This window comes from Candidatus Pantoea multigeneris (assembly GCF_011752615.1).
Lineage (GTDB): Bacteria > Pseudomonadota > Gammaproteobacteria > Enterobacterales > Enterobacteriaceae > Pantoea > Pantoea multigeneris.
Map to the genome: position 1 here is coordinate 519,043 of NZ_VWXF01000002.1, position 57,671 is coordinate 576,713.

Genomic DNA, 57,671 nt, shown 5'->3' on the forward strand with positions numbered 1-57,671 from the left:
CAGTTTTGCCTTCGCGTAAGGTGAGCAGCAGCGTCGTACCATCGGCACGCTGTAAGCGCAGTTGGATCTGTCCGTGGGGGACGTGCTGTTCATGGGTGATACGCACTTCGCCGTGGCGCGCATCAAAACGGAGCCAACTGGGCAGTGGGCGGCCATTCGCCAATACCGCGCCGGTAAAGCCGCTGCGGCCCTGTAAGCCCGCAGGCAGTTGGAAGACGCGCTCGCCCTGCGCATTGTGTTGCCAGCTCCCCTGCCAGCGGGTCTGCTCCGCCAGTTGCTGATGGTCGCGGAAGTGCACCACTTCCAGCGTGGGCAGTAATCCCGGCATGATCGGGTCCAACTGCCACGGTGACTGGCTGTAATCCAGCGGGGCGTTAGCCGTAGTAGCCCCCCCGCTTAGCGTATTGAGGGAAGGCGTCGAGGTGTCGGGCGCAGTGGCAACCATCGCCATAAAGGTGCTGTTAACCGGCGCAGTAAAAGCAGGCGCGGCCGGGAGAATCACCGGATTCACGCTGTTGCCCGGCTGGCTGCCGCCAGAATTATCGGAATCACCCGAGCCACCGGTATTACCGGTATTCCCCGGGTTGCCTGAATCCCCGGAGCCGCCGGTATCACCGGAATTACCCGAGTTGCCCGAATCACCGGAGCCGCCGGTATCACCGGAATTCCCCGAGTTGCCTGAATCACCGGAGCCGCCAGTATTGTCGCCATCGCCCGAGTTGCCTGAATCGCCCGATCCACCGGAATCGCCCGTTGCTGCGGTGACGCTGAGCGTCAGCGTGAGGGTTGCGCTGGCGTTCTGCGCATCACGTACCACGATAGCCAGCGCGTAGTCACCGGTCACCGCTGTCGTGCCGCTGATGGTGTGGGTGGCCGCATCAAAGCTCAGCCCATCCGGCAATCCACTTAGCGTCCAGCTCAGGCTATCGCCATCGGCATCGCTAAACAGGTTATCGGGCAGCGTGATGCTCACCGCCTGTCCGCTGGTGACAGTGACGGTCTGCGCGTTATCCGGTTCCGCCTCTGGCGCATGGTTAATGGTGATGGCCTGTTGCCAACTGTTGCTGACCAACCCATTGCTGCTCAGGCTGATCGACAGCGTCACTTGCGCTGGCGTGCTGGTATCGCTGTCCTGCCAGGTGAGGTTTGCTAGTACCTGATTGGCGGTTGCCGTGGTGACACCAGCGCTGAAGGTGATAGAAAGCACGCCATTTTGCTCACTCCAGCTGCCAATCGTCGCATCCCCCAGGCGAAGCTCACCGCCACTCGCCAGCGTGATGCCGCTCTCGGTGCTGAAACCAAAGCTGCCTTTACCGCTGCTGTCGCTGACGGTTAAGGTCGCATTGCCGTAATCCCCCGCGCCTGCGTTGAGGCCGTCGAGGGTTTTGTCGCTCACCGTGACGCTGCTGCTAAAGGCATAGCTGCCGTCAGTCCCTGGCGTATAGATCGGTTGTGTCTGTTCCAGACTGAAACTGACCAGTTGTGCACCGCCAACCACCACACCGCCATCGCTGCTGGTAAACAGATAAGAGGCACCCGACAGGCTCGCGTAGTCGCTGCTGGTCAGGGTGGTGAGGGCCGTCAGGTTACCGCTGGCGCTGATTTGGTAGCTGTGCAGGCTGCCATCGTCCAGCGTCAGGTAAAGGGTGCTGTCATCGCCGGTCATCGCCATGGCGGTGATGGTGCCGATATTCTGCATATCCGCCACCTGCACCAGTTTGCCGGTGGTTTGATTCAGGCTGTAAATCAGCAGATCGCTACCGCTGGCGACATAAATCAGCGAGCCATCGCTGCTGCTGGTGACATGGGTCGGGGCGGCAATGCTCACCGTGGTCCCGCTGGCGTCACTGCTACCGTCATGCAACACGCCCGTTAAGGTCAGCTGGCCGTCGCTACCGCGATGATAAACAATCAGCGAGTTGGGGAACTGGCTCGATACCGGGTCAGTCACCACATACAGCCAGTCACCGCTGGCGTAGATAGCCGTTGGCGTAAACAGCACCGGCTCACTCCAGGCATCGTAGCTCAGCGTTTGCACCGCCGTCAGGCCACTGCTGTTGAGGCTGTATACCGTGAGTGCATTGTAGCTATCGGTGACATAGACACTGGTGCCATCCCCGGAGAGGACAATCGCGGTGGTATTCCACGCCGTGATCGACTGCACCGCCGTCAACTTACCGTCACTGCTGCGGCTGAACACCGCCAGCGTACTGCCGCTGTCGCTGGCCACCAGCAGCGTGGAGCCATCCGCCGTCACGGCCATGGCAGTAATGGCAGAGAGTCCGGTATCGCTGTTGCCGAGCCAGCTGAGTTTGCCCGCGCTATCGCGGCTGAAGACCGCCACCGTACCGCTGCCGTCGGTCACGAACAGGGTTGAACCGTCGCTGGAAAGCTGGCTCAGCGTCAGGGTGCCCAGCCCGCTGACCGCACTCAGGCTGTCGGCGTAATCCAGCTGTGCGCTGTCACTGTCGCCGATCACCGCCGCACTCTCTTTGACCTGCAACGTCACGGTGGAGTGGATGTCCAGCGTGGCGCTGCCGCCATTATCCGTGCCGCCGTTGTCTTTAATCAGCGTCAGGGTGACATCTCGGCTGCCACTCACGCCGTCCGCATTGCCGTAGGCGATGCCATTCACCAGCGTCTGGGCGGCATCGCTGGTGATGCCATCAGTGCTGCTAATGCTGACACTGGCCACGCCGTCGGTCACGGTCACGCTCACCGTCAGGTTGCTGTTAGTGCTGATGCGCACGCCATCACTGAGGCTGACTTGACTGCGGTCAATCACCAGATACTCATTTTCACCGCTGACCAGCCCGCTCACCGTGAGGGTTATCCCCTGAATCAACTGGCCGCTTTCGATGGTGTCGATGGTGGTATCGGTAAACAGCGCCACGCTGCTGCTGGCATCGCTGTAGGTCGGGTTGGCCGCAGTGGCCGTTAGCGTAGGGGGATCGTTGACCTCGGTGACGTTCACCACCACACTTTTACTGGCAGACACATAGCGGTCGCTGACGGTGACCGTCAGATTGATGGTTGCCCATGGCGCTTTACTGCTGGTGCTCCAGCTGATCTGCTGCAACACCTGATTTGCCACCGCCGTGGTGGTGGTGGCGGTAAAGGTGAGAGTTAACGCACCCTCTTGCTGAGTAAATGTCGCAATCGCCTCACCGTTAAGGGTGATCACGCCGTTGGCGAGCGCCAGGCCATTCGCTGCAACTAAACCGTAGCTGTCGCTGCTGTCCGCGCCCGCGCTGCGGGAGACGCTGAGGGTTGCGCCCTGGTAGTCGCCCTGGCCGTTGTTGAGGGCGTCATAGTCGCTGTCGGCCAGCACGAGGTCCCCGCCAATCGCCGTGGCTTCACCGCCTTCGGTCCAGGCAACGGAGGCATTGGCATCGCTGCCGCTGAAGGTGCGTAACCCGCCGCTGTAAAGCCGTGAACCGCCGTAAACGGACTGTCCATCGGGCGAGATCGCCATCACCACCAGCGCCCCGCTGCCGCTGGTGGTTGAAACCAGCGTCAGGCTACCGTCGGCGGCGATCTGGTAGATCGCCATTTTGCCGGTGTTACCGCCGACATACAGCGCATCGCCATCGGCGGAGGCGGCCACCGCAAAGGGATAACCACTCACCGTGTTGTAAACGCTGGCCGAGGAGATCAGGCTCATGCTGTTGCTGCTGGCATCATAATTCAACGCCACCAGATAACTGTTGGTCCCGGAAACAATGTAGATATGCCCATTCACCGCCGTGAGGGAAACCCAGTTACCGGCCATCGCACTCGAGGTGCCCAGTGTGCCCGCATCGCTGCTGTTGCCGTCGCTGTCGGTCCAGGTCAGCGCGGTGCCATCATGGGTTAACTGACCATCAACGTGCAGTACCCCGCTGCTGTTGGCCGAATAGACATACAGCGTGCCGCTGCTGTTCAGGGCGTAAACATTGTCCCCTTCCACCGCAAGGCCCAGCGTTCCCTCTGTGGTGAAACTCTCCTCGGCAGTCAGCGTGCCCGAGGCATCCAGGCTGTAACGGGTTAAACCACTGCCGGTCATGGCGTACAGGCTGTTGCCATCGCTGGAGAGCGCCACTTTGAGCACGGTATCGGAAAGGGTCTGGCTGTTGATCAGCGTCAGAGTCCCATCGCTGCCAACGCTGAACCCCTGCACCACGCTGCTGCCGCTGGCACTGGTGCCAGAGATATACAGCGTTTTACCGTCGGCAGAAAACGCCACTGCGGTGGTGCCTTGCAGACCGTCGACCTGATCGGCATCGGTGCCCTGGGTGTAGGTTTTAAGCAGCGTCAGTGCGCCGTCACTGTCGCGGTGATAGAGGCTGACGTAGATGGTGCCGGAGTAATTAGCGCCCGTCGCCCCCACCACGGCCAGGGTTTCGCCATCGGCAGAAAGGGAAATGTTGTCAACGTAATAGCTGTAGCCGGTCAGGTTGCCGTCACTGCTGTAGCTCAGCGAACTGGTGGTCTGATCCAGCGTTGGCGCATGGTTAGCCGCTTCATCGGTGCTGATGACGCGCAGCGTCAGTTGCATTGAGGCGGTGGCACCGCTGCTGTCAGTGACGGTGACGGTTAAGGTGTTGTCACTCAGGCTGGTGGCCGTGCCGCTGAGGGTGTGGGTCGCGGCATCAAAGCTTATCCCTTCCGGTAATCCGCTGACCTGCCAACTCAGGGTATCGTGATAAATACTGTCGGCATCGCTGAACAGCGTGCTGTCGAGTTGCAGGCTATATGCCTGGTTTTCCACCGCCGAGGTCAGCGTGGTAGAGGCATCTGCGTTCGCTTCCGGTGCACGGTTAGCGATTTGCTCCACCGCCAGCGTCAGGGTGGTTTCGGTACTGGCTCCGGCGGTGTCGGTGGCGGTTACCGTCAGGGTAAAACTGCCAGTGCTGGTGGTACTGCCGCTGATGGTGTGCGTTTCTGCGTTAAACGTCAGGCCATCCGGCAGGCCGCTGACGCTCCAGGTGAGGTTATCCTGGTCGGCATCGGTAAACAGATCCGGCAGGGTGGCGCTGTACTCCGTTTCTGACGTCACGCCCGGCAGGGTGTAGTTGTCCGCCACGCTGCTGTCCACCGTCGGGGCATGATTCACCCGAACGGTGATGTTTTGCGCGGTGCTGTTCAGTTCGCCGTCATTCGCCACGACCGAGAGCACAACCAGCGCACTGCTGACCGAGGTGCTGGACCAGAGCAGCTGATGCAGCACCTGATTGGCTTCAGCGGTGGTGACCGCAGTGGTAAACGTGACTTTCAGGGTGTCGCCGCTGGCGACGAATGTCCCGATCTGCTCGCCGTTGAGCAACAGCTGTTCGCCATTCAGGCTCAGCCCGTTGGCGCTGGATAACCCGTACTGGCTGTTGCTGCCGTCGGGTGCGGTGATGGTTATCGAGCTGTCCTGATAATTTCCGGCACCGCCGTTGAGCACATCCGAATTACTGTCGGCAAGGGTCAAGGTGTCGGCCAGCGCCACCCCACTGCTGCCGAGGGTGTAGGTTAACTGGGTGCTGTAGCGCTCAATACTGTCGCCACCCACCACCAGCAAAGCACTGCCACTCGCCGCCAGCGCACTGCTGCCGCCGGTACTCTGGGTATCGAGGTGCGTTAAGGCACCGCTGCTGGCAATGGCAAAACGTTGAAGATTGCCGCTGCTGTCACTGACATACAGTTGACTCCCGTCGCCACTGACCGTTAGCGCATTGGCACCACTGAGGGTCTGGCTCTCCAGCACTGTGGCGGTGGTCCCGTTAAACTGCCAAGTGGTCAGGGTGCCGTCTACCGTATTCAGGCTGTACAGGGTCTTGCCATCGGCAGTCGCCGCCACCTGGTACAACGCGCTGTAATCGGTATCGCCTGTGGTTGCGTTAGCCACCAGCGTTAAGGTGGAAACCCCGTCGACCTGGGTGGTTTTAAAGATGCTCAGCGTCTGCCCGGTCTCCATATCCACCACAAACAGATAATCGCCTGCGGTGGTCAATCCCGCTGACCGACTCACGTTATCAGTAAAGACCGAGGCATAGCTCAGGGTGCCGTCGGTGCCAACGTCAAACACATACACCCCATTCCACTGGGTGCTGATGTATAACTGTTTGCCATCTGTGCTGAGCGCTTCGTTGACCGCCGTATCGCCAACGCTGGTGCTGCTGCTTTCACTCAGGGTGCCATCGCTGGCGCGCGCCAGGGTGATCACCTCGCCGCCGTTCAGCACATACACGGCGGACTCCCCCGCCACCATGCCGGTCACGCTGCTGAGATCGTCCAGCCCGCTCAGGGTCTGCACTTTGGTCAGGCCGCCATTTTCCGCCACGCTGTACACCAGTAGCGTGCCATCACTGCTGGCGACATAGGCATAATCACCCTGCGGCGAATAAGCCACCGACTTCGCGCTGTTGTTCAGGTCGGAGACTGTCAGGTCATCGGTCAGACTTAAGCCGTCAGTGTCACTCAGGGTCGGTGCGAGGTTTTTACTGTTGTCGATGGTCAGATGGGCGCTGACGTCAATATCACTGCTGTCGTCCGCATCGCTGATGCTGGTCAGCGTCACATCCACGCTGCCGTTACCCACATCGCTGCTTAAGGCGCGGTAGCTAATGCCATCAATCAGGTTTTCCACCGCAGCGGGCGTGACGGTATCCGCCGTATTAAGGAATAAGGTGATAGTGGCTTTGCCATCGGCCACGGCGACGTTATAGCTGTAGTAATGGCTGGCGGTTTCACCGCTGCTGGTGGTCAGCGTAATGGCGGTGCCATCCACCACCAGTGCCTGATCGCTGCCGCTGGTGCTGACGCTTACCACCAGTTTGGTGATTTCATTACCACTGCTGTCAGCCGTTACGCTGGCCCCGCTGAACAGCGCGGTGTCCGCGCCCAGGTTGCCGGTTTTATCAATGGAATACACCGCGTCTGTTGCCGCCGTGGCCGTGGCGTGGGGCGCAGTGGTGCTGGCCGTGGCATCCGCTACCGTGGCCGCAGTGGCGACGGCAGCAGCATCAAACATCATGCGCGGTTCCAGCGCCAACGCCTGGCTCCAGGCGGGTCGGGTCGAAGTTTTTTTCATAGTTTTACCTAAAGCCGGTTATTCGATCAGGCGTACAGAACTGCTCTGTCGGTTGATATCGTCAAGAATGTCATCAAGATCGCTGCTGATTTGCCCTGAGCCACTGGCGAAGCTGTCGGCATCCGCAAACTGAATGCTGCCACCGTTGTTGGTGATACAAGCCTGCAAGCCCGGCACCGCCACCTGCCCAAACAAGGTACGGCCAAAGTCGCTGGGGTCGCCGGGGCGTACGCCGATGAAGTAAAACAGCATGTTGCGATTGCGAAAGCTGGTGCACAGCGAGCGGAAACGTTCGGTGGCGGCGGCGTATTCATCCCCCGCCTCGTTAACGCCATCGATGTTCTGGCCAACATAGGCGTTGTAAGCGTCGGTATCGAACCAGTCGCCGCTGGTGTTCCCCAGCATCACAATCGCTTTGATGTTGCCACTGCCGCTGTCATTGAAATCCAGCGGGTAGGTGTCATCGCCCCAGCCGCTGCTGCCACGAAACGCCGGTGCCAGCGCCATCGCGGCCCACCCCATTGGGATGGCGTAGTTGACGTTATACTGGGAATTCATCTGCGCCAGACGGGCATCGATGGCGGTCAGGTCGTCAGTGAGCGGCAACAACGGCGCATCCGGGCAGCCTTTGTCACCGACGATATAGCGCGTGTCATTGACGCCGTTAGCAGCACCAAACATGGGGTTCGGCCCGGTCCAGGAGATGTAGGGCATCCAGGTGGCGTTTTCCGGCAGATCGGCGCGATAGCTGACGTGGAACGTGCCCACAGGGGCTTGTTCCCAGAAGTAGTTCTCCCCTGCATTTAACCCGCGATAGAAACATTCGCGTTTGGTTTGCAGATCGGGCATTAACCGACTGGCGAGGCTGGAGATCCCCTGCCCGCTGGCAAACAGCGAGGTCAGCTCGACGGGCGTCAGGGCACTGCTCATTGGCCAGCTACGAATGCGCGTGCTCCAGCGGGAAGCATCCCAGACGTTAACGGTCTGGCTGTAGGGCACCAGCGCCAGACGACGGTCGGTGTAGCCGGTCAGGAAATCATCGGCAAACTGGCTGCCCAGCGTGCGCAGCACCGCCAGCTCACTGCTGGTTTCCGTTGAGGTGTTAGGCAACACCAGCGCCACTTCAGTCGGGCGATAGATCACCTCGGCGGTGGAGTAAATACTCTGGCTCTTATCCGCCAGATGCAGCAGCGTGCTGTGGGTGGTGAAATTCAGCGTCACGGTGTAGGTGCGGCGCGCCTTACTGCTGCGCCCGCTGCTCACCGCCACGTCAGCTTCACTCAGCTGCTGCACCAGCTCGGTGTTCATGCCGAGGTTGCTCTGGATATATTGCCAGGCGAGCGCTTGCAGATCGCTGCTGTCGTACTCGCTGTTGTTTTTCGCCAGTGCGGCACGCCCAACGGCCAGCGCGGCGGCATCGGTCGCACGTTTGACCTGGGCCGCATCCCCGGTTGCCTGCATGGTGTCCAGCGCATAGGCACCGGTCAGCAGCAACGCCATCATGCCAAAGACAAAAAACGGTGTGCCCGCGCCGCGCTCTTGTTGCCAGAAGCAGCGCAGTGCGGCACGTAACGACTTAATTTTCATTGGTGTCATTTTTTACTCCGGCTTCATTTGCCAGATCGGTATCCAGCGTCAGGGTGCCTTCGGTCACGCGCCCTACCGCAGAGGCCGTGAGGAGCGGGTTCAGCCCCAGCCCGGTAGTCAGTTTGAGATCGCTGCTCTGACGGCACAGTTGCACCACAATCAACGAGACGGATTCACTGCCGTTTTTGGCGTCGATCTCCGGCAAATCGCTGCCCGGCCAGCTGCTGCCGGGGGCCAAATCGCTGTCCGCGCACAGGCCGGTGGCCGTACCACGATTGAGCTGCCAGTAAACTTCCCCGGTCTGCTTAACGTTGGTGATCGTCAGCTGGTAGTTACCTCCGCCGTTTTCCGGCAGCGTTGCACTGATCAAACCGGTCAGCCCCTGCTGGGTCAGGTTGGTTTGCATTGCCAGTACGGAACTCACCGCGCCAGCCCGCTGTTCCATGTGCTCGCGCTCCAGCACCACGGTGAGGAGATCAGCAATCAGGAGTCCCGCCGCCAGCAGAATGGGAAACGCCAGCACGGTTTCTACCGCCACCACGCCCCGCTGCTGGCGCAGGAAACGGCGCAGCCCACCGTTACTCTTCATTTAACAGCTCCGTGCCAAACACCTGTTTGTACTGATAGCGGAAGGTGCTACCCAGTGACAGGATCTCAGGCAGCGGCGAGAGAAAGGCTTTTTTCACCTGCACCGTGACCGACCACACCGGCAACGTCTGTAGGTCAGTGCCGTTCTGATTTTCATCGGAGATAGCCACTCCCCCCATCTCACTGAGGTTGCTGAAGTGCAGCACACTCACTGACAGGTCGTCAGCGGTCAGAAAACCGTCACTGGCGCTGACCATGCGCGCGCGCAGATCGTCACCCATCTGGCTGACATCGGCGTTTTGCAAGTCGTCGAGGCGGAACGACTGCACCGCGTTATCCAGCGCCACGCTGCCGATACCGATCACCAGACCAATACGCGCCAGCTCAAACAGCATCATCACGCCCACCAGCACCACCGGGGCAAGAAATGCCAGCTCAGTGGCGACCACCCCACGGTTTTGTCGCCAGGCATGTTCCCAGCCGCGCATCATGGATTCGGTTCACTCAAAGAGAGAGGCTGGGTACTCGCCATCAACAGCGTGTTACTGCTGCTGGAGAGTTGCGCCGCACGGGCCTTGAGGCTGGTCAACAACGTGTCCACTTGACTGGCATCCGCGAGCTGACTCAGCACGTCACGGGCCTTGTCCTCATCGCCTTTCACCAGCCAGGCCAGCGCCAGATTGAGGCGCACGGACGGATTGCTCGCATCGGCATTGCTCAACTGTTGAATGGCGCGATCCGCCTGACCGCTCGCCAGCCACGAGAGTGCGAGGTTATTCATCACCGGAATATTCCCTGGGTCTTGCGTCAAAGCCTGCTGGAAGCGCTGGCGTGCCTGTTCATGCTGCCCTTGTGCATCCAGCAGGACGCCAGCGCCGTTAAGCGCCGTGACGTTTTTGCTGTCACGTTGCAGCGCACAGGTAAACGACTGCTGCGCCAGCCCCATTTGCCCCAGCGCCAGCTCCGCGCGGCCCATGCCGGTGCAGATCGCCAGCGCTTCACTGCTGCTCATGTTCTCCAGCGATCCGCCCAACGCATCGCGGGCGCGGCTGTAGAGCGTCAGCGCCTGAGCGGGCTGGCGCACCGGCGCGGCAACGCTGGCGTACTCCAGCATCTCCGGGCCGTTTAACAGGCCGCGCACATCCAGACGGGCGTAGACGTCGGCTGCGGCTTCCAGTCGCCCCTGATCGCGCAGCAGGTGCGCCAGCTTCAGACCTTCACTTTTGTTGCCTTTCAGGCCGCCCGTGGCGCAGCCCGCCAACAGGCTACCTGCCAGCAGTAAAATCACGGTGCGCAGTGCGCGGGAAGATGTCATGTTCATCGGTATTCTCGTTTGATATCAGAGCGGTGGACCGCTTAGTGCGTTAACAGACGGATCACCCGCAACAGCGCGGGGGAAGCCATAATGGCGATGATGGGCGGCAGGATCAGCGCCATCAGCGGAACGCTGAGTTGAGCAGGCAACTTGCCCGCCTTCTCTTCCAGCGTCAGCAGTAAGGTTTTGCGGCTCTCATCAGCAATAGTGCGCAGCGCCTGCGACAGCGGCGTACCGTAGCGCTCGGCCTGCACCAGCGTGGCGACCATGCTTTCGATCTCCGTGACGCGAGTACGCTCCACCAGGTGCTGCAACGCCGCGTTGCGATCCGCCAGGATTTGCAGCTCAGCGGCGGTGTAGCGCAACTCATCCGCCATTTCCGGGGAGGAGAGCCCCAGCTCCTTCGCCACTACCTGCAACACGCGCCCCATGGAGAGCCCGGCTTCAGCGCACACCACCATCAGATCCAGCGCATCGGGTACGGCACGGGCCAGCTTTTCACCGCGCCGTGCGGCACGCAGCTTGAGCCAAAACTCCGGCAGCAGGCCGCCCACGAAAAAGCCCACCAGCGCGGCCGCGAGGCCCGTTAATCCAAAGCGGTCTTCCGGGGCCAGGGCGCCAAACACCAGCAGCAGGGCCAGTAATGCGCCCACCACAAATTTTCCCGCCACCAGACAGCCCAGCGCTTCGTTACGGCGCAACCCCGCCAAATCCAGCAGGCGTCGTAGCTTTTGTTTGTCACGATCGGAGCCCGCCAGTTGTAATCCCCAGCGCGCTACGGATTGCATCAGCTTTTCCAGCTGTGGCGACAGCTCGCGTCCCTGATTACGCAACAGGCTCTCTTGCGGCGACATCCCGTCTTCCTCCGCTTTAGCGGAGGCGAGTTGGGCGGCAATCCGTTCTTGCATCTGCTGCAACCGTGCCGCGCGGCGGCTTTTTACCGCCAGCACCAGGCCCACAATAATCAGCAGTAAGGCGATAACGATCAGCGGATCGTGCAACATGCGAGGGTCTCCTTAGCCAATGCGTTTCACCATCAGGTGCGTGATCAACATGCCCAGCATCACGCTGCAAAAGGCGTAGATCAGGACCGTGGTGCCGATGGGATCGTTAAACAGGAAGTCAAAATCCTGCGGCGAGCGCAGATACATGTAGCCGAGGCAGCTGGGGAACAGCGCCGCGACGATTTTGGCCGAGGCGCGTGCTTCGGAAGTTTTGGAGAGCACTTTCAACGCCAGTTCGCGGCGCTGGCGCAGGGTTAACGTCAGGCGTTCCAGCGTTTCACCGAGGCGGCCACCGGCTTCCTGGTTGATGATCAGGATCACCGCAAAGAAGCGATACTCGGCCATGGGAATACGCCCGGCGCTGGTCTGGATCACCTGACGCAGCGGAATACCGAGGCGCAGCCAGTGATCGATGGTGCGAAACTCCTGCGCCAGTGGGCCACTGAGGTGCGGTGCCACCTGGCCGAAGGTATTCGACACCGGCACACCGGCACGGCAGCTACGGGTAATGGCATCAATCGCATCCGGCAGACTTTCCCGCAGTTGGCGCAGATGCTTCTGCACCGTGGTGCGCAGCAGGAGAGCTCCCACCACCAACGTCAGTGCGAAGGCAAACACCATTCCCCAGGTCAACGGCAGCGGGGTGTGGCGTCCAACGGACATTCCCACGATCAAACAGACGGCGAACAGCACGCCAATACGTTTGCGCAGCGTTGCCTGCCAGCCGATAAACGCCAGCTGTTGGCTGACGCTCACCACCAGCTTGCCGACCAGCGGTACCCGCGCAAACGGCAGCTGCTGGTGGCTTTTCAGGATCGAGTCTGCTTCGCTGTCCGCGACCGCCTGCTGGAGGCCAAAAATCTGCGCCAGTCGGGCGCGCTGCTGCTGCTCAATGCGTCGCTGGCGACGCCAGTAGCCCACGGCCAGCAGAATGAACAGTGCACTGAAGAACACCAGCGCGGTCAGCAAATTGAGTTTTGCAGGATTCATGACCATCGCCTCAGTGCGCAAACAGATGCTGGCGATCGCTGTAGAACTGCGGCCGCTGAATGGTTTGCACATACTCCCCGCTGACGCGGCCCTGGGCATCGCTGCCCTGAATTTTGAAGCTGAACAGATCCTGCATCTGGATCACGTCCTCTTCCATGCCGCACACTTCACTGACCGCCACCACGCGACGCATCCCGTCACGCATACGTTCAATTTGCACAATCAGGTGCACCGCACTGGCAATCTGACGGCGGATCGCCATCAGCGGCAGCTGCATATTCGCCATCATCACCATGTTCTCCAGACGTTGGATCGCATCGCGCGTGGTGTTGGCGTGAACGGTACAGAGCGAACCATCGTGGCCGGTGTTCATGGCCTGCAACATGTCGAAGCACTCACCGCCGCGCACCTCGCCCAGAATGATGCGGTCAGGGCGCATACGCAGGGCGTTACGCATCAGGTCGCGCTGGTCGACTTTACCGCTGCCTTCCGCGCTAACCGGACGGGTTTCCAGCCGCACCACGTGGGTCTGTTGCAGTTGCAGCTCGGCGGCATCTTCAATGGTGATGATGCGTTCACGGCTGTCGATATTTTGCGACAGCGCATTCAGCAGGGTGGTTTTCCCGGCCCCGGTTCCGCCAGACACAATCACGTTCAGCCGGGCCTGCATCGCCCGTTGCAGCACCTCCACCATCGCCGGAGACATACAGGCCTGGGCTGCCAGCATCTCCAGCGACAGGTTGCGCCGCATAAATTTACGGATCGAAATGGTGGTGCCATCAATCGCCAGCGGGTAGGTGATCACGTTGACCCTGCTACCGTCCGGCAGGCGAGCGTCCACCATTGGACTGGATTCATCGATACGTCGTCCAACGGCGGCAGCAATACGCTGGGCGGTATTGAAAACGTGCTCTTCATCAATAAAGGTGATGGGCGAAAGTTCCAGCTTACCGAAACGTTCAATGAACACTTGCCCGGCCCCGTTCACCAGGATGTCATTCACCGTATCGTCAGACAGCAACGGCTGAATGGGCCCGATGCCGGTCATCTCATCCAGCATTTCACTGGCGATGCCCTCTTCTTCCTGACGCGACAGCTGCAAGCGCTGCTCATCACACAGTTGGCGGATCGCCGACTGGATCTGCTGGAGCAGGCGCTCACGGGACATCACCGCCGCACGGCCTGCATCAATCAGATCATACAGTTGGGTGCGGATCAGCTTACGATGGCTGTTCAGGCTCTCAGTGGGCTGTCGTACAGCCGGGCGGGATTCCGGCTGGGGAACGTCCACGGCCTGCTCGGCTACGGTAGGTTCCGGCGCGCGGCGCGCGGCTTCCGGGGCACGTACTGGGGTTTTACGCCTCAACATAACGCTCTCCTTCAGGCACGTTTAAGCAAACCGCGCAGCCACGGTTTCTTTTCAGGTTGCGGACGGCTACCACAGGCGAGATCCACCAACTGTCGCATGTGCTGCTGGAAAGGCGCGCTGGCCGCTAACTCCAGCGGTCCCATGGACAGGCTTTGCGTCAGGCTGTGTCCCGCGTGCGGGAGTTCCAGATCAATGCGGTGCCCGGCAAGGGTTTCGAACTGGCTGCGGCTTAACGGCGATGGGCCACTGAAGCGGCTCTGGTTGTGTACCAGCAGCAGGCGCTGCCCTTCGCTCTCATCACCAATCGCCTCCATGATGCGCTTCACATTGCGGGCATCCTGTAGGGTTAAGCCGGTGACCAGAATGCGCAGATCGGCATGACGCGCCACGTCCAGCGCGCCTTCCGGGAAGTAGGCGGGCAGATCCCAGCACACCTGGTTGAACATGCGGCACAGCGCCCCGCCGAGGTTGAGAACGGTTTCGCTCTCCACCGCCGACTGCGGCTGTAAATCGGGTTTTTGCGCTAACAGGTGCAGACGGTTATCCACCTGCAACATGGCGCGGTGCAGCAAGCGCGCATCCAGTTGGGCGCTGCTCAGCACCGCGTTGAGCCCGGCATCATCATTCATGCCTAACAGCAGCAGCTGATCACCCTGGCGGCGGTCAAAATCCACCAGCGCGGTAGGCAGATGGCGCTCGCGGGACATCAGGCGCGCCAGCCCCATGGCGACCGTGCTGATGCCGACGCCGCCACTGGCCCCTAATACCGCCACCGTACGTCCCATGCGGGCATACTCCGGGCCGGTTAGCCCGCCTTCACACTTGGCCAGGGTGGCAGAAATCAGATCCAGCGTGCAGGGCTTGACCAGGTAATCGGTCACCCCTAACTGAAGCAGCGCACGGTACAGCGTAATATCCTGAGCGTGGCCCAGCGCAATCACGCGCGTGGTCGGGCCGCAGATCGCTAGCAGCGTTTCCATTTCTGGCAGCGGCAGCGCTTCGTCATCCAGATCCACCAGCAGTACCTGCGGCGGTAAATTCAGCTCACACCAGCGGCTGGCAGCCTGAATGCCTCCACTGTGAACCTGCACATCCTGACGTCTTAAACGGGTCAGGTTGTCACGCAGTGTGTTGGCATCGTGCTGAACAAACGCCACCAGGCCTGCGCCCCACTGTTCGTTATCCTGGGCTGCGGAGAGGGTTGCATCACTCACTGGCCTAATCCTCCGCCGCTGCTGCTGCCACCACCGCCGCCGCCACTGCCGCCGCCGGAGTTGAGGTTGAAGTTAATCAGATCTTTGGCTTTATCATTTTGATAACGCTCGACGCTGTTGACCACGTACACGCCATCGGCTTCATCCAGCGCACGGGCCTGAATCAGGTCGCGTGGCTCAGCCACCATGCGGGCCAGATTGCTCTGGTTCGCGCAACCGAGATAGCCCACCGCTTCAAACGGCTTCACCATCAGCTCATCGGGATTGTTGATTTGGCAGTCAGGGGTGATCACCGCCAGTGCCTGAGACTGCACTTGCAGATCGCCGCTGCGACCCGCAGCAGGGATGCGCGGTTGGATGCGGATCAAACGCTTGTCGGCACCGGCATTGGCCAGCGCGTTCGCCAGACGAGGGGCAAGTTGTTCACCCCGCACGCTCCACGGCGTAATGGTCAACGTCTGTTTTGCCAGACGGCCCTGTTGAGACAGCAGCTTGTTGAGCAGCGCCAGTGAATCATCATTCAATCCCTGTCCGCCCGGCGTGAGCTGCAAGTTCACCGCCAGCGCGCGCGGTTTCACCTGCACCGGCTGGAGGGAAGGCTGATCGATACGTGACAGACGGATCTGGTTCATGGTGCTGTCACAGCCCACCAGCGTCAGAAGCGAGAGCGCCAGCAAGGAAAGTCGGGTATGGCTATAGGTTTTCATCGTGTTTGCCCTGTCAGTAGAGGTAGCCAGCGGCACCAAATTGCGGCGTGAACGCATCAACCATCTTCGCGCCTTTGCCTGGCGTCTGAAGCTCACCGGCATTGACCGGCTCAACCACATACGCGGTGGCGATGATCACCAGCTCGGTGTCTTCCTGACTGGTGGACTCTTTCTCAAAAGCACGACCTAACAGGGGAATGCTGGAGAGCCCAGGCACACCAGAAACGGTCTGGCTGGCGGTACTGCGCAACATGCCCGCCAGGGCAAAGCTCTGTCCGCTGGCCAGTTCGACCGTGGTATCCGCACGGCGTACGGTCAGGGCCGGAATGGTTGATCCGCTGCTCAGGGTGACGGACCCCACGTCGGTCAGCTCACTCACTTCTGGCGCAATGTGCAGGCTGATGCGGTTCGCGGAGAGCAGCGTTGGCGTCATACGCAAGATCACGCCGTAGGATTTGTAGTTGATGCTGACGTTGTTATCGGTGATCAGCACCACCGGCACTTCACCACCGGCCGCAAACGCGGCGGTCTGACCGGACATTGCCGTCAGGTTCGGTTCGGCCAGTACCGAGGCCATACCTTGTGAATTCATCGCGGAGAGCAGCGAACTCAGGGAACCATCGCTGCCGCTGGTGTTGTATCCCAGAGACATCGCGCCGGAATCACGGCTGAAGGTGTTGGTGGAGGAGCTAAAGAAGCTGGTCAGCGCGCCGCTGCCGAAGCCCCAGGTATTGCCACCGCGATTCAGCGATGCATCCCAGTTAAAGCCCAGTTCATGGGTCAGCTTGCGGGAGACTTCCACTACACGTACCCGAATGTTGATTTGTGAAGGGGTACGGATGCGCAGTTGATTGACCACGCTTGGAGAACTGCTGCTGGAGGCTGGCTGCGCATTGCCACCGGCACCGCCGCCGCCACTTGCGCCACCGCCTTGCGCCGAGGACATCGATCCGCTGATCCACGCCTGCACGCTGTCGATGACGTTTTTTGCATCCTGCGGCGTGTCGACGCTGCCGCGCACAATCACCCCATCCGGGATCGCCGCTTCAAGCTGAATATCGGCAGACGGGAACTGACGACGCAGGCGCTCTTTCAACGCACCGAGATCGTGCTGTACCACCAGGCGGATCGCCGTCAGCACATTGCCGTTGCTGTCCATGGCGTACAGCGTGGTCGAACCCACACCTTTACCAAAAATAAACACGTTGCCAGGGGAAGGCAGTTCAAAGCTGGCGATATCCGGGTCGGCAATTAACACGCTCTCCGGCTCGCCATCAATTTTCAGCATCCTGCCCTGATGCAGGTTGAGGTCAATTTCACTGCTGGGGTTTACTTGTTCTACCGCCCTGGCGGGTAACGTCACGGCAATCAGCAACCACAGCAGCATTGAAAGCCCGTGTTTAACGGCCAGACGACGGCCGTCGTCAGAAATAAAACGCATCTTCATCTCACTAGAGTCAGGTGTTAAGGCCCAGTGTTGCCCGCCAGCGGCAGGCAATACGGCGGTTATCGGTTCGGGAATTGCTGAATATCGGTTTTGTCACCACGGAACAGCTTTACCTGCTGCCCGGTTTGGGTGAGTTGACGATAAATCTGCGTGGTGTCATTGAGGGTGGTGACCTGTGGCGGCGGTATTTCCGTCCCGCTGTCTGCCGTCAGGCTGCGCTGGGCGAGGTGTAGCATGCCCACTTCTTTCGCGACCGCCAGTGACTGCGCCTGTGCAGGCGTGACTTCCACCGTCACGGTGCGATAAGGGCGACGACGAAGTGCGCTGTTTGCGTCAGTTTTGCTTTTCTCACCCGGCTGGACTTCACTGGCGGGCGGATCGAAGGTTTCGTTATCCATCGCCAGTACGCGCAAATTGCGGGCAATCGTCTGGGCGGCAACCACGGGTGCAGCAGGCCCGGTGGTGCTGCCAGTCACGCTGGATTGATCATCGCGGCGCAGGCTCAGAATGATATCAATGCGGTCGCCCGGTGCGACCAGTCCGGCATTGCTGGCGACGGCATCGGTCGGTACTGAGATCGCCAGCATCCCCGGCTGCAATACGGCAGAGATAAAGCCCGGATCGCCGGGTTTTACCACTTCGTCGCGGCTTAACGGCTGACCCGCCTGGACGTTATGGCGCAGCGTGGCTCCAGCCAGTTGGCTTTCACTGGCCTGACCGCGTACGTAGTAAAAACCGCTGGTCATGCTGTCATTCAACGTCTGCCAACGCAGCGCTGAACCCTCTATAAATTCCCCTGGAAGTAAATCGCGATTTGCCACCAGCACTTCGGTTTTCTTGACCGGAGCCACCGCTTGCTGCACCACGGGAACCGGTGCGGAGAGCTGGCTGCGGACAATAATCGCCACCACGCCGGCGACAATAAGCGCCCCGGACAACAGCATTGTCGAGTTTATTTTCATTTTTATTTTCTGCCAGGCCAGTTTCTGTTTATTTCCTCAGAATAATGGCCAGATAAGGGTATAAGCCGCACCGAATGCAATGGCTATACCGTACGGAATTCCCTGCGATAAATCAGACGATAATACGGGCGGCGTTGCAATTTGCGTACGCAGCTGATGATTTATTCGGTTAATTAACAGGGCCACGGCAGCAGGAATGCTGTTTAATAACGGCAGCGCCAACGCCAGCACGCCACCGGCAATGGCCGTCATCATAATAAAACTGAGCTGATGACCATAACCGACCCATAAACAGAGTACGCTCATTAATTTTACGTCGCCTGCCCCCAGTCTGCCGGTGAGAAACAGTAAGAACCCCAACAGGAAAACGATACCCGTACCGGGCAGTGCCTGAAGCAGCGCAACCGAGAGGTGCGGCGGTGCGGCAACCACACCGGCAGTCACCAGCCCACCGACCGCCAGCCAACCGAACAACAGTGCCAGCACCGCCCGGTTGGGGATCTTCCTGAGCAGAAGATCGCTGACCACACACCAGGACAAACATAAAATTAACAATACGTTAGCTGCCCACTGAATGCACAGTGAGGCGGCCATTATTTCCCTGTGGTCGTGGTCGTACCCGTGCCGCTGATCTGATTGGCGATCTCGGTGAACTTCTCATTCAGCGCCTTCACGAACACGCCGTTGTCACCAAAGATGGCACCAATGGCTGCTGCCATCGCCGCCGCTAAAATGCCATATTCAATCGCCGTTACGCCGCTTTCGTCACGCCAGAACGCCTGTAATTTTGCTGTAAGCTGATTCATATTCCGTTCTCTCTCAGTCGGGTTAGCAAGGTCATTACCGGCTATCAGACCGGATAATGGATAGGACAATAATGAGACTTATTATCAAGAACAGCAATACGCCGAAGATTAAGATACGTTAATTTTCACGTTTTTTTGCTGTTTTGAAAATCAATAACCGCGCGTAGATTGCGGTTATATTTATGCTGCATAATCAATAAGGTTAAAACAGCGTAATATATTCACCCTGTTTATCCTTTATTTAATTCCGGTTAAGACATAAATAAACAATTAACCCTGGTTGTGCCGAGGCAAATGCAATTTTCCCACCGTGCAGTTCTGCAATCGCTTTGACCAGCGATAATCCAAGACCATAGCCTTTTTGGGCATCCTGCTGGCCGAGACGCTCAAAACGCTCGGTGGCCGCGCCGTAGAGCGCAGGCGAGATCCCCGGCCCGGCATCTTTGACGCACAGTGACAGCCAGCCACGATAGAGTTGGATACCCAAACCAATGCGCCCCTGCCCTGCGGCATACTTCAGGGCATTTTCAATCAGATTGGCCATGGCCTGAAACACCAGCGCCCGATCGCCAAACAGTTGGATACCGGTGCTGAGTTCCACCACTAACCGGCACTGCTGGGCTTCGGCCAGCGGCTGATAATATTCCGCCAGATCGTGCAGGAGTTCCTGTACGGAAAATTGTGCGAACTGATGCACGCAGCGGCCGCTTTCGATTTCACCAATGCGCAATACCGTGCGAAACAGGTTCAGCACCGACTGCACCTCACTGGAGGCTTTATCAATCTCCAGCCGGGCGCTGTCACTGAGATCGTCCCGTTCTGACAGGTTGTAGAGACGGTTTTGCAAATGGGTCAGCGGGGTGCGCAACTCATGAGCAACATGGCCTGCGGTGCTGCGCACCTGATCCATCAGCCGGTCGATGCGCTCCAGATTTTGGTTGATGTCGCTGCTCAGTCCGTCCAGATCGTTGCCCCACGGCGAGACGGGCATGCGTACGTGCTTTTCCCCGGTACTGTAGCGGCGCAGCGCATCACGGATTTGGCGCACGCTTTGCAGATTGCGCAGGCTGAAGTGACGGCTTACCAGCAGGAAGAACATCAGCAGGATAAAGACGCCTGCCCCCGCCACCAGCGGAATGGTTCGGACCCGCTCCAGCATCGGTACCGCGTTATAGGCACGAAAGAAAATGCTGCCATCACGCAGGCGTACCGCCAGACCAATCACATTGCTACCACTCTCCGCGCCCATGTTGCGTTTGAGGCAATCCACATTCATCTGGCAATGCACCGGCCCCGGCGCATACGGCATATTGTGATAAATCAGTTGTCCATCAGGCCCGATCACCAATGCTATCGGCAGCTCATCGCCTGGCTGGTGATATTCATTGCGCAGCTGATCCACCAGAGTACTGCTGTCTTTCAGCCGTGATTTAGCCGAATAGGTGTAGATATCGTTCATGATGATATCGTGCACGTGGCTGCGTAGCAGGGATTCGCTCAGCACACTAAAACCGATGATGCAGCCGAGCATCATCAGCATAAATAAGTAGACGATGGAGATCGCCTGACGGAAATTGCTGGTCGATAAGAAATCCGGATCGCGGCTGGCACACACCGCCTGCCACTGCTGGACCTTGGTCTGTAGCCGACGCCACAGGCCGTTTGTCGCTGTTGCTGACACCGACTACCCCTTTTTGACGTCACCCAGGCAGTAACCTACCGAGCGCAGCGTTTTGATTAAGGGAAGGGAAAAACCTTTATCAATTTTGGCGCGCAGCTTAGAGAGATGCACATCAATCAGGTTGGTTTGCGGATCAAACTGATAGCCCCAGACGCGTTCCAGCAGCAGCGTGCGGCTGATGATTTTGCCAGGGTGTTCCATTAACAGCATCAGCACTTTGATCTCTTTATCGGTGAGTTCAATGCGTTTTCCGCCACGCCAGGCCGAGCGCTGAATGCAGTCGACGGTTAAATCGGCAAAGGTCAGCACCTGGCTCTGCTTGTGCAGACGCTTATCCCGCCCGACAATAATTTCCAGCCGCAGGCAGAGTTCGCTCATGTTAAAGGGCTTACCGAGATAGTCTTCAGCCCCCAGTTCCAGTCCCATCACCCGATCCACATCGCGATCCAGCGCCGAGAGCAGCATCACCGGCGGATGCGGGCGATCGTGCAGCGCACGCAACACGCTGAACCCGTCCATACCGGGTAACATGCGATCCAGCAGCACCACATCATAGACCTCTTGCTCTATCGCCTGTAATGCTTCAGTTCCATCATGAATCAGACGAAAAGAGTGGCCATGAGAGTGTAATTTATCCCCTAGCCAGTGACACAAGGTGGAATCATCATCCACAACTAAAACACGCATATTCTGTCCTGAACAAAATGCATCCTTTGTACTGTTATTTGTAGAATGCAGGTTTCGCCAAATATTACTCAGTCACGGCTTCGGATATAACGGGAAGGTGAAAAGTGGCGAGAAACCGACCACTAAAGTCAAAAGATAATAACAATCATTATCATTTCTTTACAAGCGTTTTCGCAAACCAACCCAGAAAAGAGTGAAAAAATGTGATTAAGCAAACCCTTGCCACATGCGGCTTGTGGGGATTAACCGCCATTTTATGGCAGAGATATGTTAAAAAATCTTAATGCAGAAACGGACCTGAGACGCCCCGTCATCAGACGCTGATTCGCTTAATCTAGCGGATTAACGGGGCATCAAACATTAAGTTTATTTTAGGTTTACGCAAATACCTTGTTTATTGCTCAGCACTCGAATCATACTTATTTTACGCAAGTGTTAATAATAACCATCACTATAAGCCCGTTTTTCGGGCCTGATTTCTGCTGTCTGGCAGAAATTGTTAAAATAGTTCGAGGCTCAGATATGTCATTAAATCTTTACCATCGTTACCTCAATGAAAAACAGCAACAGCCACACAGCTATGCGCGCGACCTGGCAGCGATGCTGGGTGTGAGTGAGGCCGAGTTGACCGCCGCACGCGTTGGCCATGATGCGGTGCGTCTGGCCGATAATCCTAAAGCGATCCTCGCGGCACTCGCCGATGCCGGGGAGCTAAAAGCCATCACCCGCAATGCGCAGGCCGTCCATGAAGTGACGGGTGCGTATCTGGAGCAACAACTTGACGGACATGTCGGACTGTTGCTCAATCCTGGCGGGGTGGATTTGCGGCTGTTCTTCAGCCAGTGGCACAGTGCCTTTGCCCTGTGTGAAGAGACGCCGCGCGGTCCGCGCCACAGCCTGCAATTTTTTAATCGCCACGGCGAAGCGGTACATAAAATCTATGCCACTGCACAGACCAATATGACTGTCTGGCAACAGCTGCTGACCGATTTCCAATCCCCGGAGTCAGCCCCGCTGGCCCTCTCTCCTGCCACACCCACGCAGTATGCAAACGAGGTCGACACTGTCCGGCTGGAGCAGGAGTGGCGCGCCATGACCGATGTACACCAGTTTTATCTGCTGCTGCATCGCCATCGCTTGTCACGTCAGCAGGCGTTTAATCACGTCTGCGATGAGCTGGCACAGCGTGTCGATAACCAGGCGCTACCTCGCCTGCTGGAGCAGCTACAGCAGCAGGCCAATCCGATCATGATTTTTGTGGCTAACAGTGGATGCGTGCAGATTTTTACTGGCCGGGTACAGGAAGTCAGCCCGCTGCGCGGCTGGCTGAACATTTTCAACCCGAACTTTACCCTGCATATCAAGGCTGAGGAGATCGCCGAGAGCTGGATCACCCGCAAGCCGACGGTGGATGGCATCGTGACCAGTCTGGAACTGTTTGCCGCCGACGGCACGCAGATAGCCCAGCTGTTCGGACAGCGTCAGGAAGGCGAACCGGAGCAGCCCATCTGGCGCGAGCAACTGGCGCAATTACTGACCACAGGCTGATCGAACGCACGGGCATTGCCTGAGCCGCTAAAAACCTCCTCTATTTTCCCCGCCTGGCAGAGACGTTATCTTTTTCATTTCCTTAACGTTATCTGCCGAATATCTCCTTTGCCTCCACCCTATACTTTGATTTCGTATCTCTGGAGACAAAAAATATGCTGTTAATTACGCTGCGGAAATGGCGTGCCCAGGCCCTGATGATGGTGTCATTAATCGGATTGGGTATCACATTACCCACACAGGCCGCCCAGAATCTGCCGAAGGTTCAACCGGTCATGTCCTGTGCCGCTGTCAGCACGCTGGATTTTAGCCATGACAATATCGGTGCTGACGTCAAAATCACTGCTACCGGTGAACTGAAAACCCCGCAAGGAACGTTTTGCAAAGTCAGCGCCACGCTGTCCCCCAGCATCGGGGTTGAAGTGGCCCTGCCCCAAACCAACTGGACACAACGTCTGTTGCAGGTAGGCTGCGGCGGGTTGTGCGGCAAAATAAATCTGAGCCTCTCTAATGCCAGCGGTTGTGTACCTGCCATGAACGGGGAATTTGCCGTCGCCACCACCGACATGGGCCATTCCGGCAATGTAATGGATGCGTCCTGGGCGGAAGATCCCCATCGGCGCATCGATTTCGCCTATCGCGCTAACCACGTGACGACGGAATTCACTAAGGCGTTGATCAAAGCCTATTACGGCCAACAGCAGAAATTTGCTTACTTCATGGGATGTTCCGACGGCGGACGTGAAGCGCTGGTGGAAGCACAACGCTACCCGCATGACTTCAACGGCATCTCTGCCGGTGCGCCCGCCGCGTGGTTCACGACACAAAACTCGTTTTACCACGGCTGGGATGTCACCGCTAACCAGCGCGCGGATGGCTCCTACATTTTGCTGCAAAGCCGTCTGCCGCTGATCCATCAGGCTGCGTTAGCCCATTGTCCTACCCTGTCCGGGGTTAATGATGGCCTGCTGGCGAATCCGTTTGCCTGCCGCTTCTCACGCAGTTGGATCCCGCAATGTAAAGCCGGGCAAGCGGATAAAAGCCACTGCTTAACCGCAGAAGAGCTGGATGTGGTAGAGAAGCTGTATACCGGTGCGCGTGACAGTCAGGGTCATCAGTTTGTCCCTGCCGGACTGCCTGTGGGGTCTGAATTACGCTGGCCTGCCCCGGCAACCGCTGATGGCACCTCCATGGCTGTTCAGATGGCACTGCCTGCCCTGCAATCGGTGCTGCTGCCGGGCGGCAAACAACCCATCACCAAAGTCTCTGATTTTGCCTTTAACCGTGCCAACTTCGACAGAATTTCTGAGCTTGCTCCGCTGTATAACGCCACCAACACCAACCTCAAGGCGTATAAAGCCACCGGCGGTAAACTCATCCTGTGGCACGGTTTAGCCGACGACTCCATTACCCCGGCCAGTACCGTGGCGTACTTCCGTGCGGTGCAACAGTTTATGGGTGCAAAACAGGTGGATGCCTTTGCGCGCCTGTTCCTGCTGCCGGGCGTCGGGCACTGTGGCAATGGTGAAGGACCGGATCAGATTGATTTGCTCAGCGCGTTGATGAGCTGGACTGAAGACGGTGCGGCACCGAAAGTGCTGTTTGCCGGTAAGCGAGTCGCGGCGGATGTCCCGCCTGCACCTGCGCCAGCCAATCAAGCCAGCGCGTCCAAAGATGCGGCGGCCGCATTCCATGGCGTTGCCAAACCGAGCATTCCGGTTGCCGCACAGCCTGAAAAAGTCACGATGACGCGCCCGGTCTATCCCTTCCCGTATATTGCGCATTACAACGGTAAAGGCGACGTCAACGATGCAGCCAGTTACCATGCCGTAAAATCAACGGCCTATGACAATATCAAGTTGAGTCAGCCGGTGAGTGAGATGCTTAAACCGGATAACCAGCGTTGGTATCACGTGGTGAATGGCAAGCTGCAAAGCGAGTGATCCGCGTAGTGTAAGGTAATAACCTGGATGAGATGCCGACTGAATGACTTTCAGTCGGCATTTTTTTAGCGAAAGGGGATTACGCCTGATGGCCTGCGGCCTGTTCGATGGTTTCCATCGCGCGGAACAGCACGTCAGGAGTGATCTCCATCGGCATCAGGTGAATGGTCTCTTTGGCACGCAGGGTATGCGCGATCATCGCGTCAATTTGTCCACGGTTGGCGATATCGATGTTCAGATCGCGCAGGCTGGTCGGCAATTGCAGCTCACGGTAGAAACGCAACAGCAACTCAAACTCCGCCTGATCCTTCTGCAACGCCACCTGCACCAGAATGCCGTAGGCCACTTTAATCCCGTGCAGAATTTCATGGGTCTGCGGCAACACGGTCATGCCGTTGTGTACCGAGTGCGCCGCCGCCACACGCGTGAAGCGCTCACCCAGGCCACCAATCAAGCCACCCCCGGCAATGATCGCATCCACGACGGCAATGAATTTCTCCGTTAACACGCCCTGACGCTGTTCCGCCAGCACATCGGCACTGTCACTCAGCAACAGGTCTTTCAGACCACGGGCGATATTAAGGGCGGTGCGCGCCAGGTAAGGCACCACTGGCGAATCCGGGTTGCTCACTAACACGCTGGCCTCGTACCACTTCGCCAGCGTATCGGCGATCCCGGCTAACAAATAGGGCGCGGGCGCTTGCAGAATGATTTCGGGTTCGACCAACACCAGTTGACATCCTCCCCCACCTTCACGCTACGCGACTCAGGTGGGGGATTCCCATTACTGGGTAGCTGACTGATTGCTCAGTAGCGTGGTTCCTGCTTCATCGGACGGCTTGACTACGCCGTTCCTCCACAGGCAAGCACGGCATGTCCTGCCGCTAAAATATTACGCGCGCCGTTTATGTCGGCGTTCTCTGTGTAGCCACACTCCAGGCAAACAAAACTCGATTGTGATTTCCGGTTTTCTTTTGACGTGTGACCGCAACAGGCGCACTTCTGGCTGGTATAAGCTGGATTGATAGCCAATACCTGCCCACCTGACCATGATTGCTTATACTCAAGCTGGCGACGTAGTTCACACCAACCCTGATCTAATATCGCCTTGTTCAGACCTGATTTAGCCGCAACATTGCGCCCTGGCTCGCCTTTTGTACCTGCCGCTGATTTTGACATGCTGGAAACCTTCAGGTCCTCAATCACTATCATCGCGTGGTTTTTGCTGATGGTTGTCGTGACTTTGTGAAGGTAATCGCGGCGGATATTGGCGATATGCACGTGTAAGCGGGAAATTTTCGCCTTCTGTTTCTTCCAGTTCGCGCTGAATTTTACTTTCCTGGCCAGCTGCCGCTGTAGCCGCGCCAGCTTCGCCTGATTCTTTTTAAAGCTGTTTACCGGCTCAAAGACCGTACCGTCGGACAGCGTGGCCAGCTTGCTGATACCCGCATCCAGTCCGATAGCGGATGTTGACGGGTGTATGGGTTGTTCAACCTCCGTTTCGACCTGAAACGAGATATACCAGCCGCCAGCGTGCTGGCTGACGGTGGCGTTTTTGATTTTGCCCACAACGGCGCGGGACTGACGGAACTTCACCCAGCCCAGCCCGGACGGCAATTTAACGCGCTTGCGGTCAAGCTGGCAGTATTTGTCAAAGTTGACGAACCGGATTGAATCGTTGCCCTGGCTCTTGCGCTTAAAGACCGGCTTTTTAGCCGCCAGGCGATTATCAAAGCACCGCTTCCATGCCCCGTGCAGATCTTTGAGTTTCTGCTGGAGGTTATCGGTGTACGCTTCAGACAGGAACACCAGCTCGGGCAAGCCCTTCCATACGGTCAGCATTTTATTCAGCGTAAAGGCGTTGGGCAGCTTTTGCCCGGCATCCAGCATGCGCTGCGTTTCTGCCAGGCCATAATTCCAGATGAAACGCGCGCAGCCGCACATCTGGCGCAGTCGTTGCGCCTGTGCGTCCGTGGGTTCCAGCCGGTATTTATACGCCTTCAGGATAAGCATGTGCATTCAGTGCCTGGTTAATTAATGCTGGATAAATAACCATGCATTTTATCTTAAGTCAAGCCGCACCGAAGTTTTTAAAGAAAAGAAGACATAGCGGATTTTTGCTGCATTTTCGCCGCGTCTTGTTACTAAATGCTGACAAAATACCTTAGGTGAACGACTCATTATGCGCATCGGCTCGCGTGTGGCCGAAATAAGTGGTGACTTCGGGGCGGAACTGAAAGCGTGTGACGGCGAGGCGGCTCATGTTCACGTGCTGTTCGAATATCCACCACGGTGTCGCTATCAAAGCGGGTTAACAGCCTGAAAACCGTCACGGGTCGAAGGCACTTAAACGGGGCATGAAAACCCCAGCGTTTTCAATACCGCCTGTCATTATTGGTGCAATCCCGAAGAGGGGCAGACGAAAAAAGAGGTGAAAAAAAAGATGCCTGGTACAGGGAGGAGGATGTGGGGTTTACCGGTATACGGACTCCCGACAGAGGCGGTTTACCCCTGCCTGTCCATATGCCGCAGGTTATAATCCAGGGTGTTAAGAAATCCGATCACCGTTTCCAGCTCTTGCTTCTCCAGCCCTTTAAACAGATTCATGCGAATATACAGTAGCTCCTGATGCAGACGATCGTTAAAGGCTTTTCCCGCTTCACTCAGGCTCACCAGACGCACTCGCTTATCCCCTTCGGGTGAATGGCGAATGATGAATCCTCGGTTTTCCAGTAACAGCAGGACTTTAACCAGGGTAGCGCTTTCTATGTTCAGATGTTCCGCAAGCTCTTTTTGCTTCAGGGGTTTGCCCACTTTGGCGAGGAAACGTAACGGCAACGCACTCGCTTCCGTTAAACCGTACTTCATCAACGCATTATCCAGCTCGCGCCGGTAGAGACGTGAAATAACCAACAGCCCGATACCCAGCTCTTCATGGATATCCATGATCTCATCTTGCTTGTGCATAGTTGCCCTCCGCGCGGCAGTATAGCACTGAAACCCCCTGTTTTTAGGGGTTTTCATGCCCACCCGGTGACAGACAAGACCCGCATCCCGCACAACAAATTGTTAACATATTGCATTAACACATCGCGCAAATGTGAATAGCATGTAAAATGTAATTAGCTAGCTAAGCTAACTATTTTACTCACATTAACGCGAGAGAACGACATGGAACACGTTTACGACTACATCATTGTCGGTGCTGGTTCAGCCGGTTGCGTCATCGCCGCGCGTCTGCTTCAGAAAACCGATGCCAGGGTACTGCTGTTGGAAGCGGGCGGAAAAGACAATAGTCTGTTCGTTAAAATGCCGGCAGGCGTCGGTAAAGCGATTTTGACCAAAACCTGGGACTACACCACTGAACCGGACCCTGCGACGTCCAATCGGCGCATGACGGTTGCTCAGGGTAAACTTCTTGGCGGCAGCAGTTCGGTGAATGGCATGATCTACATTCGCGGGCAGCGCGAAGATTATGACAGTTGGCAGGAGGAGTACGGTTGTACTGGCTGGGGTTACGATGACTTGCTGCCCTATTTCAGGAAGTCAGAGAACAATGAGAGTCTGGCGGGCGAGCAGCACGGCAACCATGGCCCCCTTTTTGTCAGTGAGAATCGCTATCGCCATCCGTTAAGCGAAAGTTTTATTCGTGCCGGACAGCAACTCGGTTATTCCTACCGGAATGATTTCAATGGTGACGACCAGCAAGGCGTGGGATTTTACCAGACCACGACGCACAATGGCGAACGCGCCAGTACAGCGAAAACCTATCTACGCAGCGTGCAGAATAACCCCCGGCTGCACTTGCAGCTGAATGCGCTGGTTCACCAGATTGTGATTGAAAATGGAACCGCCACCGGCGTTGTTTTCCAGGATCACGCCGGGCATAAAACGACTGCCAGCGCGAATAAAGAAGTGATCGTCGCGGCGGGTGCCATCGGATCCCCTAAATTACTGATGTTATCCGGGATTGGGGAAAAAGCGCATTTAGCGACCTTCAACCTCCCCTGCCATGCAGAGTTGCCGGTGGGGCAAAACTATCATGACCATATGCACCTGTCGGTGAACGCTTCACTCAAGCTGCCGTTGTCCCTGTATGGTCAGGACCGTGGATTAAACGCCGTCAAAAATGGCCTGCAATGGATGGCATTCCGCACGGGGGTGGTGACCTCCAACATTCTGGAAGGAGCAGCATTTGTTGATACTGCCGATCAAGGTCGGCCTGACGTACAGATTCATTTCTTGCCAGCCCTGGATAGCTGGGATGACCCAGACGGCTACGGCAAAGATGAAACGCACGGGATCACCTTGAAGGTGGGCCATCTCAGACCGCGTTCACGCGGTGTACTGGCGTTAAGCAGTGCCTCACCCACAGACAGCGTAAAAATCCGCGCCAATATTTTGCATCATCCTGATGACCTTGCCGGTCAGGTCCGCGCCGTAAAACTTGCCCTGCAATTTTTGAATACCCCGGCGCTGCGTCAGTACACCAAACGCATTTTTTCACCGGGGAACGTCGTTGATCAGGGAGACAGCTACTCACTTTCCGATGACGCCATTGAGGCCTTTGTGCGGCAAACCTGCAAAACCGTTTATCACCCGGTCGGCACCTGCCGTATGGGAACTGATCCTAAAACGTCCGTGGTGGATTTGGCGTTGAAAGTGCACGGTATTCAGAAGCTGCGCGTGGTCGACTCTTCGGTTTTCCCCTCGATCACCAGCGCCAACACCAATGCCCCGGTGATCGCCGTAGCCGAGAAAGCGGCAGACCTTATTTTGCTGGCGCAAGTACCATGATGTGATACTCAGTGCACCCTGAGCGGCGAGTGAAAAATAACACCGGTATTTGTCGGTTGATATTATCCGCAGCATGGACATTGCGCTGTAAGTACTTTCTGTCAGCGTATTTATGGGCTCGCTACGGATATTGAAAATCCCTGGAAGGCTGTTATTTCACTAATCACCACAGATGCCAGTAAAGAATCACTTACTGGCATCTTTGCTAAAGGCGTTTATTTATCTCGCTGTTGCAGATGGCTGACCAGAATTGCGCCTTCCGTTTCATTATGCAGGATGGCTTCTTTCGCCGCCTCTTCCGCATTGCCGTTATTAAGTGCATTAATGAGTGGCAGGTGTTGCTCGACAATGTGTGCCGGGCTTGCTACCAGCGCATCACTTGAACGAATACAGATAAGGATTTGAGACTGGATCCTGGAATACTGATCGATCAGACGGCTGTGTCCTGAGAGCTTGATGATGGTGCTGTGCAAGTTCATATCAGCCGTGGCGATTTCACCTTTGCTGCCCTGCTGGCACGCCGATTTTAATAAGCCGAACGCGTCGGTGATAGCACTGGTGACGTGGCCAGAAGCGGTATCTTCGCCGACTTTTTTCGCTACGATTTTCGCCGCCAGCGCTTCCAGGCTGGCTCTGAGCGTATACAACTCCCACGCATCTTCTGGCCCCAGCGTCATGACACTCCAGCCCGTATAGGGGATCTGGACAATCAATCCCTCCTGGACGAGTTGATGAAACGCAGTACGGATGGTGCTGCGAGAAACGCCCAGCTGTTCCGAAGAGTGGATTTCGGTCAGTCGCGTGCCCAGCGGGATCTCTCCAGAGACGATCGCTTCACGCAGCACATCAGCAGCCTGAACTTCGGCACTGCGCTTTTGGACTTTTTTGATTTTAAACGAGGTATTTTCCATCTGAGCAATTTACGGTTGCACAGAGTCTGTTGTCAAACAATTGTGTGGGTCTTGCTACATGCTTCAAGCAACAGAACAGGCTTTTTATACACGGCTCGCCAGGCTGACTTGCATCGCTACCCACCGGTAGATTAGAAAGCGTGTTCGCTTCGGTCATTTTGCATCCTCCCTGAGAGTTTGTACGCTGCGTAAAATCTGGTGATACTCTCCCCTGTTTCCTGGTCAGATTTCACGTAGCGCTGCCTGTATAATGAATTAGCGCGAGGCTCGCGAAAAATAAAGCACCCCGAAAGGTGCTTATTCATTAACCTGAAACTCACCCAGCCGTTTTAGCTCAGTGTTTTAACCATGCGTGAACCGCCGGTAGCCTGTGCCGTAGGGAAGACTTCAAGGCGGGAAACATCAACATTTTTAGGTAGTTGCAATGCAGTTAGCAGCAGTTTTGCGATATCCTCAGGCTGGATTGCTTCATAACCGTCGTACAATTCACTGTTGATATTTTCGGCGCTGATCGCTGAACGATAGAGTTCGGTTTGCACCCTACCCGGTGCGATTTCGGTCACGCGGATCCCGGTGCCTAACAGATCGCAGCGTAAGGCATCGCAAAAAAGACTGATTCCCGCTTTGGATGCGCCGTACACGGCGGCATTAGGGTGCGCGACTCTCCCTGCGCTGGAACCCACAAAGAAAATATGTCCCTTTTTACGTGCCACCATCTGTGGTAACACATCTCGCGTCAGCTGAAGTGGGGCTTTTAAATTGATATCGAGCATGTTTTCAATTTCTGCCGGATCAATCTCCTGAAATGATGCTCGTGTTGATAACACGCCCGCATTATTGATCACCACGTCAATGTCATACTCCGCTATCAGTGCACTGATCGTTGCACGATCGGTCACATCCGCAGCAATCGCTTTGACACCCGCGAGGCTACTCAGTGCTGACAGCTTCTCTTTATTACGTCCGAGAGCAATCACTGAATATTCTGCTGCGCTCAGAGCCTCAACAATGGCTTTGCCAATGCCGCTGGTTGCACCGGTCACCAGTGCGGTTTTATAGGGGGTATCAAGCATAGATATAACCGCCGCTCACAATAACATTTTCACCGGTGGCGTAACTATTACGCGCGCTGCCCATCATCAAAATCCATTCAGCGATCTCCTCTGGCTCAGCCGCACGTCCCAATGGGTTTGCCGAAGCCAGTTCACCCAGGAAGCCAAGCTGGCGCGCACGTTCCGTAGCAAAACCTGCCGGAGCGACGGAGTTCACTAATATCTGATTCTGCGCGCAGGCCTGTGCAAACGATTTAGTGAGGCTGACAACCGCGGCTTTAGTGGCAGCATAGTGCGCGTTTTGCGGGTGAGCTTTGAAGGCATCCACGGAGGTGACATTAACAATTCGGCCAGTGACTGCGGGTGCGTCTACGAACTGTTGCATGTGACGCACTGCGGCGACCATCATGTGGTAAGTCCCTTTGATATTTACCGCGTTCTCAATATCCCACTGTTCATCACTGATATTGAAAATATCTTCACGAGGATAAATAGCGGCGCTGTTCACCAGGCAATGGATGCGGCCTAATTCATCGACTAACTGATTAAATGCAGCATGTGCACTCTCTTTACGGGATATATCCCCCACCGCCGTGGCAACAATGACGCCAGATTTGCGTAGCTCATCGGCTGCAAGGTTCATCAATTCTTCATTACGATCAATGATGCCAATCTTACTTGCCCCGTTTTTACAGAAAAGTTTTGCGGTAGCAAGGCCAAGACCAGATGCCCCGCCCACAATGACAACTGTCTGGTTATCCATAAAAGACTCCTGAATGAAAACTAAATTAACTCCCAGCAATGACGTTAAATTAAACCCTCAGATAGCTGTCATTAAATGAATCAACCTGAGTATTTAACCTGTGCTTTGAACTGAACTCATAAGATGTAAGATGAATGATGTCAGACAACTCGTCAACTCAAAGTTTCTCGTTATGCGGCTTCTGTGATCGGCTTCAAAACTGCAATTTTGGCACTATTTCAACATCAGAGACATCATTAACTATTTGAATTTATTTGGTTATATTTAATTTAGGGTTGACTCACCCCTGTTACCCGCTGATTTTGGTCATAGGAAATCGCGATGACAGTATCCGTGCCTTAAGCCCGGTATGCGCAAAACTATCAGGCATCCTCCACAACCCCGGCAATGTGATTGCTGTGTTTAAACGAAGAAACGAAATATCCAGCCAGCTAAATAAAAACGGTGGTATTTTCTTATTATCACGCGCGGATACCATTGATCGGTGAGTTTGACAATATTTCAGTAAAAAATATATCCATGGATCAATAAATTAAAAATGTGGTATTAAAATCACGCTAATAAAAGCCACATTGAATGTATAGACGGTAATGAGAGAAATCCATGACACTTCAACAGCTTAACTATTTTCTCACTGCAATCGAATCCGGTACTATTTCTAAAGCGGCAGAGATGTTGAAGATTTCTCAGCCTTCTATTTCGGATCAAATTCTCAGGCTGGAAAATGAATTAGGCACGAATCTTTTTATCCGCACCAACCGTCGATTAATTCTGACCGAAGCAGGACAGAAGTTGGAGCCCCATGCCAGAATTGCGATTCAGGCGGCGCAAAACGGCAATCAGGCCGTGCAATCGGTGAGAGAGCTGAAAGATGGTATCGCCTCCTTCGGCACATTTAGTTCTGCTTACCAGTATTTCCTGACCGATTTAATCTGTGAATTTCATGCAAACTACCCCGGAGTTAACCTGAAGATTATTGGTCCTAACTCAGCGGAAGTGGCACAGGCGGTGATTGATGGCGAAATCGAAGCGGGCCTGGTGATGTTGCCGATTAACGCGAAAAATTTATCCGTCAGTGAACCTGTCTGGTCGACCGAACTGGGCTACGTCACCGCAGATAGTGAGCGAGCTAAAGGAACAAAAGATATTCACGCGTTGCTAAATTCACCGTTGATACTGACCGAAGCCACGTGGCGCAATAGTGATCCGATCCGCAAAATTTTAAATCAGCGTGCGGAAGCGGTAGGTGCAACATTGAAACCCGTCATTGAAATTGAGCATCAACAAACGGCATTCGAATTAGCCTCGCGTGGGGTCGGTGATATGTTGGCCTCTAAACCCATTTTGCATCATCTGGGTTATGGCGAAAGGCTGAAATGGACAGCGCTCACGCCCCCTGTCTTTGAGAAATTCGCTTTTATTCACCGTGCTGATACGGCGATTTCACCCGCTACACGCGAGATTATTCAGATGATGAAACGCTATCTCAGTCGCTTAAAAGCCTCAAGTGAAGATATGGAAAACCTATGAACCCAACGACTTTATAGGTGGAGCCTATATGACCCAAAATTTTACCCCTGTTCATAACCTGGGTTATACAGCCTAGAACTATATCAAGCATTGCACAGGCATAGTATGGGGAGAGAGGGTTTTTAGAGCGTTGTAAAAATGGATTTAATCACCCTGTCCATTTTTTATTATGACTGGTGATTATCATCACATAATATCTGAAGTTTATGAGCAAAGGCTTATTTTCAGGGCCAAGACTAGAAGATTATTTTCGCCTATCAGATCAAATCAGACAGGATAATAAAATGAAAGATACTCTTATAACTCCTTACTCCGAGGGGTCTCGTTGTTATGATACTGGATACAATGATAAATTAACCATTAACAAAACCACATTGCCAAAAACGGTTGCAGGTGTGACGTTAGGCAATATGGTGGAATGGTTTGATTTTGCCATTTACTCCGCGATGGCCATGATCATGGCGAAAGTTTTCTTCCCGGTTTCAAACAATAAAACAGAGATGATCGCTATTTATGCCACCTTTGCAGCGGGATTTGTCATACGACCTTTAGGGGGGTTCATCTTCGGTCCCATTGGGGATAAGTTTGGTCGTCGTACTGCTTTAGTGGCAAGTATCAGCGTGATGTCTTTATCTACGTTGTTGATTTCTATCATTCCTTCCTACCATTCCATTGGGATGCTGGCACCGGTTCTGTTGGTGCTGTGCAGGATGCTGCAGGGGCTGTCAACCGGGGGAGAATATGGTGGTTCCTGTATTTTCATCTCGGAACACAGCCCGGACAAAAAAAGAACGTTTCTCACCAGTTGGTTAGAATTTGGTAATATTCTTGGTTTTCTCGTTGGGGGGATTATTGTCAGTATCATCAGCCATACTTTAGGCGAATCAGTGATGCTTGCATGGGGTTGGCGTGTACCCTTTGCTATCGCCGGATTAATGGGCATAGTGGCAATTTTTATCCGTATGCGGGTTGATGAGACGCCAATATTTAAAGAGATGCAGAGTGAGAAAAAACGTTCTCCGCAGATAAAAACCTCTTTTGTCACTATTATCGCCAAAGAGTGGAAACAGTTATTGCGCTGTGCCGGCATCGTGGCAGCCTTCAACATCAGTTACTACATTATATTAGGTTACATCCCTGGGTACTTATCCAGTTTCTTAGGCAAGTCACAAGAGTTTAGCGCCAACCTCTCCCTTATTTCGACGCTGGGATTATTAGTTTTCATCCCACTCTTTGGTTATTTCGGTGATATTTTTGGCAGAAAGCGCCTGTTGCAGATTGGCTGCAGCGTGATGATTCTGTTTTCTGTTCCGGCATTTATGGCGCTCAAGAGCGGTGACACCGTATTCATTATCATCAGCATGTGCGTGTTAATTGCAGGAATGCTCTTTTTTGAAGGCACCATCCCCGCAACGTTAACCTCCCTGTTTGGACACAAGGCTCGCTATAGCTGCTTTGCAATCAGTTATAACCTTTCGGTATCCCTGCTCGGCGGAACCGCACCCCTGTTAAATACCATGCTGATTGAGAAGACGGGATCGACGCTGGTCCCCGCCTATTATTTAATGGCGGGTGCCTTGATGGGTATTCTGGCGATGTGGGGCATGAAGGACTACACCGGGAAACCCCTGCCTGCGGATCAATCCTGATGTCCTGAAGAGAGCAGATAAGTGGCGGGTGCGCCGCCACTTTAAACATCAGCGGCGACGATCACCAGACATAGGCTGCCCGGTTTTGTCTTCCGCCGCCATGACCGCAACTAAACCCACAGCGGCACCGGCGATAAGATACCAGGCCGTAATAAAAGGGTTCCCCGTGACTTTAATCAGCCAGGCGTTAAACATCGGCGCCGTGCCCGCAAATAACGCGACCGCCACATTGTAGCTGATGGCCATACCAGTAAAACGGAATGAAACCTGGAACAGTGAGGGGATTTTAGCCAGTATGCATGACAGCAACATTGAAAGAAGCATATTCAAACTGAGCAAGGCCAGAAACTGCAAGGCAATCTCCCCCGAGCGTAATGCGATAAAACAAGGAAAAGAGAAAATCATCATGCCCAGATAGCCGTATGACATAATTTTTTTACGGCTAAGTCGGTCCGCAAGCTTACCGAACAGAGGAATGGTCATCATCAGGAAAAACATCGGCACCACCGTCATCAGCAGGCTTTTCTCTGCGGTTAAATTCAAGGTGCTCACCAACCAGCTTGGCATGTAGGTCAGAATAATGAACAACGGGATATTGGCGCCAATGATTAAACCCGAAGAGATAAGCAGCGATTTTTTCTGTGTGGCTAAGCGGGGTCGTGACACAGATTTAGCAGCCTGGTTTTCTTTAACAAACAGGGGGGACTCTTCCAGCTTATGGCGAATATAGAGGCCTATCAACGCCATCGGTGCTGCCAACATGAATGGCAAACGCCACGCCCATTGCAACAGAGCATCTTCAGTGAAGCTAAAATGTAACACTGCCGTGGTCAGAGCACCGAAGATAAAGCCGCTTATACAGCCCACTTCGACCCAGCTGGTCATAAACGTTCGATGTTTATCCTGACTGTGTTCGGCAACAAAGATGGAAGCACCGGCAACCTCACCGCCACTGGAAAAACCCTGGATCAGCCGCAACAGGATCAGCAAAACCGGCGCGGTAACCCCAATACTGGACTCTGAAGGTAACAGGCCAATACAGAATGTCGCGGCGGCCATCAACAACAAGGTGATATTGAGTGCAGTTTTACGGCCGATTTTGTCGCCGATGATACCGAACACCATTCCCCCTACCGGTCTGGCGATAAAAGCCACGGCAAAGGTCGCAAAAGAAGCAATCAACTGAACTGCCGGTGCGGCATTGGTGAAGAAAATTTTACCCATAACGGCAGCCATATATCCATACACCGAGAATTCGAACCACTCGATAAAACTGCCAGCCATTGCCGCTACCACTACCCTCTTCAACGCTTTACTCCCTGTATGTTGGTCTGATGCACTGTTAACCGTCAAAGGAATCGCATTTTCAACATTAATTTTATTCATCAATCACTCCAGTAAATGGCAGCAAGGCAGACCAGAAGCGCATGCGTTCAGAAGTTTAAGATATCGGTAATAAGATGTTTTCATGATGCCAGGTTAACATTAACAATTTAAATAATGTTAATAATCATATGAATAGGTGTGATGAGGTTCGCATTTTCAATTTGTTTAGTTGTCTGTCATCTGATAACCTGACCAGAATATATGCTATGTTAACGATGTTAAAGTGTTATTGGAAAATCATATGACACCGTTAACAGTGATACGTAATCAATATGTTTGATTTTAGGCAGTCAATGTCGGGAGCAAATTAGTGGAACGTGAATCGATGGAGTTTGACGTCGTCATTATTGGCGGCGGCCCTGCCGGGCTTTCAGCAGCATGTGCGTTAATGAATCAGGCCAAAGAGAAAAAACAAGAGATTAGCGTATGCGTGATTGAAAAAGGCTCAGAAATTGGTGCACATACACTTTCCGGCGCTATTCTTGATCCTCGTGCCCTTCAGGAACTGTTTCCGGATTATATAGAACGCGGTGCGCCGCTCGGCGTGCCGGTATTAAAAGATGAGATTTATTATTTCACGGGTGAAAAATCAGCGCGCCCGCTTCCTCATTCATTGATCCCCACGCCGATGCATAATACGGGCAACACCATTATCAGCCTGGGTAATTTCTGCCGTTGGCTGGCACAGCAGGCGGAAGCGGCCGGCGTCGATATATTCCCCGGCTTTGCGGCTAAAGAGATCATCTATGATGAAGCTGGCACGGTAAAAGGCGTATTGACCGGTGATATGGGGATTAAATCGAACGGTGAATTAAAACACAGCTATACGCCTGGCATGGAGCTGTTGGCAAAATACACCCTGTTTGCTGAAGGATGCCGAGGACATCTGGGAAAACAGCTGATCAAGCAATTCCAACTTGATAAAGACGTCGATCCACAACACTATGCGCTCGGCATTAAGGAGTTGTGGGATATACCCAAGGAACTGCATCAGCCTGGATTAGTGATCCATGGTAGTGGCTGGCCGCTGAATGAAGGTGCGACCGGCGGTTCATTCCTTTATCACTGCGAGAACGGGCAGGTTTCGCTGGGCCTCATCACTGATTTGTCCTACAGCAACCCTTACCTTAGCCCCTTCGATGAATTCCAGCGCCTCAAACATCACCCGGTGTTTAGCCACTATTTGCAGCACGGGAAACGGGTCGCCTACGGCGCCAGAGCGATCGCTAAAGGGGGGTTGAACTCACTGCCCAAAATGCATTTCCCTGGGGGATTACTGATTGGTTGTGATGCGGGAACGCTGAATTTCGCCAAGATCAAGGGTACGCATACCGCCATGAAAACGGGCATGATCGCTGCAACGGCGATTGTTGATGCCCTGAGTCAACATGAGCAGCCACCTGCTGACCTGACGGCATTCAGCGCCCTGTTCGCTCAATCCTGGGTTTATGATGAGCTGCATTCTGCGCGCAACTTTGGCCCAGCAATGCACCGTTTCGGCACGCTGCTGGGTGGCGCATTTAATTATCTCGATCAGAACTGGTTTAAGGGCAAACTGCCGTTTACCTTGCACGATCGGACACCTGATTATCAACGTTTGAAAAAGGCCAGCCTTTGTAAACAGATAACCTATCCTAAACCTGACGGCATTCTGAGTTTTGATAAATTATCATCCGTTTATCTGTCAAATACGAATCATGAAGAAGATCAACCGTGCCATCTGGTGTTACGCGATCCTGCGTTACCCATCAGCCTGAATCTTCCGATTTATGCAGAACCCGCCCAACGTTATTGCCCGGCGGGGGTTTATGAAATAACCGGTGAAGGGGATAATAAAAAACTACAAATCAATGCACAGAACTGCGTCCACTGTAAAACCTGTGACATTAAAGATCCTTGTCAGAACATTGACTGGACCGTACCAGAAGGTGCTGGCGGCCCCAATTATCCAAATATGTAATCGGTGCACTGGAAGAGCCCTCTTCCAGTGTCAGTTGCTCTGTTCATCCGACAAATAACTTTCCAGGTCGCTGTAATACTGCGATGCGTTGGACAGGTGCGCACGCATTAAATCACGGGCTTCTGTGCAATCCTGTTTTTCTATCGCCTGGAGCAGCGCTAAATGTTCCGCGATGGAGTTCGCACGGTAAGCGTTGTTGGAGAAACGGCGCGCGCCCTTGTATTTAATACTCAGCCCTAGTGTGATCTGATTTCGCAGATAGACTAAAAACTCAGAGAAGTATTTATTGCCGGTGGCCTCAGCGATAGCAAGGTGAAAATCGAAGTCTTCCAGGCCGATATCACTCTCATTTTCGGAATAAGCTTTCTCGAGTTTTTTATAAGCGGCAGTAATCTTCTTCATTTGCTGGGTGCTACGTCGCTCGGCGGCAAGACCGGCAGACTCAATTTCAACCGCCTTGCGCAATTCCTGCATTAAGGCAATATTTTCGAGATCTTTGACATCTTTCGTGGAGATCTTGAACGGCTCAGAAGGCAAAGGATCAATGACGAAAACGCCAATACCCTGACGCGATTGCAGTAATCCATCGGATTTGAGCGAGGCGATAGCTTCACGGACGACGCTGCGGCTTACATTATATTTACTTATAAATTCTTTTTCCGTTGGAAGCTTCTCTCCCGGGCTGTACTTACCGGAACGAATATCCGAACTGATTATTTCGACCAGACGTTCAGTCAGGCTACCTTTTCGGCCAAAAGCTTCAGTATTATCAATGTGTAAGGGGTCGTTATAAAACATAAGTTTGCTCGACATTTGATTATTTTAGATATGTCAGATGATATCATATGATCTGACATTGGGAGGCAATAAGTACTTAAAATTAACATAATCTTTAATAAAAATGCAGCCCGGGCACTGACATGCAACACCCGGGCTGAGTGGATAATTTAACCTATTTAAATCAGCTAGTTATATATAAATCCTTCCAGTTCTCGCAGCATCATAGCAAAGGCAGACAGTTCATCCGCGCTAATTCCCGGTGCCTCCCCTGTCATTTCATCCCATTTTTGTAGCGGTTTCTTATATTTCTCCAGCCACCGGTTCACCAACTGTTCGCCAGAATAGTCGGCATCGTCGTCCTGTTCGATAATACTGCGTGAAATATTGCGCTGACAAAGTGTGAGGTCATACAGCCAGGTTTCACGGGCCAGAGACTGCCATTCGTTTTGCGGGTTATAGTTTTCGACGGCCGTTGCCAGCTGATCGAGCTTGAGCCTTTTTTGCATAAAAATATAAAGCGGAGCGACCTGCGCCACCGGCTTTTGGTAGGTTGACGCCGTATTCGCGATATCAAGGAAAGAGAGATAAAGGTCATAACAGTCAATGACCTTTAGCAGCTGCGGATGCACACCTTCCCGCTCTGCATCAGGCTGAGTCTCACTTTTCAGCTGAAGTGACAGCTGTGGCAGCAATGCTTCATAGCTCACTAAATCACGCTTAAGTTGCGGTAAACGCAGTAAGAGCTGCTCTGGGTCAGTCATATTCAGAGAGATGCCGCGCGCAGCATGGCTGACAAAGCGCATTAACAGGCTATAAATGTCCGACTGCTCTGCCCATGTCAGGCTGTTGCCCGCGCGCTCAGCTTCACACCACAACGTATCCAGGGAGAACAGCTCTTTAAGTCCTAACCATATCAGCGCAATATTGGCTGCCGACATCTGACGCAGCTGTTGTAACTGCCACACGAAGCTGATACCTAACCGATTTACCATCTCATTGGCCACCTGAGTCGCAACGATTTCACTCAGCAGCGGATGGTCCAAAATATCTTCCGGATACAACCTGCCCAATTCCACCGGAAAAGCTGAAAAAGCGGATTCCCGGGCAAACGGATGGCTGGCGAGTTTCTCATCGATAAATGCTTGTTTCAGCGAACTTTTGGTATATGAAATCAATACCGCCAGTTCTGGTCGGCTCAGGCCTTTACCCTCTTTTCTGCGTAGCATCAGGGCGGCCTCATCGGGGAGGTATTCCAGGTCGCGATCAAGCCCAGCCTGTGTTTCCAGATAGCGGATTAACTTGATGTTGCTTTCCGCCTGCTCAACGGCCATTTGCTGAGCCAGACTCAGTGCCAGAGCCTGGTGCCGGTTATTGCTGAGCACGCAGCTTGCTACAGAACCTGTCATTGATTTTAACAGCGTATTACGCTCGTCAATCGTCATCTGGTGACGGGCAACCCGCAGATTCAGCAGGATTTTGATATTCACTTCGTGATCAGAGCAATCGACACCGCCGGCATTATCGATAAAGTCAGTGTTAATGGCGCCGCCCTGCGCGGCAAATTCGATGCGCGCCAGTTGAGTGAGCCCAAGATTGCCGCCTTCCGCCACAATATGTGTTCGCAGATCCCGGCCATTAATGCGTAATGTATCGTTGTTCTTATCCCCTACATCACTGTCACTCTCATGGCTGGCCTTCACATAGGTGCCAATACCGCCACTCCATAACATGTCACACTCGGCGCACAGGATGTGTTTGATCAGCTCATCAGGCGGCAATACCGATGCGCTGATGTCAAAGCGTTGCTGGATTTCAGGCGATAATGTGATGCGCTTCAGGTCGCGGGAGAAAATACCGCCCCCCTCAGAGAGGCGCTCGGGACGATAATCACTCCATGCCGAACCTGGCAAATTAAACAGCCTGACACGTTCCTGATAGCTGGTTTTACAGTCAGGCGCAGGATCGATGAAAATGTGGTTGTGATTGAACGCCGCAATCAGTTTGATTGCCGGGGAGAGCAACATGCCGTTGCCAAAAACATCACCGGCCATGTCGCCAATGCCAATCACGCTGAAGGCGTCTTTTTGCGCATTCAGCCCCCGTTCATAAAAATGCTGTCTGACCGATTCCCATGCGCCTTTTGCGGTGATGCCCATTTTTTTATGGTCATAGCCCTGGCTTCCACCAGAAGCAAACGCATCGTCCAGCCAGAAATTTGCCTCGCTGGCGAGCTGGTTCGCGATATCGGAAAATGTCGCGGTGCCTTTATCGGCGGCCACGACTAAATAGGGATCTTCATCGTCGTAACACAGCGTGTTGGCGGGGGGAACGGTCTGACCTTCGATCAGATTGTCGGTAAGCGATAACAAGCCACGGATGAAGAGGCGATAGCAGCTGATCCCTTGCGCCACGGTTTCTGCCCGGGTGGCATTTCTGACTGGCTGACGAACAATGAATCCCCCTTTAGCGCCAACCGGAACAATAACGGCATTTTTGACACGCTGCGCCTTGACCAACCCAAGGACTTCGGTGCGGTAGTCTTCACTGCGATCAGACCAGCGCAACCCACCGCGCGCAACTTTACCGAAGCGTAGGTGTACGCCTTCCATCTCAGCGTTGTAGACAAACACTTCAAAGAGTGGGCAAGGCTGACGCACCCCACTGATTGACTGAGGGCTGAATTTGAAAGCGATAAAAGGTTGTGCCTGAAGCGTTTCGGTCTGTTGCCAGCCAGAGGTGCGCACAATGGCAAACAGGACTTCGGTGAATGACCGTAACACCCGCTCTTCATTCAGGCTCTTTACCCCCTCCAGGCAACGTTCCAACGCCTGTTTTTGTTGTTCGCAGTGTTGCTCACGTTGGGCGATGTCCGGTGCAAAGCGGGTTTTGAACAGCGAGCTGAAAATCGCGGCCACGGCGGGGTAATTGTTCAGGGTTTCAATGATAAAGGGCTGACTGAACCCCAGGCGCAGCTGATGCATATAGCGAGAGAGCGCACGCAAAATCATCACGTCAAAACCACGCAGTCCGGCATCCAGTACCAGCCGGTTAAGGCGATCGTTCTCACTTTTTTTGCTAATCACATCAGCGAGATTATCTTGCCACTGCTGCAGAACCTGAGAAGTGAGGTTTTCGGCACTACCGACATAAATCAATGAAAACTGATGTATCCAGCATTTCCCTGTCAGCTGGGTATCAATCATCCAGGTATTTTCACTTTCAACCTGCACGCCTGCATTATCGAGTACCGGCACCACGTCTGACAGCATCAGGGGATTCGTCGTACTGAAAATTTTTAATCCCATCCTTTCTGACTGCACGTTGGAACCACGATCCACCCGCAGATCTGGTGGGCTATCCGGTGTTAACGCTGCCAGACAGAGAATATCGTTTACTGCGTCCTGCGCCGAATGATGTTCCTGATATCCGAGCGAGAAGGCTCTGCCAAAGCGATAAAACAACGCATTTCCTGCTTCCTCCCCAAGGCGTTCCTGCAAGGCTGCATGCAGTTGATCGTCCCATGACAGGGAAACCGAGGCGATAAGCGTCTGTAACCCTTCAATGTTCTCAACCGGCGGCTGCCCCGGATCGCGAGAAAGGTAAAAATGCGTCCGTGACAAAATAGAATCACTGTAGGTGGTACTGAACGTCAGCGTCGTGGCGGAAAAATAGTCGAGCAAGACCTTTTGCACCCGGAGCCGAAGGGCTGTGCAGTAGGTATCTTTCGGCACGTAATATAAAACGGAAATGTACGCCTGGCCGGGATCGATACGGGTAAACACCGATGCCCCCCGACGCTCTTGTAAATTATAAATGCCCATCGCGGTCTGCAATAATTCACTGGTGGTTGCGATGAGTAACTCTTCCCACGGGTAAGTATGCAGAATTCTGGCTAACTCTCGCGATCGGTGTCCGGTGGTTTGCAAACCGCTCAGCTTTTTGACCCTGACAATTTTTTCCCTGACCAGGGGAATCTGTTCCGGTGGCGTCAGTATCGCCGTGGTGGTGAAAATGCCATAAAAACGTGAAAGGTTCTTCCCGTCATTATGATCAACAATAATTTGGTGGAAATGATGATTACGGTAGAAGTCACAGCGTCGGCGATCCCTTTTTACACTGAAGATCGGGTTGTGCTGACCGAGGTTCAGAGAGGCATATTCACTGTCGCCGGGTGTGAAGTCGAGTGGTCCGGTTTGTCTGGTGACTGTGGCGGTCTTATCATCATGGTTGATCGCTAACTCTTCATGCGCGAGGAACAAGAAATTTTCTTCGCCCAACCAGTCGATAAACGCTCTGGACTCGTGAATCTCAGTTTCTGTCAGCGTCTGGTCATTGGCGATGCGCTTCGTGACCTGTACGGACAGCATTCTGATCATCGCAGTACGCTGTTGTCTGGCCTGATACAAGATGCGCAATGTTTCTGTCAATCCGGACTCGATATCGTGCAGCATCGTTGCTTCACTATGGCGGTCTATCTCAACATAGATAATCGCCTCTGCTCGCGCATCCTGTATCACGGGTGACATCGGATCCTGGTAACAGGTCACGTGACCTTCTGCATTGCGCACAACATCGATGACTGCATTTTGTAAGTAATGCATCGTGATGTTTTTGCGATTCAGTTCGGTGCGAACGGACTCAATCAGCCAGGGCATATCTCGCGCAACAATCACGATACAGGAAGGTGACGAAAGATCGCTGTGTTCATGGCTGGCTGGCGTAATAAGCCGCAGAGTGGCGCGCTCTGCCGGTGAATGTTTCATGGCTTTCCAGCATTGCTGTAATATGACCGCATGCTGTGCCGGGCTCTTTTCATTTAACGTTTCAACCGGCAGCGCGCGCAAAAATAGGCGGGAAAAGCGGAGATAGTCCTCATCATTAACCTGAGCATCATGTCCGGCCGCCAGCGACAGCGCCTGCCTGATTAAAGGCTGTTTATCTTGTGAACGTCTGTTTGTCATTTCTCGATTCTCGTGGAAAACAGGCATTCAGAGCACGGCGTCTCTTATTATGCGCTGCTGCTTTCGACCAAAAATATTGGCAGTCACACTGCCAATAGCCAGATTCATGCCACTGTAACCAGGGGGCTATCATTGTCTGTTACTGACATTGCCATGAAAAAATGATCGTCCTTGATCGACACACATGGATTATCTTAGTCAAGAAATAATAATATTAAATTTGGCCTCATCATTCCGATACGTAGAGGTCTATTTTCCCTTTTGGGATACCAGTAAATGCTCCCCAGTAGTAACAGACAATCGCAATCGCCGCGACAACATACAAATCATAAGGATGTGGGATGATATTCTTCCCGCCAAATGAACCGAGATAAGAGATGGCAGTTAACAAAACATAATAGCCAATTAACCACAGCGAAGATTTAATTTGCTGGCCAAGACTGACATAGTCTTGCGGGACCACTTTGCTGAAGCACAGATAAGCGATATAGAGCACAATTTGTGAGGCAAACAGCCAACTTAAGTTATTCCAACCACACCAGTAAACAATTAACGTGGCAATCACGAAGGAAACTGGGCCAACTATCGCAAAACTTCTTAAGTAGAATGGACGCTTAAGTTCGGGGGCGTTACGCCGCAGCGCCGCCACACATACCGGTGCAATCGCATAACTCAACACCAGAGAGGCCGATACCACGCTGATCATTGCTTCCCAGGAAGGGAACGGCAAGGTCCAAAACACGGCAAGAGCGAATGTTAGCCATAGCGCAGGGCGCGGAATTCCCGATTCTTCATCAACTTTGGAAAAAATGCGGAAGAAGGTACCTGAACGTGACCATGCATAAACAATGCGTGGCGTCGCATTCATATGGATATTACCGCAACCGGTGGGTGAAACGATGGCATCCATCACAATAAGGATGGCCAACCAGCCAACGCCGAGGTAAATGGCAATGTCGTGAAAAGGAAGTTTAAAATGCGCAGCGACCCCTGCCCAACCATTCCCAAGGAATGTCACTGGCACAGCACCGAGGAAAACCACCTGGAGCAGGATGTACAAGATCCCCGAAATCACAATGGATAAAATCAGTGCAATAGGGATCGTTTTTTGTGGATTCTTAACTTCACTGGCCACAGAAACAATCGGTGTTAACCCAAGAAAGGCAAAAATTACTCCGCCTGCTGAGACCGCCATTTCTACCCCAGTGAACCCCATTGGAGCAAATCCATGTGAGGTAAAGTTTTCAGGTTTAAAAAAGGTAAAAAGAACAATGATTAGTAGGACCGGGATGGCAAATTTAAGGATGCTTATAAGATTATTGAACGTCGAGAAGGTTTTGATACTGCGGTAATTAAGCGAAAAAAAGAAACAGAGCATAACAAACTGGAGTAACCAACCCATCATTGTTGGAGTACTGGATCCAAAATGATTGAGAGAAGGAAACCAGGCGGCGGCGTATTGTCTTGCGGCTACCACCTCGATTGCAATCATACTCGACATATAAATAACAGTAATCAGCCCTATTAGATAACTCATAAGAGGACCGTGGGATGTCATCAAGTAACTGATTGCCCCCCCTGAACGAGGAAGAGCAGCTCCCAGCTCACAATACACCAGCCCCAGTGCTAATACTGCGACAGCTGCAAATATCCAGGAAAGAATACCCGCAGGGCCAGCATATGAGGCGACATAACTAGCTGAAAACAACCAACCCGATCCAAAAACCGTACCAAGGCCAATAAATGTCAAATCAAATGTTGATAACTCTTTTTTGAAATGCGTCGCCTGGTTACCGCTCGCTTCATCGCCTCTGAAAAGTATTGCCATTATTACCTCTGACTTTCTGCCTGCCATTTTATCTCGTGTTTATCTACCGAAATAAAAAGCATCACCTTGGGGTTTAATTAAAGAGAAAGTAGCGGGAGTGTGTAAAACACTCCCGTTATAAATAATGATTAATATTATATTTTGCTGGTTAATTCAGGTAATACATCAAACAGATCGCCTACTAAACCATAATCAGCTACCTGGAATATAGGTGATTCATCATCTTTGTTGATCGCAACAATGATTTTAGACTCTTTCATTCCGGCTAAATGCTGAATAGCACCGGAAATACCGACGGCAATATAGAGATCGGGCGCAACGATTTTACCGGTCTGACCCACCTGAAGATCATTTTGCGCATAGCCAGAATCAACCGCCGCGCGAGACGCACCCACCGCTGCACCCAGTTTGTCTGCCAGTTGTTCCAGCAGCGCAAAGTTCTCGCGGCTACCTACGCCGCGTCCACCGGAGACCACAATGCGCGCAGCATTCAGTTCCGGACGCGCGGTTTTTTCCAGCTGCTCGCGGACAAAGCTGACTTTGTCGGATTTAAACACCTGACTGAGGGGTTCGATTGACGCATTGCCAGAACCTGACTCAACAGGCGCAAAACTTGAGCCACGCACGGTGATGACTTTCAGGCAATCTTCGGATTTTACCGTTGCAATGGCATTTCCGGCATAGATTGGGCGCTTAAAGGTATCCGCTGACACCACCGCGATAATGTCTGAAATCTGAGCTACATCGTACAGTGCCGCCACACGCGGCAGCACGTTCTTACCCTGAGTCGTGGCAGGCGCCAAAATGTGGCTATAACTCTGTGCCACCTCCACGATCAGCGGCGCAACGTTCTCCGCCAGCTGATGCGCGTAGGCTTCATTATCGGCGACGAATACCTGCGTCACGCCGTGAATTTTAGCCGCAGCTTGCGCGACAGCCTGACAACCATAACCGGCAACCAGTACGTGGATTTCGTTACCGATCTGTGCGGCAGCCTGCACGGTGTTAAGGGTGATGGGGTTCAGATGCAGGTTATCGTGTTCAGCAATGATGAGCGTTTTCATAATCAAATCACCTTCGCTTCATTTTTCAGTTTATTGAGTAATTCATCCACGCTGGAGACGCGGATACCACTTTCACGTTGCGCAGGGGCAACAACGGAAACCGTGGTTAAGCGCGGACGAGTATCAATGTCATAATCTGCGGCAGAGACCACATCCAGCGGTTTACGTTTCGCTTTCATGATGTTGGGCAGCGAGGCATAACGGGGTTCATTCAGGCGCAGGTCGGTGGTGATGATGGCAGGCAATATCAGCGAGAGCGTCTGTAGGCCGCCGTCAATTTCACGGGTAACCGCCACGCTCTTCTCCACGATGTTGACCTCAGAAGCGAAGGTACCCTGCGGATAGCCGGTGAGCGCCGCCAGCATCTGGCCGGTCTGGTTGGCATCGGAATCGATCGCCTGTTTGCCCAGAATCACCAGCTCTGGCTGTTCCTGTCTGACCACTGCCGCCAGCAGTTTTGCCACCGCCAGAGACTCCAGCCCCTCTTCCGCTTCCACTAAAATGGCACGATCGGCACCGAGAGCCAGAGCAGCGCGCAGTTGTTCCTGGCAGGCCTGGCTTCCTACCGAGACCACCACGACCTCGTCGGCGTACCCTTTCTCTTTCTGACGAATCGCCTCTTCCACAGCAATTTCGCAGAACGGATTCATCGACATCTTCAGGTTGGTAGTCTCAACCCCAGTCTGGCTGGCATTGACCGAAATTTTTACGTTGTAATCAACAACGCGCTTCACTGCGACCAAAATTTTCATCTTTGCGTCACTCATGTTGTAACCATTAAGGCTGAATGTAAGAAGTTTTCACCGAGGTATAAAATTCGATGGCATAACGACCTTGCTCACGCGGGCCAAAACTGGATGCTTTACGGCCACCAAAAGGAACATGCGGATCGACACCTGCCGTGGGCGCATTCACCATCACCATCCCCGCCTGGGAGTGGCGCTTAAATGCGGCGGCATGTTTCAGGGAGCGTGTCACAATCCCCGAAGAGAGGCCGAAGCGAGTGTTATTGGCAATCGCCAGCGCCTCATCAAAATCTGCCGCCGGGATCACCGAAGCCACCGGACCAAACACTTCGTCCTGATTGATCTTCATGTCATTGTGGGTGGCGATCAGCAGGGCTGGCGACATGTAGAAACCCGGTGTCGCCAGGTCAAGACGCTCACCGCCGTAAATCAGTTCGGCGCCCTCTGCGCGAGCGCTGTGTACATGGCTGAAATTACTTTCCAGCTGACGCAGGTCAACCACCGGGCCGATATGGGTTTGCGGGTCCAGCGCATGTCCGACGTTGATCGCTTTCATGCGGCTGACGAGACGCTCGACAAATTGATCGTGAATGCCTGACTGAACAATCAGCCGTGAAGATGCGGTGCAGCGCTGCCCGGTGGCGAAGAACGAACCGTCCAGCGCACACTCAACGGCGATATCAATGTCCGCGTCATCCATCACCACCAGTGGGTTTTTACCCCCCATTTCCAACTGGCAACGAATCATGCGTGAGGCGGCAATCTGCGCGATGTTTTCACCTACGCCCTGTGAACCGGTGAAGGAGATGGCATCAATGCCCGGATGTTCAATCAGTGCCTGTCCGACGACGGAACCTTTGCCCAGCACCAGGTTAAACACCCCGTCCGGCAAGCCAGCCCGATGCAGAATATCCGCCAGCACTTGCGCACTAGCCGGCACCAGCTCAGCAGGCTTGATCACCACACAGTTACCAAAGGCCAGCGCAGGTGCGGTTTTCCATGCCGGAATCGCAATCGGGAAGTTCCATGGCGTAATCATGCCAATGACGCCCACGGCTTCACGGGTAATTTCCACCGTCATACCTGGACGGGTTGAGTCCAGCACTTCACCCGGGATGCGCAGGGCTTCACCGGCCATAAACTTAAAGATTTCACCGGCGCGAATCACCTCGCCAGTGGCTTCACGCAGGGTCTTGCCCTCTTCACTTGCCAGCAGGCGTCCCAGTTCGTCACGGCGCGCCAGAATTTCGTTGCCGGTCACATCTAAAATACGGCTACGCAATTGAATGGGGCTGGTAGACCACGCAGGGAAAGCCTCGCGCGCTGCCGCCACAGCCTGATTCACATGTTCAATGCCTGACTGGGCCGCCAGACCAAGCAGGTCTTTGGTGTCTGAAGGATTAACGTTATGTGTCGTCGCTTCAGTGCCTACCCACTTTCCACCGATGAAGCTCTTGTATGATTCCATCTCGAGGTTCTCATTCATCTGTTGTGCGGTAATAAGATGTCTGACAACTTATCGCATCTCTTAATTACGCGCAATTTGATCGTTACGGATATGTAAAATCGTTATTGATTAATTTGACGCAGGTCTTATTTTGCTCAACGCGATATTTTAATTCATTGATTTAACTGAATTTAAAAAATCCGCATCTGAAAATTGCCGTTTAGCCATAACGCTGGCTTATTACCCGAACGGCCATAGCAGCAAAATAACAGGTAAAAAGAACGTCTTGAGGCAGTGACAACATCGTTACTGCCTCTTCTTCTTACCTTAACGGTCGCGCAGTGCTGACAGTGTGGTGTTATGGGAGATGATCTCTTTTTCCAGTTTGATTTCGATCACCGCAGGCTTGTTCGCTGAGCGCGCTCGTTCAAATGCGGCGGCAAAGGCTTCCGTGTGAGTGACCAACTCGGCATGCGCGCCGTAGGCTTGCGCCAGAGCACAGAAGTCTGGGTTCTGTAATTCTGTCGCCACCACCCGACGGGGGTATTCACGTTCCTGGTGCATACGGATGGTGCCAAACATGCTGTTATTCACCACGATAACAATGATGTTGGCACCGTATTGCGCGGCCGTGGCCAGCTCCTGGCCATTCATCATAAAACAGCCATCCCCGGCGAAAGCAATCACGGTACGCTCAGGGGCGATCAGTTTTGCTGCCACCGCGGCTGGCGTGCCGTAACCCATCGCCCCATTGGTCGGTGCCAGTTGACTACGCACTTTGTGGAAGCGCCAGAAGCGGTGGATCCATCCCGTGTAGTTACCTGCGCCATTACAGACGATGGTGTCTTCAGGCACATTGCGGTTGAGCCAGTCGATAATCTGTGCCATTTGCACATCACCTGCGACGGTAATCGGCTGGTTCCATGCGTTAAACGCCGCCCGGGCCTGACGCGTCTGCTGCTGCCATACCGGCGTACGCGTGGGTTTCGTCTCGCTGAGTGCCGCAACGACTGCTGCAGGAGCCGCATTAATTGCGACTTCGGCGTGATAGACGCTACCCAACTCTTCCGCGCTGGCGTGAATATGGATTAAACGCTGTTGCGGCTGCGGAATAGTAATCAGTGAATAGCCTCGGGTGGTCATCTCACCCAGACGAGCACCAATCACCAACAGCAGATCCGCCTGTTTGACCTGCTCAGTCAACGCCGGGCTGATGCCAATGCCCAGGTCACCCACATAACCTGCGTGATCGTTATCGATATAGTCCTGGCAGCGGAAGGAGTTGGCCACCGGCAGTTGCCAGGTTTCCGCAAATTTTTCCAGCTGCTGACGCGTGGTTTCGCTCCAGCCGCTGCCGCCAACAATCACTAACGGGCGCTCGGCGGTTTCCAGGGCATCACTAATGCGCTGAACGTCAGCTGTGCCGGGCAACGTGACAACCGGAGTCCATGCCGGGAGATCGGCGACCGGTGTTTCATCGGTCAACATATCTTCTGGCAGTACCAGAACCACTGGCCCTGGACGTCCCGCCGTAGCCGTAGCCCAGGCGCGATTGACATATTCCGGTATGCGGGAGGCATCTTCGATTTGCGCAACCCATTTGGCGACTTCACCAAACATGCGGCGATAGTCGATCTCCTGGAAGGCTTCGCGATCCATATCCTGACGCGCGACCTGGCCGATCAGCAGAATCATCGGCGTCGAATCCTGACGGGCAACGTGCAACCCACAGCTCGCGTTAGTGGCACCTGGCCCACGGGTAACAAAGCAGATACCCGGTTTTCCCGTCAGCTTGCCGTAGGCGTCAGCCATGTAGGCTGCGCCTCCTTCATTACGACAAACATGCAGAGCCACTTCCGGCGTATCATGTAAGGCATCCAGCGCCGCGAGATAGCTTTCACCCGGAACGCAGAACACGCGGTCCATGCCGTTATTACGCAGAGCATCAATCAGGACACGACCGCCATTACGCGCGGGCGCGGTAGAATTCATTGCAGATTTCATGGTTGTGCTCCGGACTAGATAATTAACTTTTCAAGGAACGGCGTCTGAGTGGCGATACGCTCGTAGCCCAGTGGCGAGAGATCCAGCGAACGGTATTCACCGTAGGTGATCAACTCCGCCAGACCACGGCCTACTGCCGGAGACTGTTGTAAACCATGGCCGCTGTAGCCGTTGGCAAACAAGAAGTTTTTCACATGGGTATGCGGACCAATAATGGCGTTATGATCGAGGGTGTTGTAGTCATAATGACCGGCCCAGGAGTTGACGACTTTGATGGCTTCAAAGGCCGGAACGCGCTCTGCCAGCGGCAACCAGATACGTTCTTCAAACTCAGAGTGGATCACGTCAAAATCATTGAAATCGACATCCGGATCCGGCGTAGGCTCCAGGGTACTCAGGAAGTAGCGCCCTTCCGGACGACAGAAAATTCCGGTCGGGTCGATAATAGCGGGCATTTTATCGGCCACTTTTTCCCGACAGTCAAAGACAAAAATGCAGCGCTTACGCGGTACGACCGGAATCGATAAGTCAGCCATTTCGCAGACTTTGCTGGCGCGCGTGCCCGCTGCATTTAACACATAGCCGCAGTTGATCACCTCACCCGAGGCCAGATGTACGCGTTCGATTTTGTCGTCGTTGCGGGTTAAGCCCACCACTTCATCGTGAATGTAGGTAACACCCAGCGAACGCGCTTTTTTACGGAAGCCCTGTAACAGACCAAAGCTGTCGAACCAGCCTTCACCCGATAAGCCCAGACAACCGGCGGCCACGCCTTGCGCATTGATCCAGGGGAAACGCTGCTCGATCTGTTCTGGCGTGAGTAATGCCATTTCAGAACCTAACGCAACCTGCTGTTGGTAATTTTCCGTCAGGATGGCTCTATCCTTTTCACTTACCATGTAGAGATAGCCGTTCTCCTGGAAGCCCAACTCCGGCACATCGCCATCAACAGCACAATAGTCATTAAAGGACTTAATAAATTCAGAGCCGTACTGTGAAATCTTAATATTAATTTCATTGGAAAACTGATGGCGAATAGAACTGGATGATAACGCTGTTGCCGATTTTGCATAGGTTGGATCGCGTTCAATCACCAGCACCGAACCATTAAAATCTGGATTGGCTGCGAGGAAATACGCCGTAGCACTACCAATCACCGCACCACCAATAATCACCACATCATAAGATTTAATATCAGACATGTTCTTTCTCCAGCAAATATTTAGTGGTTATCTTCATAGTGGCCAGCGGCAGGAAAACTGCCCCCGCAATACACGACGGCGATATCTTTTGGATCCGGCACGGTGGTATTGGCCTCCACTTTTTCGCGGAAGACATCCGCGCTGTCCTGCGGCTGGTAGCCGAGGACATTCGCCTGCTGATTGTTCCAGAACTGTTCGCGGTTATCTGACACGCCGTAGACCACGGTGAAGCCAACCCGCGGCACGGTAAGGCTACGCTCGACCATCTGGGCAAAGTCGCGGAAACTCAGCCAGGTGGCTAACATCCGGCGATCTACCGGCTCCTCAAAGGAAGAACCAATACGGATCGAAACCGTTTCGACGCCAAATTTGTCATAGTAATAACGCGCCAAATCTTCGGTAAAGGCTTTACTCAGGCCGTACAGGCTGTCCGGGCGATGCGGCACATCAGAGCCAATCATCGCTTCACGCTCATAAAAACCGATCGCATGGTTAGAGCTGCCGTAAATAATGCGGCTCACGCCATTGCGACGACAGGCTTCATACACGTTGTAACTGCCACGAATATTGGCATGCAAAATATTCTCAAAGGTATTTTCCAGTGGAATGCCGCCTAAATGCACCACTGCATCAACATCACGGGTGATTTCAAGTATTTTGTCGTAATCGCCCTGATCGCACTGAATAATTTCTTCGTTATCTGCGGCCTTGCCCATATCGGCAATATCAGTCAGACGTAATTTATCTGCCAGACCGGCTAATTCTTTTCTTAATACCGAACCAAGACGACCCGCTGCACCGGTAATAAGAATACGTTTAAATCTCGCCATAATAGCTCCACACTTTTTGGAACGGTTGCCTTATACAAGGCAACACGAATTTACGATTAAACCAGTTTGGTGATTGCCGCCGCGAGTTGCTTAACCGCGAGTCTGATCTGTTCTTCAGAGGTGGCAAAAGAGAAACGGACAAAAGGCTCCAGCCCGTAAGCGGCACCGGGCACGCAGGCCACATGTGCTTCGGTCAGGAAATAGGTGGCCACATCCGCATCGTTACGCAGGGTTTTTCCCGCTGGCGTGCTTTTGCCGATTAGCGCTCCACAGTCGGCGAACAGATAAAACGCCCCTTCTGGCGAAAACGCTTTAAGCTGCGGGATGGCCTGCAGTTCAGCTAACATGAGGTCGCGGCGGATCTGGTACTGAATGCGGCAATGCTCAACGAAATCCTGATTGCCACTGATGGCTTCCGCACTGGCAACTTGCGAAATAGAACAGGCATTGGTGGTGCTCTGCGACTGTAGCTTATTCATTACCTGAATTAAGCCTGCGGGCCCGGCTCCGTAACCGATGCGCCAGCCGGTCATGGCATAGCTTTTAGAGACGCCGTTAATGATCAGCGTTCTGTCACGCAGATCGGGACAGGCCTGGCCGAATGAAACGAATTCTGTGCCTTCAAACACAATTTTTTCATAGATTTCATCCGACATAACCAGCAAGTTGCTGAATGGACGCACCACATCACCAATCATGCGGAAATCTGCCTGACTTAACACCGCACCTGAAGGGTTTGACGGTGTATTCAGCATGATCCAGCGCGTTTTTTCATTGATGGCCGCCGCCAGATCTTCCCGCGTCGGACGAAAATCATTTTCCGCACGGCAGGTGACAATGCGCGGCACACCGCCGTGCAGTTTAATCAGGTCCGGGTAGGAGACGAAATAAGGGGCCAAAATCACCACTTCATCGCCCTCTTCGAGCGTGCCCATCAGCGCATTAAAAATAATCTGCTTGGCACCGTTACCCACCGTGATTTCATCTGCGGTGTAGGTTAATCCGTTGTCTTGTGCCAGCTTCTGAACAATCACCTCTTTCAGCTCTGGCATGCCCGCTGACGCGGTATAGCGTGTTTTGCCCGTCTGCATCCCCTGAATCGCGGCAGAAATAATATTCTGCGGCGTATCGAAGTCAGGCTCACCAAGACTAAGGTCGACCACATTAATGCCCTGACGCGTCATCTCTTTCGCTGCCTGCGACACCGCCATACTGGGCGATGACTGAATGCGGGAAAGTCGTTCTGATTGATAGTTCATCATCTTCGCTCACTGTTATTCTGCCGCCGTTAGCGGGCGTTAGAAGAGTATCCGTAGAGTTCCTGGGCTTCGGCTTCGGTGATAAAGCCATATTCGATATCGCGCTGCACTAAAGCGCGGTCGCGTTGCCGCGGGTCGCCATGACCGCCGCCGCCTGGCAGCTCGAGCACCAGCGCGTTGCCTTGTGGCACCAGCTGTGTGCCTTTCGCTTTTAACAGCGTGCCATCGGCCAGTGAAACGCGTCCTGCGCCACCACTCAGCCCACCCTCGCGTCCGCGTGCCGGATAAAGCACACGGTCAAACATCGCGTTGAAACGGAACTCAAAGCCTTCATTCGGCGCGATTTCCATAATCTGACCCAGACCACCGCGATACTTACCCGCGCCGCCTGAACCAGGACGCAGCTCTTTACGCCAGATAGTGATCGGGCCGACATGCTCTGAGGCTTCTACCGGCATAGTGTGTACACCGCTCGGGAAAGCGGTTGAACTCAGGCCATCGAACTGCGCCCGCGCACCGGTGCCACCGCTGTTAAACATTAAAATTTCTGCATTCAGCGCAGGGTCGGCGTTTTCATCTGTCGGGCGCGCGCTGACATGCAGGTTCCACAAACAACCAGAGCCTTCCGCCGGCACATCAATGCCCGCCAGTTTTTGCAGCGCACCGAGTACCAGGTCCGGAACAAAGTGACCCAGCACATGACGCACCGAAACCGGAGCAGGACGACGCGCATTAAGGATGCAGTTATCTGGCGCTTTCACCTTGAAGGCCGCCAGCGAAGCTTCGTTATTGGGGATTTCCGGGGCCAGCGCGCATTTCAGGCCATAACAGGCGTAGGCTTTGGTGTAGATCAGCGGGACGTTGATACCAAACTTGCTGGCACCCGATGTGCCTGCGAAATCGGCCATGATCGTGCCATCTTCCACCGTCAGAGTGACGGCCAGCGTGACAGGCTCATCGTAGCCATCCAGCGTCATGCTATTCGAAGCCGTTGCTCCGGCGGGTAACTGCGCCAGACGTTCGGCAGTGGCCGCCGCACTGTTGCTGAAAATAAATTCGGCCAGTTCCTGTAAATCATCCAGTGCAAACTCATCCATCATATCCAGCAGGCGGCGCGCGCCCACCGCGTTACAGGCCGACAGCGAGAAGATATCGCCAATCACCTGATCGGCCTCACGCACGTTATTGCGCAAAATGCTGATGAGAACCCGGTTAGTTTCTCCCTGATCAAACAGCTTCAGCAGGGGGATAAACAGGCCTTCTTCATACAGCTCACGCGAATCGGGGCCAAAGCCACGCCCGCCGATATCAACAACGTGTGCTGTACAGGCGAAGAAGCCAATCAATTTCTGATGACGGAAAGTCGGGGTGACAATGGTAATGTCGTGCAGGTGCCCGGTGCCTTTCCAGGGGTCGTTGGTGATATAAACATCCTCTTCCAGAATGTTATTCGGGCCAAATTCCTTAATGAAGTGTGCAACGGATTCCGCCATGGTATTCACGTGGCCCGGCGTTCCGGTAACGGCCTGCGCGATCATTCGACCGTGAATGTCGAATACCCCGGCGGACAAATCCCCTGCTTCTCGCACGCTCGGGCAAAATGCCGTGCGGATCAGCGTCATGGCCTGCTCTTCAACCACGGAAATAAGGCGATTCCACATCACCTGTTGCTGTACTTTTGCTAACGTCTGATTGGTCATGGTAATAATCCTGATAGCCGGGCTTAATTCAGCAGGTTTTTTTTCTGCACCAGCAGGCTGCCATCGTTCTGCACAATGACATCGAAGCTGGAAGTGACGATGGTGGAAGTTTCGCGTTCAACGACGATAGCCGGGCCGCTGACACGCTGTCCGGGACGCAGGCTTTCACGTTCACAGATTTGTGCATCGACATAGTCCCCCAGCGCCGCATCAAACAGTGGGCGGATCAGCGTACTGTGCGTAGCGGTAACTGCCTGAAGCGGATCCACTTTTTCAACCGGCGGCAGTTGTGAACTGGCTTTGACGGTCCAGCTGATGATTTCGATCGGCAACCCTTCAATCGGACGACCAAAGAACTGGGTATAAGCCTGCTCAAACAGTTGGGCAAAGGTTTCGCGCTGCGCATCCTGATAGGGACCTTCTGGCAGCTCGATGGGGATCTCCCAACCCTGGCCCTGATAGCGCATATAAGCACGACGCTCCCAGATGATGGTTTGATCGCGCGCACCCTCTTCCAGCACCTGCGCGGCGCTCGCGGCCAGTTCATTCAGCGTGGCGTTTACCTGGCTCATGTCACACAGGTCGAGGCGCATAAAAGCGCTTTTAACCACTTCGTAGCCAAACGGCGCTTTGAGGAAGCCCACCGCCGAACCGACACCGGCACTGCGTGGGATCAGCAGGCGGTCAATGCCGAGTTTTTCGCACAGGCGAGAAGCATGTACCGGCGCAGCACCACCGAAGGCGATCATGGTAAAGGCCTCCAGCGCTTTGCCGTTTTCTACCGCGTGAGCACGCGCCGCATTGGCCATGTTTTCATCCACCACTTCACTGATACCGAAAGCGGCCAGCGATGGCGTCAGTGCCAGCTTCTCACCCACGGCGTCATTCAAGGCAGCT

41 protein-coding genes and 1 pseudogene (2 of these 42 only partly in view) are annotated in these 57,671 nt (G+C 54.2%); 7 read left to right on the forward strand and 35 right to left on the reverse strand.

Features of this window, described 5'->3' with window-relative positions:
• The 16 genes from F3J40_RS07810 to F3J40_RS07885 form a co-directional block, all read right to left on the reverse strand.
• On the reverse strand, nt 1–7,057 hold the 5' portion of the coding sequence (locus F3J40_RS07810) for a putative Ig domain-containing protein (RefSeq protein WP_167013459.1). 194 nt of this gene lie to the left of the window's left edge; only the first 7,057 of its 7,251 coding nucleotides appear in the window; its start codon is at nt 7,055–7,057; the stop codon falls past the left edge of the window.
• 18 nt (nt 7,058–7,075) lie between these two features.
• Nucleotides 7,076–8,653, reverse strand: coding sequence for a hypothetical protein (locus F3J40_RS07815; protein ID WP_167013461.1), 1,578 nt, complete (start codon nt 8,651–8,653; stop codon nt 7,076–7,078).
• The gene (locus F3J40_RS07820; RefSeq protein WP_167013463.1) at nt 8,634–9,233 is read right to left on the reverse strand and encodes a TadE/TadG family type IV pilus assembly protein; all 600 of its coding nucleotides are present in this window, start codon (nt 9,231–9,233) and stop codon (nt 8,634–8,636) included. The genes F3J40_RS07815 and F3J40_RS07820 overlap by 20 nt, the downstream gene beginning before the upstream one ends.
• A complete protein-coding gene (locus F3J40_RS07825) occupies nt 9,223–9,720 on the reverse strand; it encodes a hypothetical protein (RefSeq protein WP_017345926.1) in 498 nt (165 codons plus the stop codon). The genes F3J40_RS07820 and F3J40_RS07825 overlap by 11 nt, the downstream gene beginning before the upstream one ends.
• Nucleotides 9,720–10,553 carry a tetratricopeptide repeat protein gene (locus F3J40_RS07830; RefSeq protein ID WP_167013465.1) on the reverse strand — a complete coding sequence of 278 codons (834 nt, stop codon included), beginning with the start codon at nt 10,551–10,553 and terminating at the stop codon, nt 9,720–9,722. The genes F3J40_RS07825 and F3J40_RS07830 overlap by 1 nt, the downstream gene beginning before the upstream one ends.
• Before the next feature lie 35 nt (nt 10,554–10,588).
• Complete coding sequence (locus F3J40_RS07835) at nt 10,589–11,551, reverse strand: type II secretion system F family protein (protein ID WP_167013467.1); 963 nt, start codon at nt 11,549–11,551, stop codon at nt 10,589–10,591.
• Between the two features lie 12 nt (nt 11,552–11,563).
• Complete coding sequence (locus F3J40_RS07840; RefSeq protein ID WP_167013469.1) at nt 11,564–12,541, reverse strand: type II secretion system F family protein; 978 nt, start codon at nt 12,539–12,541, stop codon at nt 11,564–11,566.
• Nucleotides 12,542–12,551: 10 nt separating this feature from the next.
• Complete coding sequence (locus F3J40_RS07845; protein WP_167013471.1) at nt 12,552–13,910, reverse strand: TadA family conjugal transfer-associated ATPase; 1,359 nt, start codon at nt 13,908–13,910, stop codon at nt 12,552–12,554.
• An 11-nt stretch (nt 13,911–13,921) separates the two neighbouring features.
• On the reverse strand, nt 13,922–15,124 hold the full coding sequence (locus tag F3J40_RS07850) for a CpaE/TadZ family protein (protein ID WP_167013473.1): 1,203 nt from the start codon (nt 15,122–15,124) through the stop codon (nt 13,922–13,924).
• The gene (locus tag F3J40_RS07855) at nt 15,121–15,831 is read right to left on the reverse strand and encodes a CpaD family pilus assembly lipoprotein (RefSeq protein ID WP_017345932.1); all 711 of its coding nucleotides are present in this window, start codon (nt 15,829–15,831) and stop codon (nt 15,121–15,123) included. The genes F3J40_RS07850 and F3J40_RS07855 overlap by 4 nt, the downstream gene beginning before the upstream one ends.
• 13 nt (nt 15,832–15,844) lie before the next feature.
• Nucleotides 15,845–17,272, reverse strand: a complete 1,428-nt coding sequence (locus F3J40_RS07860; RefSeq protein WP_167013475.1) for a type II and III secretion system protein family protein — start codon at nt 17,270–17,272, stop codon at nt 15,845–15,847.
• 65 nt (nt 17,273–17,337) lie between these two features.
• A complete protein-coding gene (cpaB, locus tag F3J40_RS07865; RefSeq protein WP_167013477.1) occupies nt 17,338–18,240 on the reverse strand; it encodes a Flp pilus assembly protein CpaB in 903 nt (300 codons plus the stop codon).
• A gap of 36 nt (nt 18,241–18,276) precedes the next feature.
• Complete coding sequence (locus F3J40_RS07870) at nt 18,277–18,834, reverse strand: A24 family peptidase (RefSeq protein ID WP_017345935.1); 558 nt, start codon at nt 18,832–18,834, stop codon at nt 18,277–18,279.
• Nucleotides 18,834–19,046, reverse strand: coding sequence for a Flp family type IVb pilin (locus F3J40_RS07875; RefSeq protein ID WP_017345936.1), 213 nt, complete (start codon nt 19,044–19,046; stop codon nt 18,834–18,836). The genes F3J40_RS07870 and F3J40_RS07875 overlap by 1 nt, the downstream gene beginning before the upstream one ends.
• A gap of 241 nt (nt 19,047–19,287) precedes the next feature.
• Nucleotides 19,288–20,727 (reverse strand): ATP-binding protein, encoded by a 1,440-nt coding sequence (locus tag F3J40_RS07880; protein ID WP_167013479.1) that lies wholly within the window; start codon nt 20,725–20,727, stop codon nt 19,288–19,290.
• A gap of 3 nt (nt 20,728–20,730) precedes the next feature.
• Entirely contained in the window at nt 20,731–21,414 is a 684-nt protein-coding gene (locus F3J40_RS07885) for a response regulator transcription factor (RefSeq protein WP_017345938.1), read from the reverse strand.
• Between the two features lie 522 nt (nt 21,415–21,936).
• Here F3J40_RS07885 and F3J40_RS07890 point away from each other — a divergent pair.
• Nucleotides 21,937–22,962, forward strand: a complete 1,026-nt coding sequence (locus F3J40_RS07890) for a hemin-degrading factor (protein ID WP_167013481.1) — start codon at nt 21,937–21,939, stop codon at nt 22,960–22,962.
• Nucleotides 22,963–23,117: 155 nt separating this feature from the next.
• A complete protein-coding gene (locus F3J40_RS07895) occupies nt 23,118–24,905 on the forward strand; it encodes a tannase/feruloyl esterase family alpha/beta hydrolase (RefSeq protein WP_167013483.1) in 1,788 nt (595 codons plus the stop codon).
• A gap of 79 nt (nt 24,906–24,984) precedes the next feature.
• Here F3J40_RS07895 and F3J40_RS07900 read toward each other — a convergent pair whose 3' ends face one another.
• Together F3J40_RS07900 and F3J40_RS07905 are read right to left on the reverse strand one after the other, a co-directional pair.
• Nucleotides 24,985–25,635 carry a dehydroquinate synthase/iron-containing alcohol dehydrogenase family protein gene (locus F3J40_RS07900; protein WP_369410926.1) on the reverse strand — a complete coding sequence of 217 codons (651 nt, stop codon included), beginning with the start codon at nt 25,633–25,635 and terminating at the stop codon, nt 24,985–24,987.
• Nucleotides 25,636–25,748: 113 nt separating this feature from the next.
• Nucleotides 25,749–26,918, reverse strand: a complete 1,170-nt coding sequence (locus F3J40_RS07905) for an RNA-guided endonuclease InsQ/TnpB family protein (RefSeq protein WP_167013486.1) — start codon at nt 26,916–26,918, stop codon at nt 25,749–25,751.
• Nucleotides 26,919–27,102: 184 nt separating this feature from the next.
• Here F3J40_RS07905 and F3J40_RS07910 point away from each other — a divergent pair.
• Nucleotides 27,103–27,257: pseudogene (locus F3J40_RS07910) on the forward strand (transposase); the annotation flags it as partial.
• A 153-nt stretch (nt 27,258–27,410) separates the two neighbouring features.
• On the opposite strand, the gene F3J40_RS07915 reads toward F3J40_RS07910, so the two are convergent.
• Nucleotides 27,411–27,872, reverse strand: a complete 462-nt coding sequence (locus F3J40_RS07915) for a MarR family winged helix-turn-helix transcriptional regulator (RefSeq protein ID WP_167013488.1) — start codon at nt 27,870–27,872, stop codon at nt 27,411–27,413.
• Nucleotides 27,873–28,076: 204 nt separating this feature from the next.
• Here F3J40_RS07915 and F3J40_RS07920 point away from each other — a divergent pair, with 204 nt between their 5' ends.
• The gene (locus F3J40_RS07920; RefSeq protein WP_167013490.1) at nt 28,077–29,702 is read left to right on the forward strand and encodes a GMC family oxidoreductase; all 1,626 of its coding nucleotides are present in this window, start codon (nt 28,077–28,079) and stop codon (nt 29,700–29,702) included.
• A 215-nt stretch (nt 29,703–29,917) separates the two neighbouring features.
• Here F3J40_RS07920 and F3J40_RS07925 read toward each other — a convergent pair whose 3' ends face one another.
• The 3 genes from F3J40_RS07925 to F3J40_RS07935 all read right to left on the reverse strand — a co-directional run bounded on the left by F3J40_RS07925 (nt 29,918) and on the right by F3J40_RS07935 (nt 32,428).
• Nucleotides 29,918–30,613, reverse strand: a complete 696-nt coding sequence (locus F3J40_RS07925; protein ID WP_167013492.1) for a GntR family transcriptional regulator — start codon at nt 30,611–30,613, stop codon at nt 29,918–29,920.
• 329 nt (nt 30,614–30,942) lie between these two features.
• Nucleotides 30,943–31,686, reverse strand: coding sequence for an SDR family oxidoreductase (locus F3J40_RS07930; protein ID WP_167013494.1), 744 nt, complete (start codon nt 31,684–31,686; stop codon nt 30,943–30,945).
• Complete coding sequence (locus F3J40_RS07935; RefSeq protein WP_167013496.1) at nt 31,679–32,428, reverse strand: SDR family NAD(P)-dependent oxidoreductase; 750 nt, start codon at nt 32,426–32,428, stop codon at nt 31,679–31,681. Before F3J40_RS07935 ends, F3J40_RS07930 begins: the two co-directional genes overlap by 8 nt.
• 603 nt (nt 32,429–33,031) lie before the next feature.
• On the opposite strand from F3J40_RS07935, the gene F3J40_RS07940 reads away from it, so the two are divergent.
• The gene (locus tag F3J40_RS07940; protein WP_167013498.1) at nt 33,032–33,958 is read left to right on the forward strand and encodes a LysR family transcriptional regulator; all 927 of its coding nucleotides are present in this window, start codon (nt 33,032–33,034) and stop codon (nt 33,956–33,958) included.
• A 284-nt stretch (nt 33,959–34,242) separates the two neighbouring features.
• Nucleotides 34,243–35,607: an MFS transporter gene (locus tag F3J40_RS07945; protein WP_167013500.1), complete on the forward strand. Its 1,365-nt coding sequence runs from the start codon at nt 34,243–34,245 to the stop codon at nt 35,605–35,607.
• 48 nt (nt 35,608–35,655) lie between these two features.
• Here the strand turns inward: F3J40_RS07945 and F3J40_RS07950 are convergent, their stop codons facing one another.
• On the reverse strand, nt 35,656–36,993 hold the full coding sequence (locus F3J40_RS07950; protein WP_167013502.1) for an MFS transporter: 1,338 nt from the start codon (nt 36,991–36,993) through the stop codon (nt 35,656–35,658).
• 325 nt (nt 36,994–37,318) lie between these two features.
• Here F3J40_RS07950 and F3J40_RS07955 point away from each other — a divergent pair, with 325 nt between their 5' ends.
• Nucleotides 37,319–38,953 (forward strand): electron transfer flavoprotein-ubiquinone oxidoreductase, encoded by a 1,635-nt coding sequence (locus F3J40_RS07955; RefSeq protein WP_205297285.1) that lies wholly within the window; start codon nt 37,319–37,321, stop codon nt 38,951–38,953.
• A gap of 30 nt (nt 38,954–38,983) precedes the next feature.
• On the opposite strand, the gene F3J40_RS07960 is transcribed toward F3J40_RS07955, so the two are convergent.
• The 12 genes from F3J40_RS07960 to F3J40_RS08015 all read right to left on the reverse strand — a co-directional run.
• The gene (locus F3J40_RS07960) at nt 38,984–39,751 is read right to left on the reverse strand and encodes a FadR/GntR family transcriptional regulator (protein WP_017345964.1); all 768 of its coding nucleotides are present in this window, start codon (nt 39,749–39,751) and stop codon (nt 38,984–38,986) included.
• A 167-nt stretch (nt 39,752–39,918) separates the two neighbouring features.
• Nucleotides 39,919–44,694, reverse strand: coding sequence for an NAD-glutamate dehydrogenase (locus tag F3J40_RS07965; RefSeq protein WP_167013506.1), 4,776 nt, complete (start codon nt 44,692–44,694; stop codon nt 39,919–39,921).
• 229 nt (nt 44,695–44,923) lie between these two features.
• A complete protein-coding gene (locus F3J40_RS07970; RefSeq protein WP_167013827.1) occupies nt 44,924–46,522 on the reverse strand; it encodes an APC family permease in 1,599 nt (532 codons plus the stop codon).
• 134 nt (nt 46,523–46,656) lie between these two features.
• Nucleotides 46,657–47,586, reverse strand: a complete 930-nt coding sequence (locus F3J40_RS07975; RefSeq protein WP_167013508.1) for an electron transfer flavoprotein subunit alpha/FixB family protein — start codon at nt 47,584–47,586, stop codon at nt 46,657–46,659.
• A 2-nt stretch (nt 47,587–47,588) separates the two neighbouring features.
• Nucleotides 47,589–48,338: an electron transfer flavoprotein subunit beta/FixA family protein gene (locus F3J40_RS07980; RefSeq protein WP_167013828.1), complete on the reverse strand. Its 750-nt coding sequence runs from the start codon at nt 48,336–48,338 to the stop codon at nt 47,589–47,591.
• A 25-nt stretch (nt 48,339–48,363) separates the two neighbouring features.
• Nucleotides 48,364–49,800, reverse strand: coding sequence for an aldehyde dehydrogenase family protein (locus F3J40_RS07985; protein ID WP_017345969.1), 1,437 nt, complete (start codon nt 49,798–49,800; stop codon nt 48,364–48,366).
• 306 nt (nt 49,801–50,106) lie between these two features.
• A complete protein-coding gene (locus F3J40_RS07990; RefSeq protein ID WP_205297247.1) occupies nt 50,107–51,783 on the reverse strand; it encodes a thiamine pyrophosphate-binding protein in 1,677 nt (558 codons plus the stop codon).
• A gap of 14 nt (nt 51,784–51,797) precedes the next feature.
• Entirely contained in the window at nt 51,798–52,985 is a 1,188-nt protein-coding gene (locus F3J40_RS07995; RefSeq protein ID WP_017345971.1) for an NAD(P)/FAD-dependent oxidoreductase, read from the reverse strand.
• Between the two features lie 20 nt (nt 52,986–53,005).
• Nucleotides 53,006–53,815, reverse strand: coding sequence for an NAD-dependent epimerase/dehydratase family protein (locus F3J40_RS08000; protein WP_167013510.1), 810 nt, complete (start codon nt 53,813–53,815; stop codon nt 53,006–53,008).
• Nucleotides 53,816–53,871: 56 nt separating this feature from the next.
• Nucleotides 53,872–55,077: a pyridoxal phosphate-dependent aminotransferase gene (locus F3J40_RS08005; RefSeq protein ID WP_240155337.1), complete on the reverse strand. Its 1,206-nt coding sequence runs from the start codon at nt 55,075–55,077 to the stop codon at nt 53,872–53,874.
• A gap of 26 nt (nt 55,078–55,103) precedes the next feature.
• Complete coding sequence (locus F3J40_RS08010) at nt 55,104–56,774, reverse strand: hydantoinase B/oxoprolinase family protein (protein ID WP_167013512.1); 1,671 nt, start codon at nt 56,772–56,774, stop codon at nt 55,104–55,106.
• Nucleotides 56,775–56,797: 23 nt separating this feature from the next.
• Nucleotides 56,798–57,671: the 3' portion of a hydantoinase/oxoprolinase family protein gene (locus F3J40_RS08015; protein ID WP_167013514.1), read on the reverse strand. 1,229 nt of this gene lie beyond the right edge of the window; only the last 874 of its 2,103 coding nucleotides appear in the window; its start codon lies off the right edge, out of view — the gene reads right to left on this strand; its stop codon occupies nt 56,798–56,800.

What these genes read in the sequence shown, in the direction of transcription:
- F3J40_RS07955 (WP_205297285.1), top strand. Translation starts at nt 37,319, where the DNA reads ATGGAGTTTGACGTCGTCATTATTGGCGGCGGCCCTGCCGGGCTTTCA.
- F3J40_RS07860 (WP_167013475.1), bottom strand. Translation starts at nt 17,272, where the DNA reads ATGCGTTTTATTTCTGACGACGGCCGTCGTCTGGCCGTTAAACACGGG.
- F3J40_RS07820 (WP_167013463.1), bottom strand. Translation starts at nt 9,233, where the DNA reads ATGAAGAGTAACGGTGGGCTGCGCCGTTTCCTGCGCCAGCAGCGGGGC.
- F3J40_RS07935 (WP_167013496.1), bottom strand. Translation starts at nt 32,428, where the DNA reads ATGGATAACCAGACAGTTGTCATTGTGGGCGGGGCATCTGGTCTTGGC.
- F3J40_RS07840 (WP_167013469.1), bottom strand. Translation starts at nt 12,541, where the DNA reads ATGAATCCTGCAAAACTCAATTTGCTGACCGCGCTGGTGTTCTTCAGT.
- F3J40_RS08005 (WP_240155337.1), bottom strand. Translation starts at nt 55,077, where the DNA reads ATGATGAACTATCAATCAGAACGACTTTCCCGCATTCAGTCATCGCCC.
- F3J40_RS07970 (WP_167013827.1), bottom strand. Translation starts at nt 46,522, where the DNA reads ATGGCAATACTTTTCAGAGGCGATGAAGCGAGCGGTAACCAGGCGACG.
- F3J40_RS07875 (WP_017345936.1), bottom strand. Translation starts at nt 19,046, where the DNA reads ATGAATCAGCTTACAGCAAAATTACAGGCGTTCTGGCGTGACGAAAGC.
- F3J40_RS07890 (WP_167013481.1), top strand. Translation starts at nt 21,937, where the DNA reads ATGTCATTAAATCTTTACCATCGTTACCTCAATGAAAAACAGCAACAG.
- F3J40_RS07830 (WP_167013465.1), bottom strand. Translation starts at nt 10,553, where the DNA reads ATGAACATGACATCTTCCCGCGCACTGCGCACCGTGATTTTACTGCTG.
- F3J40_RS07905 (WP_167013486.1), bottom strand. Translation starts at nt 26,918, where the DNA reads ATGCTTATCCTGAAGGCGTATAAATACCGGCTGGAACCCACGGACGCA.
- F3J40_RS07965 (WP_167013506.1), bottom strand. Translation starts at nt 44,694, where the DNA reads ATGACAAACAGACGTTCACAAGATAAACAGCCTTTAATCAGGCAGGCG.
- F3J40_RS07845 (WP_167013471.1), bottom strand. Translation starts at nt 13,910, where the DNA reads ATGTTGAGGCGTAAAACCCCAGTACGTGCCCCGGAAGCCGCGCGCCGC.
- F3J40_RS07870 (WP_017345935.1), bottom strand. Translation starts at nt 18,834, where the DNA reads ATGGCCGCCTCACTGTGCATTCAGTGGGCAGCTAACGTATTGTTAATT.
- F3J40_RS07950 (WP_167013502.1), bottom strand. Translation starts at nt 36,993, where the DNA reads ATGAATAAAATTAATGTTGAAAATGCGATTCCTTTGACGGTTAACAGT.
- F3J40_RS07945 (WP_167013500.1), top strand. Translation starts at nt 34,243, where the DNA reads ATGAAAGATACTCTTATAACTCCTTACTCCGAGGGGTCTCGTTGTTAT.
- F3J40_RS07920 (WP_167013490.1), top strand. Translation starts at nt 28,077, where the DNA reads ATGGAACACGTTTACGACTACATCATTGTCGGTGCTGGTTCAGCCGGT.
- F3J40_RS07835 (WP_167013467.1), bottom strand. Translation starts at nt 11,551, where the DNA reads ATGTTGCACGATCCGCTGATCGTTATCGCCTTACTGCTGATTATTGTG.
- F3J40_RS08010 (WP_167013512.1), bottom strand. Translation starts at nt 56,774, where the DNA reads ATGACCAATCAGACGTTAGCAAAAGTACAGCAACAGGTGATGTGGAAT.
- F3J40_RS07960 (WP_017345964.1), bottom strand. Translation starts at nt 39,751, where the DNA reads ATGTTTTATAACGACCCCTTACACATTGATAATACTGAAGCTTTTGGC.
- F3J40_RS07985 (WP_017345969.1), bottom strand. Translation starts at nt 49,800, where the DNA reads ATGGAATCATACAAGAGCTTCATCGGTGGAAAGTGGGTAGGCACTGAA.
- F3J40_RS07925 (WP_167013492.1), bottom strand. Translation starts at nt 30,613, where the DNA reads ATGGAAAATACCTCGTTTAAAATCAAAAAAGTCCAAAAGCGCAGTGCC.
- cpaB (WP_167013477.1), bottom strand. Translation starts at nt 18,240, where the DNA reads ATGAAAATAAACTCGACAATGCTGTTGTCCGGGGCGCTTATTGTCGCC.
- F3J40_RS07990 (WP_205297247.1), bottom strand. Translation starts at nt 51,783, where the DNA reads ATGAAATCTGCAATGAATTCTACCGCGCCCGCGCGTAATGGCGGTCGT.
- F3J40_RS07855 (WP_017345932.1), bottom strand. Translation starts at nt 15,831, where the DNA reads ATGAAAACCTATAGCCATACCCGACTTTCCTTGCTGGCGCTCTCGCTT.
- F3J40_RS07995 (WP_017345971.1), bottom strand. Translation starts at nt 52,985, where the DNA reads ATGTCTGATATTAAATCTTATGATGTGGTGATTATTGGTGGTGCGGTG.
- F3J40_RS07980 (WP_167013828.1), bottom strand. Translation starts at nt 48,338, where the DNA reads ATGAAAATTTTGGTCGCAGTGAAGCGCGTTGTTGATTACAACGTAAAA.
- F3J40_RS07930 (WP_167013494.1), bottom strand. Translation starts at nt 31,686, where the DNA reads ATGCTTGATACCCCCTATAAAACCGCACTGGTGACCGGTGCAACCAGC.
- F3J40_RS07895 (WP_167013483.1), top strand. Translation starts at nt 23,118, where the DNA reads ATGCTGTTAATTACGCTGCGGAAATGGCGTGCCCAGGCCCTGATGATG.
- F3J40_RS07885 (WP_017345938.1), bottom strand. Translation starts at nt 21,414, where the DNA reads ATGCGTGTTTTAGTTGTGGATGATGATTCCACCTTGTGTCACTGGCTA.
- F3J40_RS07915 (WP_167013488.1), bottom strand. Translation starts at nt 27,872, where the DNA reads ATGCACAAGCAAGATGAGATCATGGATATCCATGAAGAGCTGGGTATC.
- F3J40_RS07940 (WP_167013498.1), top strand. Translation starts at nt 33,032, where the DNA reads ATGACACTTCAACAGCTTAACTATTTTCTCACTGCAATCGAATCCGGT.
- F3J40_RS07825 (WP_017345926.1), bottom strand. Translation starts at nt 9,720, where the DNA reads ATGCGCGGCTGGGAACATGCCTGGCGACAAAACCGTGGGGTGGTCGCC.
- F3J40_RS07815 (WP_167013461.1), bottom strand. Translation starts at nt 8,653, where the DNA reads ATGACACCAATGAAAATTAAGTCGTTACGTGCCGCACTGCGCTGCTTC.
- F3J40_RS07975 (WP_167013508.1), bottom strand. Translation starts at nt 47,586, where the DNA reads ATGAAAACGCTCATCATTGCTGAACACGATAACCTGCATCTGAACCCC.
- F3J40_RS08000 (WP_167013510.1), bottom strand. Translation starts at nt 53,815, where the DNA reads ATGGCGAGATTTAAACGTATTCTTATTACCGGTGCAGCGGGTCGTCTT.